We start from the raw sequence: 57,326 nt of genomic DNA on the forward strand, positions 1-57,326 counted from the left end.
CCCGCTTTCCAGCGGACCCAGTGAACGTGAAGGAGCCCGACATGAGCCGACTCCCCGGCAAGAGACTTTCCCGACGTCTACCCGCTGCGCTTGCCGGCGCTGCCGCCGTCGTAGCCCTGACTGCAGGATCTACCCTGTTCGGAGCCGGTACTGCGGCAGCAGATCCCGAGACACCTGCCGAGTTCACGGTGCCCGTCGAGATCAATGTGCCCACCGACCTCGCAGCACTGATCGGTCAAGCCGCCGCAATCTCTCCCGAAGCGACTGCTGCGTTGAATCAGTTGATCGGCACGACGGCAGCTGACCAGATCGCTGACGCATTGGGCGTTGATCTCGGCTTCACGACACCGGTGCAGTTCATGTATCCCGCACCGACGGTTGGTTGTGGGCTCGACGGACAGATGGCGACGGTGACTCTGGCAACGGCGCAGTCGGGACCCAACTTCCCGGTGGGTCCGCTGGTGAAGGACGATCAACTTCGCTTCCAGGCGATTCCTGCGTACCTCGGGATTCCGAAGACCTCCGGCTTGAGTGTCGCCTGGATCAACACCAGTACCTTCAAGGGCGGAATCGTTCCCCTCGACGAGACCCTCCCTATCGTGGACACTCCCCTGTTGTCGAAGGTGGTCGACACCGGCGACGGCAAGGTCCTGGCCACGATGTTCGGCAAGGTCGACTACACCGACGGAAAGTCCTGCATCGTGCTTCCGACGGTCGGCTCCTTCGACGCCTGAGCCTGAATCGGCCTACGAGCCGGGAGTAACCAACCCGGTCTCGTAGGCCAGCACGACAGCTTGCACACGGTCGCGAAGATCCAGCTTGGTCAAAATACGTCCGACGTGAGACTTGATCGTCGACTCGGACAGAAACAGCTCCTGGGCGATTTCCGTGTTGGACCGACCCGTCGCAATGTGGCTGAGCACTTCTCGTTCACGCTCGGTCAACACATCGAGAACAATCGGATCGCGCCGCGGCGCCGGACCGTCAACGATAAAGCGAGACAACAACCTTCGTGTCACCTTGGGTGACACAACAGCATCGCCGGCAGCAACACTGCGGATTGCGGATACAAGATCCTCGGGCGGAGTGTCCTTGAGCAGGAACCCACTGGCACCGGCCCGCAACGCGCCGAGCGCATGTTCGTCGAGGTCGAACGTCGTCATCACCAGAACACGCGATTCGATCCCCGACGCCAGAATCTGCTCGGTTGCACTGACTCCGTCGACGATCGGCATCCGAACGTCCATCAGCACGACATCCGGCTTCAGTGCGATCGCCGAGGCAAGGGCAGCCGCGCCGTCCCCAGCCTCACCGACGACGGAAATATCTTCGTGTGCCGCAAGGACCATATTGAGGCCCATTCGCATGAGTTCCTGGTCGTCGACAATCAGCACGGAGATAGGCACCGCGTAAATCTATCGGGCCGACAGAGCTGATGCGACTCAGCCACTCCGAGGGGCCGGCTGGTGTCGGGTGGCGTCATAGGCTTCGAAGTAGGACTCGCCTACCACGAACATTCCGCGCTGCGGAAGCCAGAAGTCTCCGAGACGCGCCTGTTCAGGCAGCGGACCGGGCGGTCCGATGTCGACCCCGTCGATACTCGCCCGACTTCGCTCGACGGTCCACAACATCCGCGGATTGGCTCGAAACCACTGACCGTTCGGGGTCGTGCCGGTCAATTTCACCCGGCCGACGCCCAGCGCAGGTCCAGCGGCGCGTCCCATCGCCGACAGGACACCGTCACTGCGCCACAACGCCTCGGGCATGAGCTTGCCGAGGCCCGTCATTGCGGCAGTGGCAACCGATCGACCCAATTCGAGTTCCCAGACGAGTGACTCGTCCACCCGGGCAGTGAACGTCGACGGGCCTGCCCACGTCACCTTGATCTCTGCTGTTCGTGCGGCCGCGAGATCCGAGCCGAAGTATCGGGCGCAGCTGGTCTCGGGTGGGTTGCTGCTGTAAATGACCCAGCTTCCGGCGGGGTCTCGATGCCACACCGCGTCGTACCCGGCCCCGACGGAACTGGCGGGAAAATGCCGCAATGCCAGGTAGTGGCCACTTGCAAAGGGCTGCCCCATCACTCCGTATCCGGCGAACCGTTCTTGTCCGGCGCCGGGGGGAACATCTATGGCGCGTTCGGCAATCGAACGTGGATTGTCGGTCATTGTTCGTCCTCTCCGAATCCATCCCCTTTCGGTGGTTACCCCGTTTCGACGTCGACACCGGTGTGCTGCGATGTTCACAAATCCATCGGCGTGAGCGGGTGCAACATCTGCCGCGACTCTGAAATGCTGGATGTACAGCAACCGGAAGATGGGAAGGCTGTCATGAGGTTCTACGAGAATCACTTCGTTCCACGGCTGGTGAATGTCGCCTGCGGGATGTCGGTGACCGAACCGTCACGCAAGCGAGTCTGCGCCGACCTGCACGGCCGAGTAGTCGAAATCGGTTTCGGATCCGGTCTCAACGTCCCGTTCTACCCGAACACCATCGATTCCGTCAGCGCTGTCGAACCCGCCGACCTCGGCTGGAAACTGGCAGGCGCACGGCTCGAGGCGTCGCCGGTACCCGTCGAACGCTCCGGACTCGACGGCCAGTCACTCCCCTTTCCCGACAACACCTTCGACACCGCCCTGTCCACCTGGACGATGTGCACGATCCCCGACGCACACGCCGCGTTGCGCGAGGTGCGGCGCGTCCTCAAACCCGGCGGTACCCTTCACTTTGTCGAACACGGTCTGGCCCCCGACGAGAATGTTCGACGCTGGCAGCACCGCTTCGAACCGATCCAGAAAGCTGTCGTGGGCGGTTGCCATCTCACCCGTAAGATCCCGGCGCTCGTCCAAACCGCTGGATTCGAAATCCGCGACCTCGACACCTTCTATCAAAAGGGTGTCCCCAAAATCATGGGTGCCCTCTCGCTCGGGTGTGCCGCACCCGTGATCCCCTGAGGGAACTTCCAGCTCACGGTAAACGTAGAGTAAAGGAGAAGTTTTCATACTCCTACAGAGAGCACCATGGACAGACACAGACCCCGGCCGGATACCACCCACTGCGTAGCGAAACGCGATGACGAGGTGTCCGGCTCATGATGATCGCACTGACACTGCTGCTCGGAGTATTGGTCGTACTGCTTATCTCCGCAGTGACCGGATACTTCGTCGCACAAGAATTCGCCTACATGGCCGTCGACCGCTCGCGGCTCAACTCACTCGCCGAAAGCGGCGACGCCGGAGCCAGACGAACTCTCGCGGTTACCCGCCGCACATCGTTCATGCTTTCCGGCGCCCAGCTCGGGATCACGGTGACCGGACTTCTCGTCGGCTACGTCGCCGAACCACTCATCGGTAAGTCCTTGGGGACGATGTTCGGCGGAATCGGCGTCCCGACAGCAGTCGGGTTGGCGATCGGCGCCGTCCTCGCGCTTCTCTTCTCCACCCTGGTGCAAATGCTCTTCGGTGAGCTCTTCCCCAAGAATCTGGCGATCGCTCGGCCGGAGCCGGTAGCGCGGTGGCTGGCTCGCTCGACCACGATCTATCTCAAGTTGTTCGGGTGGTTGATCTGGATCTTCGACCAAGCATCGAATGTGTTGTTGCGCGCCTTGAAGATCGAACCCGTGCATGACGTGGAACACTCCGCTTCTGCCCGCGACCTCGAACACATCGTCGCCGAATCCCGCGAAACCGGCGAGTTACCGCCGGAGTTGTCGACATTGCTCGACCGTATTCTCGATTTCCCCACCCGCCCCGTCGAGCACGCGATGATCCCCCGCACACACGTGGACACAGTCCGCGTCGACGACCCCCTCGACGAGGTCATCACACGCATGGGAACGGGACACTCCCGTTACCCCGTCGTCGGTGACGATTCGGAGGATATTGTCGGTGTCATCCATTTGCACGACGTGCTGACGATGACAGCAACCAGCAACTCGACGGTGCGCTCCCTGGCCCGACCGGCTCTCGTTCTCCCCACCACTTTGCCGCTCCCGAAAGCCTTGACCGAACTCACCGACACCGAAAATCAACTCGCCTGTGTCATCGACGAATACGGCGGATTCGCCGGTGTCATCACGCTCGAGGACATTGCCGAGGAGATCGTCGGAGAAATCACCGACGAACACGATCCGGACCTTCCGTTCGAACTCCCCTCCGCGGACGGACCGTGGGTTGTCGCCGGCGGCACACACCTCGACGAGGTCGAACGCACCATCAGCCGCGACTTGCCCGCCGGTGATTACGAGACGATTGCCGGATTCACCATCGCTCACTACGGGGAACTGCCGCCCGTTGGCGCGCAGATCCGCGTCGAGTTGCCGCCCGACCCTGCCGACCTAATCTCCGACGACAGCCCGCCCCGAAGCTCAGTGGTCATCGAGGTTCTCTCGGTTGATCGACATGTTCCATCGTCGCTGCGCATTCAGGTCGACGACACACCTCAGTCCGCTGACGCCACCGCCAAGGAGGCGAAGTGATGGACAACCCCTGGATAATTCTCTCGATTACGGTCGCACTGATCGCACTCAGCGCTTTCTTCGTCGCCGTCGAATTCGCGCTCATCTCCGCCAAGCGGCACCGCCTCGAGGATGCAGCGCCGAACAGTCGCGCAGCTCGCGCTGCCTTACGCAGCTCATCCGAATTGACCGTGCTGCTCGCCGGCTCCCAGCTGGGCATCACCATCTGCACGCTCGCGCTCGGCGCGATCACCAAACCTGCCGTCCACCACTGGCTGACCCCCGCTTTCTCGAGTTGGGGAATGCCGCTCTGGGTGGCGGACGTCGCAGGCTTCGTCCTGGCCCTGATCATCGTGACGTTCCTCCATCTGGTTGTCGGTGAAATGGCCCCGAAATCATGGGCCATTGCCCACCCCGAGAAATCGGCGACGATGCTTGCCATACCGATGCGCGGGTTCATGTGGCTCACACGGCCGCTACTTCAGGCCTTGAACTCGATGGCCAACTGGCTGTTGATCAAAGTCGGTGTTCAACCCGTTGCACACATCGGCAGTGGGCAGGATCCCGCAGCCCTGCGGCACTTGGTAGAACACTCCGCGAACGTGGGAGCACTCGACGCCAGCTACTCGGCTCAACTGTCCGGAGCTCTCGATATGCAGACGCTGACCGTGCGCGACCTTCTGCGCAGCGACAAGGAGCCCACCTCGGTCACTTCAGGCACCCCACTCGATCAGGTTCGCAGGGTTTCGAAGCAATCGGGACATCTACGAATCCTGGTACGCGACAACGGCATTCCCCTCGGTATTCTCCATGTCCGAGATACCCTGCTCCAGCCCGACGACGCCCGCGCAGCAGACATCATGCGGCCAGCGTTCATTCTCGCATCCGATACGCCGGTCCACCTCGCACTCGCATCGATGCGGGAAACCCGAAATCATCTGGCGGTCGTCACCGACAATGGGACAACCGTCGGGATAATCACCTTGGCTGACGTCCTCGCTCGGCTGTTTCCGAAGGTTGAACAAGCGGCGTGAAGTGATCGATTTTCACAGGGATCTCCGTGAGGCGTAGTGCATCTCGCGGGGTGGTCAGCCAAGTCCGATCGGGGTGTCGGCCCCAATGGTTGACCGCCCCATGTGAAGGATCGGGAACGGGCGCCCGTCTGAATCGGTCGCCGATCGACTCAGGACGACAAAACCGTGGCGCTGATAGAAGCCGGCAGCGTGCGGGTTCTGCTCGTTGACGTCCAGACGCAGATCGGGATGGCGCTCGATCGCACGCGACAGAAGCGCGGAACCAACACCATGCCCACGGTAGGAACTGTCGACGAACAGCATCTCGAGAGAATTGCCCACAAGCCCTGAGAATGCCACGGGAGTTTCCTCGAACTCCGCAACCGTCAGTTCGACCGCCGGGAAATAGTCACTGAGCATCCGAGATTCGTAGAAATCGACATCCTCGGCGGTCAGAAAGTCGTGGGTTGCTTCAACAGCGCTTCGCCAGATGCGAACGAGCGCCGGCCACTCTCCTTCGCCCTCACACGGGCGGAGAACGAATTCCTTCGATGTGCGCATGAGGTTCGATATTACGGATGGCCGACAACGGGTCGTCAACCGAATTACGCCCTCGGCCAGGCCATCACTCGGCGCCGGCAACGACCCCAACAGGCCATTTGATGTCGAGACCGATCGACGCATCGCCGAGTTCAAGGTTTCGCAGTGGAAGGGTGCCGGCACCATGCGCAAGCGCGGCGTGTTCGCTGATCTGGTTCACCTGGCGTCGGACCCGACGGAACGGCGTGCGCAGATGTTCGTCGTCGGGTCGCTTCCGAAGAAGTTCTTGGTGGCCTCACAATCAACCGCCGAGTGGGCCATGGGCCGCTACTCTCCCCACACGCGACTCCGCTTCGAAGAGAAGTTCGGGCCCGCCGGACAGTTCACCGTCGCCGAGTTCACCAGCGGACCGGCAGCACATATCGAGATCGTCGACATCGCAACCCTGGTACCGTCTCTCGGCCTGGCAGACGAATTGCTGTAAGCGACGTCGGCCTACTCTGTTTGCGCCCGGAACCGCTGCGTTCCGTTGCCACAGTCGCCGACGAAGGCCGTTTCCGGGTGGATCAAAATCAGTCCAGATCATTGGCGTTCAGTTCTGCGATGCTGGCTTGATACGCGCAAGCGCCTGTGGCGCGAGTTCGGCATTCCAATCACTGAGAAACTACACACCACTGAGAAACTACACACCACTGCCTATGTGAACGGGCGTGGTCGAATCTCGAAAAGTATCTCTGGCCGGCATGTTCACGATGGACACGAATATTGGAAAGACTTCGGTCGTGAAGTAGCGCATGAGCGCTTGGAAGCTTTGCGATGCGCCGAGGGACTGTCGCTTGGCGCGATCTGCCGTCGCAGAAAACCCGGTAACCTGGCGCAGATCAAAAGAGAACTCTATGCCGAACTCGCGACGAGAGTCGAACACGAGTTGCTTGAGTTCGACTCTCTAGCAATGATTTTCATGGATGGCGATGGGGCTGACGGCTCTTGTCGAACCGCCCGTCGAGGACTCGCTTTAGCTGAACGCCGCGTCATTGAGGATGCGATTCATATCGAGTCCGCAGGATCTCAGTTGATCCAAATGGCCGACCTCGTCGCGTGGTGCGCCAACACCACAATCGACCGCCACGAGAAAAATGTGTTCGCCGCTGAGTGGTCCAACGACCACTTGTCCGAACGTGACCCCAACCGAGAGCCAAAGGAAATTTAGCCCTACAAACAGCTAGACCCCCTTATCCACAGGAGTGGAGGGGTCTGCGGCGACCACTTTACGCTCGACGCGACCGTGCGCCAAAGTGCAGCAATCTGCGTCATATCCACCCCTGCCGAGGATGCACGGTTGCAAACGGTGTCATCCCCGGCTTGGTACTCACCGCCGCTCTGGTGATTGATCCACCCACGACCGCAACTGTCGACTCGATCTTCGGCAGCCGACTTCCTGACCATACTCAGTTGATCGTGCGCATGAACCCAAATCTGCTGGCTCACAAGGAAAATCTGTTCGGTCGGTTGTCGAAGAAGTGGTCTTTGGGCGCTGACTGCGACGGTCATTTCAGCGTGACAATCCACCCGGATCGAGGTAAATCGAGCGATCCGAGACCGCTTACAACGTGATATACATCACATTTCAATGCAATTCTGTAACGCCCAAAAGGCTCCGATAACGGCAATCGACCTGCAAAGACGCGTTCTGATGCACATCTGTTGCACAAAGGCGCGTCGACACGCCGACCCGTGACCAATCCGTGACAGTGACCTACCTTGGAGTGAGCCCAAGCAACCGGGCATTACCGGATCGCCACCGCCAGCCCCACCCCGTGATTCGGATTCGACAACATCCCCTGTGGTGGGAGCTGAGACGGTCACCGTCCTTCGCTGGCGGAAATGGAAAGGAATTATTTACATGAAGAAAAACACTGTCACTCGCGTCCTTGCTTCCGTCGCCGCCGCCGGCGCCCTCACGGCCGGGGCCTTCGGCCTGAGCACGGGCACCGCATCTGCTGCCGGCCACGACTGGTCGGGCGTCGCAGAATGCGAATCGTCGGGCAACTGGGCTGCGAATACCGGCAACGGCTACTACGGCGGACTCCAGTTCAGCCAGAGCACGTGGCAGGCCTACGGCGGCTCGGGCAGTGCGCACAACGCCAGCCAGGCAGAGCAGGAACGTGTCGCGGAAAACGTCCTTGCAGGTCAGGGCGCCGGAGCATGGCCGGTGTGCGGACAGTACCTGCGCTGATCCCCAACCCTCAATCATTGCGTCTCTGCCCGGTGACCGTCGACGGTCACCGGGCAGAGCCATTTCAACAGCATCCAGCTTCGCCATTTCGGCAGCATCCAGCCTCGAAAACCGCACAGCTCAGGCGAATTACCGACGAGACATGACCTTGCTGGACGCGACGCTAGACGGGGCTACGAAGGTATCCGCCGATCAGTATGTCGAGACCTTCGAGATAGCCGTCAGTCGTCGTCCCTACCGGCCAGTCCTCGAGCGCCTCGCTGAGTACGGGCAGTTCCGCGGACCCGATTTCTCGGATCTTGACCGCAAGAGGTGACATGCTGCCTTCCGGCCGCGCGTCGTTGTCGTAGATGTTGAGCAACGAGCCGAGTGTGTAGCTCCACAGCGCTCGATAAACCAACAGTGCGCGACGCGGAGACATGCCGAACTCGACGCACGCGGCCATAGCCCGATCAACCAGGATCAAAGCGCCGCTCCCACCTCGCCCACCTCGCTGAAGCAACTCGATGATCCAGCACTCGGACGCCAAAGTGTCGAAGATGGCGGCAAAGATCACGTGCAGGCGCTCCGCAGGATCCTGGGGCAGTACCAAGGCGCCGAGGTTCTGCGAATATGCGTCCAGAACCGCACTGATCAGCTGTTCCTTGTCCCCAACGTGGCGGTACAGCGCCATTGGCGTAGTGCCGAGCGACTTCGCCACAGCGCGCATGCTCAGGGCGTCGGCGCCGCCCGCCGCCAACTGGCGCTTCGCCTCGTCCACAATCTGCTCCGCCGTCATCGTCGGCGGACGTCCGAGCCGTGGTGATCTCGGCTCCATTTTTTCGCCCATCCGTCGATTGTGCGCGTCCCTGCCACAGTGCTCTCGCTTGGGGAACCCCTTGCATCTCCATCCTTTGCAAGGTAAACCTAACTACTTATGAGAACATGTATACAAATTAGGCGACTCCAATGACGCGGACAACGCGGGCGGTGACCGCGCCTGCCCTGGTCCTCACCACCGCGGCGGCTGCGCAGTTCCTGGTGGCATTCGACATGTCAGTCATCAACGTCGCGCTGCCCGACATCCAGGAATCACTGCGCTTCTCCGACGCCGGGTTGTCGTGGGTCGTCAATGCGTACGCACTCGCATTCGGTGGACTCCTTCTCCTCGGCGGTCGGCTGTGCGACGTGCTCGGCACTCGAAAAGTCCTGGTCTCGGGGCTTCTGCTGTTCGCTCTCGTCAGCATTGTCGGGACTTTCTCGAACTCTGCGGAGATGCTCGTCGGAGCACGTGCGCTTCAAGGCGTCGGCGCCGCGTTGATCGCTCCTGCCGGGCTCGCCGCCCTCAGTCAGGCCTTTCCCACCGGGCGTGCGCGGGCGAAAGCCTTCGGAATCGGAGCTATGACGTCGGCGCTTGGCGGGGCACTGGGTGTCGTCCTGAGCGGAGTCCTCACCGAAGGATTCAGTTGGCGATGGGTGATGTTCGCCGGCGCACCCGTTGCTCTGGTCGCAGCGGTTGCCGGTGCTCGCGGTCTACCCGCCGGCCAGCACGGCAGTGGCGGCTCCCTCGACCTCCCCGGCGCAATCTTGGCGACAACCGCAATCACCGCGCTGGTCGGCACCGTCATCGCCACCGAATCGCATTCCTGGACTTCGGGTTATGTTCTGGGTGGATTCGCGCTCACGATCGTCCTGCTCACTGCATTTGTTGTGGTCGAGAGCCGCTGCGCCACACCGTTGGTACGACTGTCCACTCTGCTTCGCCCCCGGATCGGGCTGGCCAACGCCATCATGTGCTTGGTGTGTGCGGGCCAGTTCAGTGCGTTCTTTTTCGTCTCGCTGTATCTGCAACGCGGACTGGGATATTCGCCGACCACCACCGGTTTGGCTTTCCTGCCGTTCTGTGTCGGCCTGGTTGTCGGAATCCTCGCATCAACCAAACTCCTTCCGCGATACGGGGTTCGACCCTTGCTCGTGATCGGAACGGCACTCGCAGCGATCGGAATCTTCATCTTCTCGTTCATGAACGTCGACAGTTCCTTCTGGGCTGTGCTCATCGCGCCGTCACTGCTGACCAGCATCGGTATCGGCCTCTCGTTCATGCCGCTCAGTAACGTCGCCACCGCCGACGCCCCTCCCGAAGAAGTCGGCATGGCATCCGGGCTACTCAGTACGTCACGTCAGATCGGCGGTTCACTCGGACTTGCCGTTCTCGTGAGCGTCGCGGCTTCGGCGACCGCACGATCCAAGAGCGCGCCGACCGAAGCGCTGGTTTCCGGATACTCCCAAGCCCTGCTCGTCTGCGCAGGTTTACTGCTGGCCGGCACCGTCTTGTCCTTCTTCTTCCCACGAACGGATCGTTGACCTCAGATGTTCACCACCCGAACCACCCTCGGCATCATTTGTGCACTGGTCCTCACCGTCGCCGGGGCAAGCGCTTGCAGCAGTGCCGGCGAATCCGGCACCGCTTCTGCAACTCGCTCCGTCACGCACGAATTCGGGACCGTCGAAGTACCGGCGTCGCCGCAACGCATTCTCGCACTCGATGAATACGCGGGCCTGAGTGCTTTGGCTCTCGGCGTGAAACCCGCCGTCGTCTACAGCACACTGCGTTCGGATGTCGCCAAGACGATTCTTCGCGACCAGGGCGTCGAGGTGCTCGACAAGCCGACGTTCTTCGCCAACCCCGCTGTCGAGGAAATCGCGGCAGTCGAACCCGATGAAATCTTGATGAGCAATGCGGGTCCACTACCGAGCCTTTTCACTCAGATCAATGCCGTCGCACCGACCTTGGTTCTCCCCTACTCGGCGCCGTGGCGAGATGTTCTCGAACAGGCTGGGGCGCAACTCGATCGAGATGCCGAGGCAACCGCGATGATCGGAAAGTTGGAGTCGGGCCTCGAGGACGTCAAGTCCGCAGCAGCCGGTCAGAGCCTGGCGATACTTCTCGGCTACAGCGGAAACCTGTTCACCGTTCCGCCCACCACCCCGATCTCCACACTCGTCACCGAAGCCGGATTCACCAGACCTGCTGCGGAAATCAACGCAACCAACAATCAGGACACCGGAACGATCTCTCCTGTCTCACCGGAACTGTTGCCCGAACATGCCGCACACACGATCGCCGTACTTTCCGGCCAGCAGTACGACGCCTCCCTTGTACGAAACACGCCGCTGTTCGAAAACCTGACACCTGACCCGGCGCGCGCACTCGATGTCAGTGGCGATCTGTGGTTCGGCAGCCACCCGTTTGCCATCTACTGGATCATCCAAGATCTGGACGGGATCGCACACGGCAAGGGGCAGAGCAGCATCGGTACGCTCGACAGCGCCGACGCACGATGGGCGGCGTTCAGCGGGCTCTGACGTCAATCCTTGATCTGGAGCGGAAGTTCTGCATACACGCGCCAGCTGCCGTCCGGACGTCGACCGGTCTCGAGGGTTCCCTGCAGAACTGCGACGCGTTCACGCATTCCGACCAGGCCGTTGCCGGAACCGCCCGTGAAAGCCGACGTCGCTGTCCCCCTGTCGATGACTTCCACAAGAACAGAGGTTTCGGTACGGCGCACAGTTACTCGGGCCTTCGGACTGGAACCGCCGTGGCGCAGCACGTTGGTCAGTGACTCCTGAACGATTCGGTGAATGCCCAAACTCACGGACGGCGTGATGTCGTCGAGTTCGCCCGTCAACTCCAGTCGCACACTCAAACCCGTCGCGCGCATCATCTCCACGACCTTCGCGATGCCTGCAGACCCGTGCTGCGGCATCGCGTCGTTGTTGACTTCGGTGCGCAACAGCGAGACCGTGCGTCGTAGTTCTGCGAGCGCGTCACGTCCGGTGCTCGAGATGTTGCCAAGCGCTTTCTTCGCGAGCGCCGGATTCGTGTCGACGGCGTAGCCCGCCCCGTCGGCTTGGACGATCATCACGCTCACCGCGTGGGCAACGACGTCGTGCAATTCACGGGCAATGCGGGTGCGCTCGGCGGCCACGGCTTCCTCGGCTCGGCGGTCGCGGTCGTATTCGGCAACCTCCAGTCGCGCTGCCACCTCTTCGTCGTACGCGCGTCTGGCACTGACAAATTCGGCACTGATCCAGGCCAGGGCGAACAGCATTGCGGTAACGATGAGATCCAGGACGATGTCGGTTCGCACCACAAGCATCGCCAGAGTCGAGTCGACAAAGAGGAACCCGAGATAGATCGCGGCGGTGCGCCGGTCCACGTACATGACCAGTGTGTAGAGAGCAACGCCGAGTGCCAGCAATCCGGGGTGTTCGATCGATGCATTCCCGCTCATCCACATGAGAAAAGTGCTGGTGAACGACATGAGGAGGATCGCCACCGCAGACACTCGCGGATACTTGCGACGCCAGAGGACGGGAAGGCAGATCAGGAATCCGAGCGCCAGCTGTGGCCAGTGTTCCTCACGTTCCGAACCGATGTACGAGACGATTTCCAGGGCGAAGAACAGCAGTGCCAACGCACCGTCGGCGATCATCGGCTTGCCTCGCAGCCACAGGCTGAACCTCCTCATGCGCTCAAGACTCCCACACCGTGGCCGCATCACTCGTCGCACTGTGAGAGAGTCACCGCCGTGGATATTGCGGACTGGGGCCTACTTATGACGGCTGCAACGGCGGCCGGATGGGTGGACGCCGTTGTCGGCGGCGGCGGACTGATTCTGCTGCCTGCACTGTTCCTGGTTGCTCCCCAGTTGACGCCGCAAGCTGCGCTCGCCACCAACAAGCTCACCGCGTTCACCGGCACCAGCGCTGCGGTGTGGACCTTCTCACGCCGAATTCCGATGCAATGGCGGCAGTTGATCCCAGCGGCGATCCTCGCTGCGATCACTGCGGCGTGTGGCGCGGCCGCAGTGTCGTTGATCGACAAGAAGTACTTCATCCCGATCGTGATGGTTGTCCTGGTGGCCGTCGCCGTGTTCGTCACGCTGCGTCCCAGCTTGGGGACAACGCTCGCCACCCACCGCCCGACTCAGCGCAAGTCGGCTCTGGTGATCCTGTTGTCGGCGGGACTCATCGGGCTTTACGACGGTTTGCTCGGCCCCGGAACAGGCACGTTCCTGATCATCAGCTTCGCGACGTTCCTGGGAACGGAGTTCGTCCGTAGTGCCGCGATGGCGAAGGTCATCAATCTAGGTTCCAATTTCGGCGCTTTGACGTACTTTGCCGTCACCGGCCATGTGTGGTGGAGCTTGGGATTGGCGATGGCGGTGTGCAATGTCCTCGGCGCGGTCGTCGGTTCGCGCATGGCGCTGAGTAAAGGCTCCGGATTTGTCCGGATCACGCTGCTGGTTGTCGTGATTGCCATGGTGATTCGCCTGGGGTGGCAGCAGTTCGGCTAGCGTCATGACCGTGACCGTCACCCGAGATGTCGATGCAGATTTCCTCGCCCTCCCGCTGAGGGCAGTAGCGGATGCCGCGCTGTCCGCAGCGCGCGCCGCCGGAGCTGAGCACGCAGATGTGCGCGTGCACCGGTTACTCACGCAGTCGATCAGGTTGCGCGACGGCAAGGTTCAATCCGTTTCCGACAGCGACGAAGTGGGTGTAGCTGTCCGCGTGATTGTCGACGGAACCTGGGGGTTTGCCTCACATGCCGAGGTTTCCCCAACTGTTGCCTCGTCGTTGGCGCAGCAAGCCGTCGAGGTGGCGAGGGCATTGCGATCTCTCAATCGTGATCCGGTGACTCTTGCCGCCGAACCGATCTACGTCGACTCCACCTGGGTGTCTCCGTACGAGATAGATCCGTTCACCACTCCGACGTCGGACAAGGTAGATCTCCTCCTCGACTATTCCGGCCGACTTCAGGCATCCGACGGCGTCGACCATGTCACCGCTGGAGTTCTGCAGGTCAAGGAGCAGACGTTTTACGCCGACCTGGCCGGCTCGTCGATCACTCAGCAGCGCGTGCGCCTGCATCCCGAAATCGAGGCAACAACCGTCGACAAATCGGCGGGCAGCTTCGAATCGATGCGCACCTTGGCGCCGCCGGTGGCGAGGGGTTGGGAGTATCTCGGCACCGAGAGCACGTGGGACTGGGCGGATGAACTGGCGCAGATCCCGCAGTGGCTCGCTGAGAAGGTCAAGGCGCCGTCAGTGACACCTGGCCCGACCGATCTCGTGATCGACCCGACCAATCTGTGGCTCACTATCCACGAATCCATCGGGCATGCAACCGAATACGATCGGGCGATCGGATACGAAGCCGCCTACGCCGGCACGTCGTTTGCGACCCCGGACAAGCTCGGCACCCTGAAGTACGGCACCGACATCATGCATGTCACCGCCGATCGCAACGTCGCACACGGACTGGCGAGCGTCGGGTACGACGACGACGGCGTCGCCGCCCAACGCTGGGATCTGGTCGCAGACGGCACGCTGGTCGGATATCAACTCGACCGTGCATTTGCGCCGCGTCTGGGTCTGGATCGTTCCAATGGATGCTCGTACGCCGATTCGCCACACCACGTATCCATCCAGCGCATGGCAAACGTTTCCCTCTCCGCCGATCCGGAGTCCGACACGTCGACGGCCGACTTGATCTCTCGAGTCGAGAACGGCATCTACATCGTCGGAGACAAGTCCTGGTCAATCGACATGCAGCGCTACAACTTCCAGTTCACGGGTCAGCGGTTCTTCAAGATCCGGGACGGCAAACTCGACGGCCAGGTACGCGACGTCGCGTATCAGGCCACGACTACCGACTTCTGGGGCTCGATGGAAGCCGTCGGCGGAGCGTCGACATGGAAACTCGGCGGCGCATTCAATTGCGGCAAGGCGCAACCCGGACAGGTCGCAGCCGTCAGTCACGGATGCCCGTCCGCATTGTTCCGCGGCGTCAACATCCTCAACACCCGTTCGGAGGCCCAGCAGTGATCACGGCGCAGCAGGTAGTGGAACGCGCGCTGGCCGCGCGAACAGTCGACGAATCGATCATCATCGTCACCGACGCCAGCGAAGCGTCGCTGCGGTGGGCCAACAATTCCATGACCACGAACGGCGTCTCACTTTCCAGGACCTGGACGGTCATCTCCATTGTTCGGGACGGTGACGTCGCCCGCGTCGGCACGGTCAGTTCCAGCAGCGTTGATCCAGCCCAGATCGAGACCGTTGTGAATGCCAGCGAGGACGCCGCCCGAAGTGCAACACCCGCCGACGACGCCTCCGAACTCGTTCCGGAAGGTCCGGCAGATTCGGAGTGGGAATCCGGACCAGTGCTGACGGACATCGCCGTCTTCGGCCGTCTTGCGTCCGACCTCTCCGTCGGATTCGACGGACACGACCAACTGTTCGGCTTTGCCCATCATCAACTGCACACCACGTGGCTCGGAACCTCCGCCGGCCTGCGTCGCCGCACCGTGCAGCCCACCGGCTCGATCGAGATCAACGGCAAACGCGGCGACGCCAGCGCCTGGGTCGGCTCCGGGACAGTCGACTTCAGCGACATCTCCGGACCCAACCTGTTAACCCAGTTGACTACTCGTCTCGACTGGGCGAAAAACTCGGTCGCCTTGCCGGCTGGGCGCTACGAAACAATTCTTCCGCCCTCCGCGGTTGCCGACCTCATGATCTACCTGATGTGGACAATGGAAGGCCGCGGAGCCGAGGAAGGTCACACCGCGCTGTCGAAAACAGGTGGCACGCGGATCGGGGAAACCCTCGGAACACTCGCTTTGACGCTGACCTCCGACCCCGGCGCCGACGGCCTGGAATCCGCACCGTTCGTAGTCACCACGTCGTCGAGTGAATCCGTATCACTCTTCGACAACGGCATGGACATCGATCGCGTCGACTGGATCAAAGACGGCACGATCTCGGCACTCGCATATCCACGTCACGCTGCCCGCGAATTCGACCGACCCGTTGCTGTGCCCGGCGACAATTTGATCCTGACCGGCGGCGATGACACCGGCATCGAGGACATGATTGCAAGAACCGAACGCGGTCTCCTCCTGACCACACTCTGGTACATCCGCGAAGTTGATCCGACAACGCTGCTGCTCACCGGGCTGACCCGCGACGGTGTGTACCTCATCGAGAACGGCACAATCGTCGGCGCGGTCAACAACTTCCGGTTCAACGAGAGCCCCCTGGACCTCTTGCGCCGTGTCACCGAAGCTGGACGCACCGAGATCACCCTCCCCCGCGAATGGAAAGACTGGTTCACCCGCACCGCCATGCCGCCGCTGCGCATTCCCGACTTCCACATGTCGTCAGTCAGTGCGGCGCAGTAGAAACGTTTCTCTCCAACTCCCTCGGGGTAGGCCATTGGATAGGACTACACGAAGAAGTTTTGCAATGGAGAAGTACAAGATCACCCTCCCGGAAGGCACCTCGACGGTTGGTGAATTCGAATCCGACCGGGACGCTATCGCCCACGCAGTGAAGTTGAATCACGGATGCAGCGACAGCGTCTCGGTATCGCGAATCGACAGCACCGGAAAATTGATACCGACCTGGCTGCATTGCGGTTCCTCCGCTCGACCGAAAAATCAACCGCGAGTATCGAATTCGACACAGCACGCGTGAGAGTTACACACTCGAGTGACTAGGGCAGTGGAATGATCGCTGCCGCCAATACAGCGGGCGGTGGCAACTTCAGGTGGGTCGTGACGGGTTCGAGACCGATCTCCGGCCACTCTGCGATGAGAGGCAGATCCTCTGTGTCAGGTAAGGGCGTGAGCTCAAACAGATACTCACGCTGTTGTATCTCGGAGTTCACGTATCCCTGGCCATCTCTGTGCCGAATGGGTTGAAGCACCGAGTCCTCGAGAGCTCTCAACCGCAAGGGGCGCCCATTCGTCTCACCGGGTCGGCGTCGACCCGTTTCAGGATCGATGACTGTAGGGGCCGTGTACTGGCGCAGCAGCGCATCAGCATGAACGCCTGTCGCTACCACGACAACCGCGAGTTCGAGCCCCGATTCGTAGGCAACAATCGACCGTAGCCCCACAGTCACCCCATCCACTTGGGCCAACAGCGTCGGACCGTGTGCAATTGCACCCAACTCTTTGGCGTCGGGCGGCATGAATCTCTGATACCAGACCATCATCTGAGCCTGGCACACGAATTGATGGATGCGCAGTCGTTGAGCAACAACGAACTCACGGGTACGGCAACCTTTAGCGTACTTTTTGCCGCATAAACGCAGTCAAGAGCGTCGTTAATGTACCGACGCCGTTACTGTCCACGGACTCGGATAACCCCACTGATTGTTCCCTGAAGGTAGTCGCCAGTCGAGTTGATCAGTGCGGACATCTGCAGGGTGTCGTTGACGATTGTTCCGGGCAGGTCCCGCGTCGCAAGTACGGCACCCGTGTTCGGATCGATCACGGTAAACGCAAACCCATCGAGCGGAGTAGTGCCATCAGACGAGAGCGGAAGGCCTTGACGGACAACGGTGTACAGATTTCCGTCGGCTGTCGACAGGTGCGGAACGGCGGAGCTGCGAACATCGTTGTCCCACACTGTGTGGCATCCGGTTCCGGCGCCATCGACATCGACGCGTGTCATCCCGCCGACAAACGGCGCGGTCGCGGGTACAGCGGGACCGGCGCCCGCAGGCACCGTCGGATAGGGATAACCGTAGGTGCCGGCAACGAACACTGAGTTGCCGATGCCGATTGGCGAGTTCTCACTGCCCGGGCCTGAGGTTGTGAGAACCTTTTGACTGCACACCATTTCACCGGTTGCAGCGCGATAGACCAACAGAGAAACCTGGGTGTCTGCATTGTCGACAATGGTCAGGTAGTCATCACCATCGGGACCGAAATACGTCGGCGTCGAACCGGTTCCCCAGCTGAGTTGACCGGGTTTGCGGGCACTGCCCCGGTCGTACGGTGCGCGCCAGTCGATCTTCGGGGTGCCGTCCTGCGAGGCGCTGAACTGGTACAGCGCATGTGTAGTCGCAACCGCGGTGCCGAAAGTGGAGGTGGAGATACTGTTCTGGACTTCCTCACCGGCCGGCAATTGCAGTGTGCGAGCGACTCCTCCCCCGTCAACGCGCCCAACTCGACCGGCCCCGGTCGCGAACCACACATTGCCCTGCCAGTCCGGAGCAAGGCCGGTGACGTTGTCTCCGTCGGGAATTGACGAAGTCAGATCAACGGATTGGTCGATGAACAGCCGCCAACCACCGTTTGCTATCCGCTCGTGCTGCACTCGTACCAGCTTGCGGTCACCATCCACCGCAACAAGACGATCCTGGTTGTCCAAGTACGCATAGACACCTCCGAGGAGGCTGCCCTTTGCAAGTTCAAGCTGTGCGACGGAAGCGGCCGGTGAGAGTGATCCGGCTGACGAACCCGCCGAGCCCGTCCCGAGGCTCGAGGTATCTATCAGGTGCACAGTTGGAATCTGGCCGAGAATGCTGGTGCACAGCGCCAGCACCAATCCGTCGGAACCTTCGAGCAGCGTCGGACACGCGGCCGCCAAGGGAAGCGGGTCGACAGCCAAGTTCCCAGTTCCCGGGCCGATGAGTGGTGTTGCGTCGGAGGAACCCGCGTCGCCGTGCATCGTCGAGGTACCCATGGGTCCGAGGAACGGGTTGGGATCGGCGAGTGGGCCCCATGAAGACGGCTGAGCGGATGCATTGCCGCTGGCAGCGGCAATCAGTACCGCAGTAAGAGCTGTCAGAACCAGTCGGCCCCTCGTCCCGCCCCGCACCTTCAGCATCGCATCTCCATACGTAGTGGAAGTGTTTTCGCGGACGACAGACAGAGACCCTCCGCTATTTGCGCTTCGAGTCGATCACACATTTGTTTGCGGCCCGGCCTATTCACGAAAAATCGCGACAATTACCGCAAAGGATATTCACGGCCAATCGATCGAGCCGCTGCGAGTCCGTGTCGTAGAAGGCAACGCGGTGTTGGCGGAGTTCCAGTTCTCCGGGCGGGCCCAAACCGCCAGGCGCCACGTCATTTCCGGCGACAGTTCCATCTAAGACGATCCGATAAGCGGTTCGTGCGTGGGACCCACGTCACGTGAATCCGCAAAGATACGCGCTCAAACACGAGGCCAGCGAAGCCTGTCCCCGGCCGTATATCGAGGTTTCGCCGACGTCGCTCGCCGATTGTGCACACGCGCGCGTGATCAGCCCTGCGTGAACACAATTGCCGCGCGGCGATCGCCTGGACGATCTGCACTTCTCAATCTCGCCGGAACGATGTACCCGACATCACAGCGTGACCGTGCGACAAACGCAATAGCGCGCACATTTCGTTTTCTAGCCGGATTTGGCCGTCCGCCATGCAAAACTGACCCGTGCCGCCCACAATTCCACCCTGCTCCAAGCCGAACAGTGTCCAAGCCAGGTATCACCCTGCGCGGACCATCGAGCCGACGATGTCCCGAGCATGAGCGACTGTCCGGTGATTGCCTGGATGCTGGACTCGGACCCGGCGCTGCGTTGGCAGGTCGAGCGAGACATCGTCGGTGCCGCGCAGGACAGGTGGAAGGCGACCCGAGCGCGGGTAGCGACTGAGGGCTACGGTGCGCGGCTTCTCGCCTTGCAGGACTCCGACGGACAGTGGGCGGGCGGCTCGTTCCTGCCCTCCGACTTCGATGGGCTGGTCGCCGTCGGTGCGCAGCCGTGGACGGCGACGACGTGGACTCTGAACTCCCTGCGGGAGTGGGGACTCGATGCCGGAGTGCTGCGAGCGAGGCGGACGGCAGAACTGCTCGCCGAGAATAGCCGGTGGGACTACAACGGTCTGCCTTATTGGGACGGCGAGGTCGACGCCTGCGTCAACGCATGGACAGTCGCAAACGGGTTGTGGCTGGGTGCGGACGTCCGGGGCATCGTCAACTGGTTCCTCGAACATCAACTGGATGACGGCGGTTGGAACTGCGAGTGGGTGAACGGTGCAGAGCGCTCGTCCTTTCACTCCACGTTGAACAGTCTCAAAGGACTGCTGGCCCACGACATCGCGACTGGCGGCAGCGAGGAAACGCGTGCAGCCCGCCGGCGCGGCGAAGAATTCTTGTTGCAGCGCAAACTGTTTCGCAGACTCTCGACCGGAAAACCGGTTGCGCCGTGGGTCGACTGGTTCGCATACCCATCTCGGTGGCGATACAGCATCCTCAACGCCACCGATTACTTCCGCGAGGCGGCAGCGATCAACCTCGTCGAGCCGGATCCACGACTTGCTGAGGCGATCGGTCGCATCCGCGCTGCGCGCCAGCCGGACGGCACTTGGTTGCAAAACGGTGTAATGGCTGGCCAGGTCTGGTTCGACGTGGACGCCCCCGAAGGTGAACCGTCCAAGTGGCTGACGCTCATCGGCACGCGCGTGCTCGGCTGGTGGGACCAGACACTTCCGGCCGGAGGCGAGTAACTGCGTGGGCGCTCGCCGGATGGCCGGTGTTTCACTACGAATGGACAGCTCTTAGTGAAATTTCATAACGGGATATGCGAGATCATCACTCACGCACCAATCTGCCCGTTGCCGACTACTGTGGGCAAATGGAGTACAACGCAAGCGAGGAACGTCCTGCAGCGACACAGGCGCGTTCAGCACGCTGGATCAAAAGATCGCTCCGAAGGGTGGGATTTACTCTCCGAGGGCTGATGCAGGACCGGAAGCCGAGTCCTTACTCTTCCCTCGCCCCGCGCCATCCCGATGGATCACGCACTGCCGTAACTTCCTTCAACAGTAGCGGCGGATCAGGTGGGGCTCCGTAGACCACGTACACCCAACCTGTAGGGCGATAAGTGACCCGAACACGACGATTCACCTGATCGTCCACTCGGCGCCCGCCAGGTAAGGGCTTTCCGCCGTTGCTGCGCACACACATGACGTCAGGGGCGCACTACCACGTGCCCGCCAATGTGCAGCACATCAACAAGGAATGCACGAACCTGCGCGGTTTCGTTGGGCGTGCAATTGAGAAGCAGTTTTATTTCAGCGTCTCGCTTCTCAGTATCGGCGGTGAGCAATACGGCATTCACTCCCACATCGGTGTCGGTACCGACAAAAATGTCGATGCCATCACCGTCGCCGCCGTTTGTGCCGGCAAGGTATCCATAGTCGACGGGATAGACGGCATGTGGAATACGAGGATGGACAACGCTTCTCGGGCGGTCAATGACAATGCTGGACGTTCTGACGAGTTCGTCGAGGGTGGCGAAGAACTGAATAGAACCTGAATCAGGCATGGCGGAAGTGTATCAACGGTTGAGAATAGCCAGGAGTAGCGACTTTCAACTCATCGCCGTCTGGGATGAGGGCCAACCACGAGGTCAACAAGCTTCTCGATATCAACGGCAGGTTCGGTGTGCTGTGAAACCGCAGCAAGGCGAATGGGAGAAACCAAGGCTGCAAGGACAGTGTCTGGATCGAGATCCCGAGCAAGCTCACCCCGCTCGATTCCTCGCCGGATCATTTCACCTGCGGCATCAAATCGACTGCGCCAGAATAGTTTTCTTGCCATCAGGACTTGCTCGTCATTGGTTGACATGACACCGGTTCGCGACAATGCGAGTCCCAAAGGTGTCGCAAGCCAATCCCGGAGATGTATCGCAAACTCGAGAAAGTCGGTACGAACTGATCCGGTGTCTGGAATATCCAACCCAGAGTCAGTGAATTCACTCAGGGCGTCGATGATGACCGCGTCGACGGTCTTCCATCGACGGTAGATCGAGGTCGGATGCACATCGGCGTCGGCAGCGATTCCTGCGATCGTGACCGCCTCAGGCCCGAGTGCTGCGACCTGGCGGACCGTTGCGTTGATCACGGCCACTCGTACGGCGACACCTCGCTGCTTCATATCTCCCATTGTGCCAAGTCTCATCTTCCGAAATTATCGCAACTGATTGTTGCTATATTTTCGAGGAGAGAGAATTTGATGCGAAAAAGGAGATCTTGACGTGGTCACATTTTTTGAGGTGCTGTTCGTTATTGCATCCATCGCAATGCTCTGGTTCACGGCGTACGTCATCTATCGGCTACTCACCGAAGAGCGTTTGTGACGTATCGAGGCAAGGTGGGACGGGCTCTTCGGGCGGTGTTATCGCCAGAAGTTCCCCGCCTCAGCATCGCTAGACGAATACTGAGTGTTGTGGACAAACCCCCGAGTGAGCCTGATCGCAACACCAAACCTGAACTCCTTGAACTGCTGACCGAGCTGAAATGTCGCGAGCCGATCTTCCACCACCCAGAACTGGGCACCACGGGGGAGGATTTCAACCGGCTTACCGACCCGGACTTCTGGGAGATCGGAGCATCCGGCCACCGCTACAGTCGCGAGTACGTCTGGTCGGTCCTCGAGCAGCGATACACGGCAGATCCCACCGACCAACAGGGCGGCGGCTGGGAAACCAGCGAGTTTCAACTACGAGAGATCGCGCCGACGTATCTGCTGACCTACGCGCTTCTGCACGATGCCAAGCTCACCCGCAGGGCAACCATTTGGCAACGGAGCGAAGCTGACTGGACGATTCTGTACCACCAGGGAACTCTGGTCTCCGATCCAGTGCATCATCGCCGAGAACCCGAACTCAAGATGCAGGCACAGTAACCTGACGCGCTGATTTCATCACTGCTGAACGGATCAATAGCTAGGCTCACGGTATGACACGACAGGTAAGTGCATGGGGTGGCGCGCTATGGCTGAGCCCGAACCATCGCAAAGAAGCACTCGATGCAGCTCGCGAACTGGAAGAGTTGGGTTACACACGGCTCTGGACGTCGGGCGGCTTCGGAGAAGGCCTCCCCGAAGTTTACGAAGAAGTGCTGTCCGCGACAACGCGAATCGGTGTCGCCAGTGGCATTGCCAGTATCTGGCATGCCGAGCCCACTGAAACCGCCCACGTTGTCAGCGCACTCGAACGCAAATACCCGGGCCGCTTTCTGCTCGGAGTGGGAACCAGCCACGCACCGATCGTCGATGTAAAGGCTCAACACACCTACACCAAGCCCTACACCCACATGGTTCAGTACCTCGACGCCCTGGACGCCGCACCGGAACCGGTCCCCTCCAGTCGCCGAGTCTTGGCGGCTCTCGGCCCTCGCATGCTCAAGCTGTCGGCGGCACGATCTGCAGGAGCGCACCCGTACTTCGTCCCGCCAGAACACACAGCCCTCGCACGACAGATCCTCGGAACCGAGCCACTGCTCGCGCCTGAAGTTGCCGTTGTCCTCGAAGAAGACGAAGCCGTTGCGCGTGGGATCGCCCGCGAATACATGCGCGGCTATCTGTCGTTGCCGAACTATTCGGACAACCTCCGCCGTCTCGGCTACACCGACAAAGATTTGTTGAACGGCGGCAGCGACGCCCTGATGGACAAGCTCATCCCGTGGGGTGGCCTCGAACGTGTCTGCGCCGGCATCGAAGCTCACTACGAAGCTGGCGCCGACGAAGTCGCCATCCAGGTACTCACCGCCGACGCGACTGCTTTCCCCGCCGCTGAATATCGGAATCTCGCGACGGCATTGATCGCCTGACGGTCACCTAAAATGCTTGCACGAACGTGTACCAATCTCCGTCGAATTCCTGGTAGCCGATGTCGCCGTCATGTCTGGGGTCGCCGAGGTACGGTGCGCCGTCCGGCAGGTATGCCAGGCCAATCGAATTGATCAGCCCGCCTTCGATGTAGAACAGACACCCATTGTCTACTGACTCGATTCGCCGAACCTGATACGCGCCTATTCGCCGGTCGGTCGACGACGTCGAGCATTCCTGTGCTTCGGCAGCCAGTGAGCCCTTCGACGCCATGAACGCCACTCGCGACGGTACGGACAGCATCACCAGTGCGCCCGTGACGAGTACAAGTCCCGGCGCAATGAGACTCCACCGCAATGCTCGAAATTTGAACCAGCCAATCACGCTGAGTATCAACCACACTGCACCCAGGACGGCGAGTACGACTATGGCGAGTGCAAAGTACACATACGAAACAAGTGGGACAACACTCCACAGAACAAGACCACAAGCGCCGGCAACGAGCAGCGCTGTGATCCCGGCGAGCACGGTCCACCAGTCCGCCGGGCCCGCATTTTCGCTCATCTACCGACTCTGACATAGGAAGATGCACACAGTGCCGAAACAGGACACATCGCTCCAAGCGTGAGCGGTGTAAAAAGCACTTCGTCGTCACTAACGTGGAATTCGGAGCGATCACGGCTCGCTCCCCTACCGACGCGAAGGAGGATCACGTGAGCACCATCGAAAGTCAACCAGAGGCCACACAACGACTGTCCGTCAGCGACGTAGACCCCGAGGCGTACAAAGGCATGCTGGCTATCGAGAAATATGTCCACGCCGGAGACCTCGAACCGAAAACCCTCCATCTCCTGAAAATCCGTGCCTCGCAGATCAACGGCTGCGCCTACTGCCTCGACATTCACACGACCGAATCTCGAAAAGATGGCGAAGATCAACGCCGATTGGACGTGTTATCAGCGTGGCGAGAAGCGTCGTCATGGTTCACCGAGGCTGAGCAAGCAGTCCTGGAGTTTACGGAACAGGTGACGCTGATAGGAAAGGCGGCGTGTCCGATGAAGTATGGACGCGCGTGCGTGCGTCGTACACCGAAAATCAGATTGTTCGCCTGCTGATGGCAATCTCAGCGATCAACGTATGGAACCGTCTGGCTATCTCGACTCATCAAGAACTTGCGTCGCTTTAATGCCTCGGGGGATGTGAAAAACCGTGCAGCGCGGAACGCGGAGATTTGACGCGAAAAGGTTCCACATTCAAGCATGAAATTCGAAAGTGGGGCTGTATTAGAATTTTCGCCGACGTGCTGCCAACGACAGTTGGTGCTGCGTACACCCATTTTGTGGGCATACGCAGCACCATTCATCACTGACTTTATTCAGGGGTCTCCGGCGACTCGGATGAGAAGGAATCCACGAACGCGATCAACTTTTGCAACACTGCCGAGATATCGAAATCTTCCAAACTTCCCATTTCAATCTTCCCTTCGTGGTGAGGTTGAATCAAATCCTTACAACACCGAACGTAGATCATGTTTTGTCATCGCGCACGCCAACTCAGCCGAGAAGGCGAAACTACGACAATCAGCAAGACGTCGGTTAATTTAGCGCATACAGCCTGCTCAGACGACTGTAATCCGCACATTAATCCCACCTGAAATGCATGGTGAATAAATTCAAGCTAATCTTCGGAAAAGTTTATCGGAACCCGCGTGTCGGAATCTTTCGAACATCAACAACACGCGGCAACACGTCCAGCTCTGCCACTCATTCCGGAATATCCGATACCGTGAAGAGAACCGCACTGCCGGAGGGAGCGAGATTGGAAATCTGCGCACACACTTCGACGCCTGAAACGAGCGAAGTCCTGACTACGTTGATCCATTCGCCCACATCGTCTGTGCAGCTGCCATGACGGTCTGGCATGCGGACGGAACTCCTCGGGCGTCGATTGTCATCGACGGCAAGGTCTTGCGAGCCATCTTGTTCGACATGGACGGAGTGGTCACCGACACCGCCAAAGTTCACCTCGCAGCCTGGCGTCGACTCTTCCACTACCTGTCTGAACGAGGTGGGGTCGGCGACGTGGAACTCAGCGACCGCGACTACCGGCAGTACATCGACGGCAAAGAACGAGCTCGAGGGCTGCAGTCGTATCTCACGTCGCGCGATGTGGTTCTCCCGCTGGGAAATTCGGATGACTCTCCGGACACGGTTACCATCAACAGTCTTCTCCGTCGCAAGAACTCGTACTTCCTCGAGGAGCTTGCTCGACATCGCGTCGACGTGATTATTCCTACGGTTCGATGGATTCAGCAGTTGCGGTCGGCCGGCGTCTACACAGCGATTGTCTCGGCAAGCAGAAATGCGAAGTTCGTACTCGACAGCGCCCACCTCGCGGATCTCTTTGACATCCGCCTTGACGGCATCGACGCGGCGAAGCTGGGATTATCGGGAAAACCGAACCCCGACACCTATCTGGAAGCTGCGGCGCGCCTGTCCGTCCCCGCAGCTGAGTGTGTTGTCGTCGAGGATGCGACCGCCGGAATCCGCGCTGCCCATTCTGGCGGCTTCGGTATGTGTGTCGGCCTTGGACCGGCCGAGAATGTTGCAAACTTAACTGACAGTGGAGCCGATCTCGTGGTCTCCGACGTCAGCGAGATCGACTACCACTTCGTCACCGCTGCGCCGGTAGAGGGCGACAACCACGATGCTGCGTGCGAGCTGTGCACTGATGGCGCCGACCCATCCTGGTCCCTCGAATACCGTGGCCTCAGCCCAGACACCGCTGGAGTCAGGGAAGCGCTGTTGACACAAGGAAACGGCTATTTCGCCACACGCGGTGCGCTCTCGGAATCGAACGACGACGGCGTGCACTACCCCGGCGCGTACGTCGCTGGGTGCTACAACCGATTGATATCGGAGGTGGCCGGTAGATCTCGCGAGGACGAGAGTGCCGTCAATATTCCGAATTGGACGGTATTTACCGTGGCTGGACCGGACGGAGAATGGCTCGGGAGCGGGTCCCATCTGATCGATCACCACCATGAAGAGTTCGATCTACGCAGCGGGACGCTTCGCCGCGAAACGACTTTCCGCGACATCGCCGGCCGTGTGACCAGAATTCGCCAACGACGATTCGTCTCGATGGCCGATCCTCACCTCGCAGCAATCAGCACGACGATCATCCCCCAGAACTGGGACGGCACTGTCCATGTCCGTTCGGGAATCAACACAGATGTGTGCAACAACAATGTCCCGGACTATTCCTTGCTGGCAAATCGTCATCACTCTGTGGTTTCCGCAGAAGCTGTTGATCACGAACGTGTTTCATCGACCGTCGAAACGTCGACGTCGCATATCCGTGTGTCGCAATGTGAACGGCTGAGAGTGCGACTCGACGACGGGTCGACGCCGCGACACACACGGCGTATGAATGTCAGCGACGGTGCCGTCACACAGGTAGTCACATACACGGCGTCGGCGGGACAGCCCGTTATCTTCGAAAAGACCATGTCACTCTTCACATCTCGTGACCGTGCGACGGTGGAACCTGAACACGCGGCACGTGAACACGCAATCGATGCCGCCGATCACAGCGAATTGTTCCGCCGACATTGCATTGCATGGGATCTTCTGTGGCACAAATTTGCCATCAGACTGGGCTCCGATGTCACGACATCGTTGGCTGCCAACGTTCTGATCGTTCACGTACTCCAGACATTGTCCACACACACCATTGATCTCGATGTGGGCGTCCCGGCGCGAGGACTGCACGGCGAGGCCTACCGCGGGCACGTGTTCTGGGACGAATTGTTTGTCACGCCGATCCTGACGCTGCGTCTACCCGAATTGACACGATCTTTGCTCCTGTATCGAAGTCGCCGACTACAACAGGCACAACGCAACGCCAAAAAGCTAGACCACGATGGCGCACTATTCCCTTGGCAGAGCGGCAGCGATGGACGCGAGGAAACTCCTTCAGCATTGTTCAATCCTCGTTCCGAGCGCTGGATGCCCGACAATTCTCGACGTCAGCATCACGTCAACCTCGCTGTCGCATACAACGTGTGGCAATACTGGCAAACAACCACCGATCTCGAATTTCTCAGGAATCACGCAGTTGAACTTCTCGTCGAGAATGCACGATTTTGGATCAGTCGAGCGGAATACGACGCCACCGACGACCGATACGACATCCGGGGCGTCATGGGACCGGATGAATTCCATGACGGCTATCCGGACCGTCCCGGCGAAGGCATCGACAACAACACGTACGTCAACATCATGACGCAGTGGTCACTGATGCGCGCGCTCGACGCAGTCGAGATACTCGGCCGCACGAGCCGATCCATCACCGATGATCTCGAGGTCACCGAAGCCGAGTTGGCTACCTGGGAGAAAATGAGTCGACGCCTGCGCCTCGCTTTCCTTCCGAATGGTCTGCTCGCGCAATTCGAGGGTTTCGACGCCCTCAAGGAACTCGACTGGGCGGACTACCGTTCCCGGTACATCGATATCGGTCGGCTCGATCTCATCCTCGAAGCCGAGAGCGACTCCACCGTTCACTACAAGGCCTCGAAACAAGCCGACACACTCATGCTGCTCTATATCTTTTCCGCCGAGGAACTCACTGATCTGATCGCACGGTTGGGTTACCCATTCGATCCGTCGTCGATTCCGTCCACGATCGATTACTACCTGTCCCGCACTACGCACGGATCGACTCTCAGCCGAATCGCACATACCTGGGTGCTGGTGCGAGGCAACCGTTCGCAGTCATGGGACATGCTTCGTAGCGCGCTCGCGTCGGATCTCTCGGACACCCAGCGTGGCCGCACGCGCGAGGGTATTCATCTCGCTGCGATGGCCGGCGCGATCGATATTCTCGAACGGTGTTACACGGGCCTCGACTTCCGCGAAGATGTTCTCTGGCTGCACCCGCAATTGCCGCTCGAACTGAGTGAACTTGTCTTCACGATCTATTACCGTGGCCATCGGTTGCAGATTCAATGCACGCACTCTTCGGTAACCGTGTCGTCGGAGACGAAAGATGCCGCACCGATTGCACTTTCGATCCACGGCCGCAGCCACATCGTGCCACCGGGTTCGGCCGTGACCGTCGCCGCCCAGTAACTCTCGACATGCCGGTGAGCAGTACACTCGCCAACGTAGGACGACGCCCACAACGGAAGACGACCACCCAACATGTCTGACACCAACTCAGGCGATTCGCACACTGCGTCGACGGAATACAACAACTCTTCGTCCACGATCGGTCGTGTCGCCCAGAACAGCATCTTCGAGCGATTTGCCCGTGCCGGCTTCATCGGGAGCGGCATCGTTCACCTGATCATCGGCTACATTGCAATACGCCTTGCCCTCGGGGGCGCAGGAGGAACTGCAGACCAATCCGGGGCGATGGCTGAACTGGCAAACAAGCCCGGCGGAGGCGTAGCGCTGTGGATCGGCGTCATAGCGTTCGCTGCGATGGGCCTGTGGCGGCTCGTTGAAGCCGTACTCGGCAGTTCCTCCAGACCCGATTCAGACAGCAAACTCTCGCGGGTGTTCGATCGAATCAAGGCCTTCTCACTGGCAGTGGTCTATCTCGCTTTTGCGTTCTCCGCGTGGGGATTCGCTCGTGGTATCGGTAAATCCAGCAGCAGTCAGAGCACCGGGTTCACTGCGCGCCTGATGCAATCGGGTGCCGGCTCGGTCGCGCTCGTTGTCGGTGCGCTCGTCATTATCGCGGTCGGCGGGTACCACGTCTACAAAGGCGCTAGCCAGAACTTCCTCGAGGACCTCGAAGGCTCCACCAGTGATCTGGTTCGACGCCTGGGCACAATCGGCTACATTGCCAAGGGCCTTGCCATCGCGGCGATAGGGGTGTTGGTGATCCTCGCGGTCAGCCAATCTGCCCCAGACAAGTCTTCCGGCCTCGATGGGGCCCTAAAAACCCTCGGCGCCCAACCTTATGGAGTCGCGCTTCTGGTAATTGCTGGCATCGGCATCATCACCTACGGCTTCTACTCCTTCGCGATGGCCCGATCCGCCAAGATGTAGCCAACTCATCGTGATGTGTGAACGGCGGCATGATCCGGGCATTATGCGTGTTCGTTCCTGGAGATCTTCCGTATTCCGCCGACTCGCACGCACCGACAACCGAGATCCCTGGGTTCTGAAATGCTCTCGCGGTAAAAGTCGATAGACAGAACGTACGACTATGAGGTTGCATCGTGTCATGATGCGTTTCCAGTTCGAGCTGGTCCCGGTAGACGAGGTCGAACCATGGGGAGAGAACCGGAACCTGCATTGGTTCGGACTCACCGAGGGTTGGTACTGCCTCGATGTGGGCGGCATCGAGTTGTTGCGATATACCGAGCAGACCACAGCCAGGCGCTCCCCTGCGGGCGGGCGAACGGCCCCACCGTGGGCGGACTATTACGTGGCCCGCCTGTGGGAGGACATACTGCAGGCGTTGCCCTACATCCTCGAACCCGTGCCGAATGATCTGGTGGAATTCGTGACTACCGGGTGGACCATCGACTTCGACGACATCGACGATGCCAAACTCCTGGACGACACAGCGATCGACGCGGTAACCGACCCCTACACTGATCGAAGCATCGACACGGGATATCTGCGTTTCGGACCCGAACTACAGTGGTGGCGCACACTCGAACCGGTGGACACCGTCAACATGGACTGGCGCTTCCCTATCGACCCCGACGGCGAGATTGCATTCACTGCCCCGCTATCAGGTAGGACATCGGTCAACACCGCCGAATTTGTATCCGCGGTAACCGATTTTGACTGCCGCTTGCTCGAGGCAATGCAGGTACGGGTGGACACGATCGCCGCGACCGGCGTTCCCTCGGAGATCGACATCGACGTCGCCAGTCTGATCCGGGAGCAAGCCGAGCGGCGGACCTGGCTGTCGCAAGCGATGGCGCACCGCGTGAGCACTGATTGGGATGCGGTGCGGGCAGGCATGTCGATCCTCGCGCGGCATTCACAGTGACCTCTGGGTTCGGTCATGACCGCACTCACACAGGAAGAAGTCCGGATGATCGGTTATCGCGAGTACCCCACAACCCCCTGCCGGTTATTGCGATGCTCTGATACTGCAATCGCCTTCGATCGCCTCCGATCGGCTCTGAGCGGTTCCACCCGAAGTGCGAGCACCAGTTGTCGGTTGAAGGCAACTCGGCCGCAGTCCAGAACAACTTCCGACCTAACACCCGAATTATATTGTCACGCAGACAACCTGGATAAAACATCTACCTATGCTCGGCGCGCGAGTCCAGTTTCGTGCTGCTGTCTGGACTCGATCACTTCCGAAAGGTGTTGTTGAGACCACTCACAAGCAGCCTGCAGCGGTTGCCTGAGCGTGTATCCGAGTGAGGTTAGTGCGTAGGTAACGTGGCGCGGTGATTCCGAATGCACTGTCCGACTGACAAATCCGTCACGCTCCATAGTTCGCAGAGATTCGGTGAGGACCTTCGGCGCGACATGCCGCATCGGGACCTGTATCTCGGAGAATCGCCGGGCTCCACCGAGGAGACAAAAGATGATCTGAGCATCCCATTTACCGCCTACCTGTATCGGAGGACGAACTGTCCCGCACGAAGCGAATAGTTCTGAATCCAGAGGCCCTGTCATGAAATCCACGATACGGACGTTGAGTCGCTTACGTTGCAGTAACCGAGGGGGCAGGTCCTACCGTGAACGAGTCCCCGTCGCCATCTCGGTGACGCAGTCGAACGGAGAAAAAATGAGCCGAATTGTGTTGTTCGGAGCTGGAGGGCGAGCCGGTCGTCAAATCTGGCAACAGGGCCGTTCCCGGGGTCACGACGTGGTTGCGGTGCTGCGCAACCCAGCTACACACCCCGAGATCGGTGGTGTCTCCGGTGACGTCACCAATGTCGCTGACGTGCGTCGGCTCACGGCAGGGGCAGATGTGGTGATCAACGCCAGCGCTCGCATCGACATATCGCCGGACCAGTTCTTCGCCGCATCCACACGTGCATTGATCGAAGGCCTGCAGGCTGGGCGCTTACTCGTGATCGGGATCGGAACAACTCTGGAACCGACACCGGGGATACGACTGATGGACATACCTGATTTTCCCTACGAAGCGAAGCCATTCACAGTAGGCCACGCCCTCGAACTCGAACTTCTCCAGCAGAGCCCAGGCGAACTCGATTGGGTGGTAATCACTCCACCTCCGGTCGTCCTGGCCGAGCACGCCGAAACCGGTGGCGCGCTTCTGGTCAGTGCCGGTCCGGAACTTTTGGTTTCATCGGACCCTACCTTCACCTACACCGACCTCGCTGTTGCGACTGTTGACGAAATCGACAACGCGACACACCACCGAACACAGATCGCCGTGATCAGACGCTGAACCATGCTGGATAGTTGCCCGAACGTTGTGACCTGTTGTGCATTGCGCTTCAACGGATCGTGGGCCTTAGATCACGTGGTTCGGCACGTGCAGCCGTACACCTAATATTGGTCGATGAAGATCGACCGAATTCCCGACGGAGCCCAAGACCCCCGCACGAGCCTCTTGACTCGCGCACGACTAAGTGACGTTCAGGACATCGATGAAATTCTGACGCTGGTGTCCGCAGAACGAGCCGCACATCTCGACGCCCGAGTCTTCATCACCCTCGACGATCTTACCCAGGCGTCGTACACGAGCATGCACGCCGGCGAGTCCGATGAACTCGAAGTCGCGACAGACGATCTCGATTTTCTGAACGACATAGACGCTCAACGGCGCTTCGAACTCCGGCAGGTTGCTCATGTGGCGGCTCAGCTCAGCAGGAGCGCACTGATACCGAGCTGGGACGAACTACACGGCACTCGAGAATGCCCTCCCGACTGGATCGACCGAATGGCTGAAGTCAACGACAAACCGTCCACTATTCTCGACGACGAAATCCACGTTCTTCATGTGCCGGTCCGCGACAGCTTGGCGGCAATCGCAGGCTTCCCGAATGGGTACTTCAGCGTCGACTGGGACACGTTCCAGAACTACACCGTCACCCGTCATCTCGCCGACGCCTACGGTTATCGTCCACTTGGTATAGGTGCTTCCTGGATTGGATTCGAACGGAATTCGCCGTTGTCCCTCATGAAGGCGAACGAGCTCGTCGAGGAGTTGAAGCCCATCTACGGCAGTATTGATGCGCCTGGATGGGCTCGCCTCGTGGACACACTGACTCGCAGGCGGACACTCTTCCTCGGCTATACCGAGAACTTCGCCGACTGAAAGACGGTGGGCCTGGTCCAGCTCCGGGTCGGTAGCGATTGACCGGGAGCCACTGTTGTTTACCCGTCTTGCATGTGTGTCGGAGGTCGGGTGGGTTGCTGTTTTTCAGCGGCGACTACTGAACGTGAGAACTTGCCACCTATTGGTGACATCGATCAGGCTGGCGCTTGCAACGCAGTCAGCATAGATCTCTTCCGAATGACGAATCCCAGTGATTCGTACAACCTGATCGCATTCGTATTCGATTGCACCGCATGAAGAAACGGCAATTCACCGCGCTCACGAATTCCGGCCGCAACTGCTCGGATCAGCGTCGTACCAAATCCTCGCCCACGAAAATCTCCGTCGGTGCAGACAGCACTGATTTCCGTCCATCCCGGAGGATGCAATCGCTCCCCCGCCATCGCCACAAGTCTTCCGTCGACACGGATACCGTAGTAGCTCCCCATCTCGACCGTACGAGGAAAAAAGGGTCCGGGCTTAGTACGTTCGATCAACGCCAGAATCTCGGGAACATCACGTGTTCCGAGAAGTTCGACGGATGCATCGACGGATACCTCGAGCGCAGAACCATCCATCTGGACCGATCCGAACTGGTCGACCACAGTCCATCCGCTCGGTGGCTGGTGATCGAATCCTCGCAATCCCACGGTGCCGCCCGGACCGACGAGCCGACCCAAGTCCTCCCAGTCTTCGCCTTCCAACTCGGGCGGATGACCAACGAAAGGAGCCACCGTGGGGTCGTATCGCGCAACTCTGCCTGCCCACTGGGCGAATTGGGCGTGGTGGCCGTGAAGACTCTGCCGCACCGGGTCATCCAGTGGATGAGAATCCGCTGCTGTGTCGGCAGTCTCGACAAACGACGCGAAGGTCGCCTCCGTGGTCATCGAACCTCTTCCTGCCGCGCATGGGATTGACGTCGTCCAGCTTTGCAACAACGGTAGAAACTGTTGATGTCGATGTCGCCGGATAAAATCAAGATGATTCCGACTTCACACTATTGAGGGCGGTCGAAAGCTAGTGAGCCGGTCCTGAAATCGTCGAGATGTGGGACGAGCGTTCTCCTGATCGCGATAGGTCGCGCGGTGGGAATCTCTACAAAGTTGACGGCGGTTTAGCCGCAGGTCCGGTGCCGACTACTCGAAGTATCGGGATGTGTACGGACACGATGAGTACCTCGACGCGCTTCGTGAGGCCGGTCAGGTACTGGTATTCAGGTTCGATCTGATGAGCGGGCACCGCGATAATCACTGGAGTGCAGTTCTCGACCCGTCCGCTCTCCGTGTGCTCGGCGCCGAGCGGTGGATCAGGCATTCACGCTCGGTGGCATGACCGACAGAAAGACCTCGATCCGATTGCACGACGAACAGCACCATGCCAAAGATCTGATCTCTACCAGGCCCTGGGAATGCGTGCACCGGTCTGGGCCGGAGGTATGCACGGGACAACCGGAATCGCGTCGATCCGAGGGTCCGCGATGATGAGGTCGATCGCCTGCGACACAAGACGACTGATCGGCCGGGCTATAAACGGGCCGGGGTCTCGACACTCGATATCAGAAGTACCGGTAATCCCCGCGGGCGGTAATGAATGCGTCAGGCGTTATGGGGCGGAACCCGCACGGTCAGGTCAAGGTCTTCGTTCGATTCTTCGGAGATTCCGCTTCGCGGCCACGTTTCGATCATGGTTCCGATGCAGATCAATGCAACGGTTTCCGGATTGTTTGGCTGGAAGTAAGTACGCAAGTCCGGTAGGGCGAACTCGAAGGAAACACTAGCGGATCCCTGACTGCGAAAAACTCTGACGACCACAGTCAGGGATCCCTCGGCCAAAGTTGCACTCAGAACTTCGATGTACCTTTCTGCTTCCCCGTTGGTCACACCCTTGAAAAGCGCTGAGGTAAACGCCAGTGACCAGTGATCGAAGGCCCTATCCGATGTATCGACTGGGCGCAGACTGTCGATATGAGGAGCCTAGATGCCGCGATATACCGCGTCCTCGTTCATGATCTCCCTCGATAGGTGTAGCGTTCATCTCTTCGTCTCTGGACGGAGTCCTCAGGAGCGTACCTACGTGATGAGACACCACGAATGGCCCCGAACTCCGCTCACCAACGATGCAGTTGCCTGGCATGGGTGATTTCGTTCCGGTGCCCTTGCAGGACAACGGCATCGATATCCGAGAGATCCTGCAGAGCGGCCGGATTCCCTGCGGCGGGTATTCGACAGAAGTGGGCGGCGAACCGGTCCTGATCACCGTGAGCCGACGTTCCGTCGACGACGACGGAACCTTCCTCGCCGAAACAGGAAACTGGATGCTCCAGTTCTTTGTCGCGGGTGCCGTGCTGCGACCGTCTGCCGCTGTTGACGTCGTTCGGCGTGCCGCACCGGTAAACCTGGGAGCGACCTACATCTATGCCCCCGATATAGAAACGATGCGCCCGATTCATGTCGTTGCCGCGTTCTTTTCGAATTCGGGACCCATGATCGATGCCCCGCCTGATTTCGATTGGTGGAAGCACTCGAACGTACATCGATATTTCTCAGTGCACCGTATAGCCGGGACGCTCGATGAGTTGATGCCGGTGTACCGCTCCTTGAACCACAGTTTTTACCTCCCGCACATGGACCGGCGAGGAAGGTACTGGAATCTACGCCTTGCCGGGCCGCCCGAAAGTTCCGGCCTCGGTGAAACATTCGTCGCAACCGTGGGTGCGCTGTCCCGCAGGTCCGCGATCAAAAGCGACATCAAACCGCTCGCACTCCAATGGCTCCACGACGGAATCGTCAGGTTCACCTTCCAGCGAATCCGGAACCAGCGCTGCTTCCAGCTGGAGATCGAACTCCCCGACCACAACCAGATGACATTCGGCCGCTTCTTTCTACCCGGCGGCGGTCCGATCGTTCGGGAACCAGCCCAGTTTGCGGCGGGGCTGGCCTCGCGGCTGCGTGAATTGTCGGCGGCCTCGTATTCGTTGATGGGAACCGAATGTGACTGCGTTGAGTGAGGCACCCGGGTGACAACTGTGCCTTCGAACTACCCATGACATCACTTCACCAACAAGGAGCTACATTGTCCAAACGCCGCCGCACCCCGCCCTTTGAAACGTCACCTGCCTCTGGGGAAGAGCGAGAGTATTCAACGTATTTCGACCCCTGGACGATGCGGTGCGCCGCGAGCTTCCTCGCCGGACTGATCGGCTTCCAAGAACGAGGTGGATTGAGGGTGCGGTCATTCGATGTACTACCAAACGAGGACACCGTTGCTGCCGTCATCGAGTATTACGGCAACGACGAGCGGCCCAATGCTGTTGTGGGCTACAAATTCGTGATCTCGCATCTACGACGGATGATCGGCAACACGGACCCGGCCGCTGCGGCCTTTGCTTATCTGCACGACATGGCAGTACAGCCCACAATCCCCAGTGGCAGGGAAGCAATCGACGGAATCCACTGGATCACTTTCCCTCACTCGTAGTCCGCACACCCCGCTACTAACTCGACCAAAATGTCAGGCGTCACCCTAATTGCTCACCACTGATCCCAAGACATTCAAGAGTAGTACGGCGGTTCCGTCTCGGGATCATGGCTTACCGCGTCGATCCGAGCGTCCGCGATGATGAGGTCGATCGCTTCTGCAGGCCCGGCGATAATTGCGAAATGCGGATCGACATCGTGTGTAAAACACCACGCGTGATCCGCTGGCCATACGAACGCCGGATCAGCGGCATCAGGGCCCCGCGGGTCGAACTGGACATCGGGGCCCCAGCCACCGCAATCCGTTGGTGCACCATGGAACAGCAAGTAACTGCGGGTAGGGAGCTTCACCGTCGGGACATCATCGCCGACGACGCTTATTCCCCAGCCTTCCCACACACAGAAGTAGCAGTCAGCGGGCGCGGAGGTATAGCGGGACAATATTTCCAGCACAACGGCTAATTGCTCGTCTTCGGGGAGGGCGTCTTCCGGGTAGTTTGCAGCGCTCTCGTTCTGGCCTTCGAAGACGGGATCTGGCAGGAACCTGAGCCTCGCGTATGCCGGAAAGCCGAGCGGACCCTTCACAGCGAGTTGCGGCCACCGCATTTCCTGCCCGACTAACCAGTCGGCGGCTGTTACATCAGTACACACACTCAGACTCATCCGCTCATTATCCCTGCCCAACGCGTCATTCTTTCACTTAGAAGCGCGACGACACGCGCCCGCCGAATGGTTTCTGATCATTCATGAGAGTCCGGCAACCCAATCGCGCTCAGATCATTTCGGCGGGTGTAGGTGTGCGTTTTGAACATCGACAAACAGGAGAAATTCGGGTCGGACAACCCTCCACTCGCAGTAATAGGTCACCGGGAGTAGAGTCGAAATCTTCGTCCTCGGACGGAGTAAGCGGGAGCGATGGCCATGCCGGAACACAAACAAATGCAGCCCCCGAACTATCACCGATGTCTTGAAACAGTCTTCTCCTCCCCCAATGCGTGTCGTGAGTTGCTGGACCGACTTTCGTCGATGACTGAGGCCGAGGTTCTATCTGGGTGGTCTCCGTGGCGAGGTCAGCAGTCACCGCCGTACGGACCGGGTGTGAAGGTACTCGTCCCGGCCGAGGTGCAATTAGTGGCGCTACAGGCTACCTACGATTCCTATCGCAAGTCGACTATGGAGTTGTGGCGGAAGTTGTCCGACATCATGGATATCCCGATCATGCAGAACAGCCTCGTCGAACTCATCTGGAGCGTGCGCATGAGGGTCGAACGGCTCAACAGCCGAATCGAGATCCTCGAAAGTGCAAGCGCTCAAGAAGTTCCGCAAAAACATTAAGGAATAGAAATGGAAATACAAGGCACGGAAAATCTTGTCATTCGCGTCTACCCTGACTATGGCCATCCCAGTTCTCTATGGCCTTCGAAGGAACTGGTAAGAATCAGTCGGCCGAGGCAGCCGTACGTTCTCCCCAGCCAGATTGGGATTGGCGATGCTCTGGGAGAGAAAATACTCGCGTGGACCGACCGCTTTCAAAAATTTTTCGTGGGGGAGATCGATGGTTTCGCATCGCGGCCGCAATGGCTTCCAGGGATAAATGTCTTCAACTGGTATGACGAGGGCTACGAAATCATTGAGGAGCTTCGCGCACAGTTCCCCGACGTGCAGGTTAAGCCCCAATTTGCGCGGTATGTTTTTTCGGTTAACGAGCGCCGGGAAAGCATGGGGCTTTTGCCGATCAGCCTTCCAAAAGAGCCTAAGGCTGGGTATATCAGCATTACTGATGTCCTGCACCCCAAGGGGCCGAAATAGGCGGTGCTGCCCCTACGACCGTAGGTCGCCGGCGGATCATCGGCAAGGTGACGGTGACGGTGACTGGGAACCGAGCATTCGGCGCTTGAGGCAACTAGGCATGACCACTGCATCAACCCCAGCAGCTACTCCGGTTTGGTTGCAGGACAACGCAAAGCGGTCAGCATGCGAATCGTCCCGGCAGGTGTCGACCGGGCCGCTGGCTGACGTCCCGCACCGAAGATACGCGAATACGCCAAGTGGTTTCGATTCCTCACGAGACCTTGATAACCGCATCCGGCTCAGATCGTTCCGGCGGGCTAAAGTGTGCGTTTTGACTATCGCCATACCGGATGTGGTTTAAGCCTCGACGGAAAGGGAGGGTGCCGCGACGCTGAGGTTCTACGAATCGCTGCGCTACGTCGACAGCTGCATGCAGACTCCTCGGACCACTCTCTCGGGACGGCTTGGCCGACTCACTCACCCTCGATGAATGGATTTTCCAGCTCGAGAAGCTCGACCTCGTCCGGATGCAAGTTTTCATACGGATCCACGGATCTGGTCAGTAAATCATCGGGACCGAATTCATTCGGTGCCTGAACAATCTGAAGACCTCGTGCCAAAATCTCGATCTGTTCACGGCCATCGTCGCTCGTGAGGTCTGCGGCGAAAGCAGCCGCTACCGCGTCACGCGCCAAAGCCTCGGCCAAGTCCCAATCACGCATGTATTCCTCGACGGAAACGTTCACCTCTCGCTGCCCCAATGCCGCCAAAGAACATTCCTGAAAGTAAAACGCGACTACCTCCTGAGCTCCGTCCCATTCCGTCTGGAGGCCGAGTGCTACCGCGTTCTCGCGCACCACGGACCGAATGTCGAGTGCATCGGCTGCTCTCATCGCAGGTGACGTACGTACCTTGCTCACGTACTCGTCAAACCCGATCGCCGCGACAGTCCCGATGACATCCATTACTGCTTGCCAATTCGGTCCTAGATGATCGGCTAGATCGACGTCCGTGATTGTGGTCGACTCGATATGGCGCACGAGTGAGTCGAGTGAGCGATTGGCGCCGTCGTAGAGTCCGTCTCGTTGCGCCTGGCGGAGCCATTCCATGTCTGCGACCACCGCATCGCCCGGAACTGAACCGGCGCGCGCGAACGCTTCCTCGATGGACAACTCAGTGCCGATGGCGACTTGGGGACCCCAAGCAGCTCCATTGACTCGCAGGAGCTCCGCAGCTGTCTGCACTACGTTCGTCAAGCGCGCCGACGCGACAGCAGGGGAAGGCGATGTAGCTGCTACGGAGTCCGAGGGGACGGATTCACATGCTGGATTGTGCAGTCCACGTTGCCCAGAAGTGCTGTTTTCTTCGATGACCGCCGAAGGTGAGTTGGCCGCGCGGAACTTCGATACTCCCACAGCGCCAGCAACGAGTACAGCGATAAGTAGCCCCGCCGCAACGAGTTTCGCCCTTCGACTCCGTCCTGAATGCACGCGTTCGATACCCCCCTCGATATGCCCCTTGAAGATGCGACCGAAAAACGGGGACCAATCGCCAATGCTACCGGGCTGACGAAACTTCATCACTCGGGTGAGTCACCAAGAGCTGACAAACTTGATCCCAACAATCGAAACGAGCTCAGATCGTTCCGGCGGGATAAAGTGTGCGTCCTGACCGTCGAAACGGATTGAACGCAAGAGTTTCGAGGTGGGCAACCGTTTCCAGCAAGTGAGGAAGGCTTGGACCGAGCCGGTCGAAGCGCCACACGGCCAGGGCCTCGCCAGGTCGAAGGTGTTCGATGACTGCGGCCAGTTGCGGGCGTCCGTCTGCAGTGTTGAGTTCTGAGGCATTCTCGATGTCGGAGATTCCAACCGCTGCCGCTCCCCGAACGAGCAAGCCCTTGAGCAAATTTTGGCTAGTCGACGTGCGGGCCAAGAGTTTGTTCCCCCGTTTGCCGCCCGTAGTACAGAGCAACTCCAAAGCAGATAGACGACGCGATGAGGAGGCCACCGGAGATGCGAGTGAAGACCGAATCTTGAGTAATCAGTAGCACTATCCCGATCGCGCTTAGTGCCACGCTCGCGCTCACTTGGCCAAGCAACCGGAGTTGTGATCCAGGGCCATTTCGTACCGATATGAACTGGCCCTTGTCGCGCCACCAGGTGATCCAGCCAATGACGATCAAAGCGATCCACAAGATCTGGATCCAGTCTCCGCGAATAGTGCCCTCCACCAGCAGGAAAAGCGCCGAAACAACTACAACTACCGCTGCGCTGACTCGGAGATACGTGGATTGAAGCATGACTGAGCTTGAGGCACGACCTCCGATGTCGTCAACGTCAGTCGATCGTTAATCCAACTCGTGCAGAAGAGCGTCTGCTTTCTCACACACCTGATGGCCGCAGAAAGTTCCTGCGGCGCGTCGCTGCACAGGCGAAGGCGTAGCACAAGGAGCCGAAGTCAACATGATCCTCCCGGCGCAACCGCCCAACAAGGGGCGGATATCTACGGGCGGTCGAGTTGCGCTGGATGTCGGCAGAGACGAATACGTCCCCGACAAGATGTGATCAACCCACATCGATCACGCCGCCGTCCCGGCGATCTGCGTAGAGAGCTGCGATCGTGTCCGCGTATTTGGTTGCGATCGGCTTGCGCCGCAACTTCATCGTCGGTGTCAGTTCATCACCGCCGGGCATCCACGCTGACGGGACAATCGAAAATCGTTTGACCTGTTCGACTCTGGATAATTTGGCATTTCCTGCCTTGACGGCCAGTGTCGCTTCTTCAACGATCTTCGGGTTTGCTGCCAGATCTGCGAGTTGTGCTCCGGGGACTCCTAAGGTCTGTGCTCGCAGGTCAGCTACATCTGGGTCCAGTGTGACCAGCGCCGTGACGTATCGCTGGTTGTCGCCGATCGCGACCACTTGAGCAATCAACGACGAGGACGCCTTCACTGCGTTCTCGATACTGTTGGGTGCCAGATTCTTTCCCGACGAATTGATGATGAGTTCTTTCTTGCGGTCGACGATGGTCAGGTTGCCGTCGTCGTCGAACTTCCCGATATCGCCAGTCGCCATCCAGCCGTCCGAGTCGATGGTTTCAGCGGTCTTTTCCGGCTGATTGCGGTATCCCCGCATAACGATTGGTCCGCGCACCAGTACCTCGCCGTCATCGGCAAGTCTGATCTCGACACCCGCGACTGGTTTGCCAACTGTCCCGATCTTCAGATTGTCGGCTGTGGTCATGGCGCCAAGGCCGATGGTTTCCGACATCCCCCAGATCTCGAGCAACGGAATGCCCAAGCCCTTGAAGTACTCGAGGATCTCGACGGGAATGGCTGCTGCCCCAGTGAGAGCCAACCTGAGCTGATCGAACCCGAGAGCGGTCCGGACCTTTGAAAACACCAAGGCGTCGGCAACCCGGTATTGCAGTTGTAACGCTCGCCCACGTGATGTCCCATTCAGATCTGCTCGTGCTGCTCGCGCTCCGACATCGAATGACCAAGCCGCCAATTTCGATGTGACCGGGTTGGTCTCCGCTACCAGCTTTGCCTCGATTCCAGCCTTGACCTTCATCCAGACCCGCGGCACACCGACGAACATGGTCGGCCGAACCTCGGCCAGCGCAGACATCAATTCGCGCAGATCCCCGACCGACGTGATCTGCACACCGAAAAACTGGTTGGCTCCGTTCGTCGACACCCGATCGGCTATGTGCGCGGACGGCAGGTACGAGATAGCCCGATCGTCGAATCCGAGGTCGAACCAGGCTATGGCCCGAGCCGCAGCGATCGCGTTGCGGTGCGTAATTTCCACGCCTTTGGGAGGTCCGGTGGTGCCTGACGTGTAGATCAGAGTGACCACGTCATCCGGCTCAACTGACTGCCATGACGCCTCGAAGTCGAAGTCAGCGGCCGGACTCGATTCAACCTCCGTCAAACCGGTTGCTCCGCTAACCGGACCGTCCACAGTGATGATGTGCTCGAAAGGCACACCAGACACCGTGATCGGCGGCATGAACACCTCCTCGGTGACGATCACCTTGTTACCGGCACTGGTAAACAAATATTCGAGTTGTTCTGGCGCACTGGTGTTGTATACGGAGAACGGGATTGCCCCTAGATGCACGATCGCAGTGTCGACTAGGTGAAACTCTGGCCGGTTGGTCAGCATGAGCCCGACAGTATCGCCGCGCCGAACACCTAGTTTGGCGAGTCCACCGGCGATTGCCTCGACACGTCGAGCGTATTCACGCCAGGTCACCTCCTGACGTCCGCCAGGAGTCCGCAACGCGACTCTGTCCGGGTGCATCCTCGCGGTGCGTTGGAACGCCTCTACTGCGGTGCGCACCTTGTCCCCCGACTGGTGGAGAAAAACAGCGTCACTGGCATTGTCAATCATCATGTCTCCTGCCTTCATCGAATTCGATTGGCGAAGTTGAAGATTCAGAACAGTCGACGCAGAGTCTTCACTGAACGTGCGGTATAGGGTGGGTAGATCACCTTCAAGTCAGGCTTGAATGACTTGACCAGTACAGACTTGCGATGGCTGAAGGCCTGAAAGCCCCACTTTCCGTGGTAAGCACCCATCCCGCTATCGCCAACTCCACCGAACGGCAGTTGCGGCACCATCGCGTGCACCGCCGCATGATTTACCACTGCCCCACCAGAACTGATCGCATTCACGAGCTTTCTCGCCACGGTCCGTGAACTCGTGAAGTAATAGGCAGCCAGTGGTTTGGGTCGCGCATTTACGAATGCAATCGCCTCGTCTATCGAATCCACCGCCAGCACAGGCAGAATCGGACCGAATATCTCTTCCCTCATTACAACGTCGTCAGGATCAGGATCGGCAATCACAGTCGGGTCTATCGTCAGAGTTTCCCGATCCGATCCACCGCCGAACACGATTCGTCCAGAGGTATCGGCAAGGCTGCCGGCGAGCCTGTCGAATTGGCGCTCGTTCACGATCCGCAACCCCCGACCTCGTTGATCGGCACGAAACTGCGTCACAGTATCGGCGATAAGACGCACCAATTCGTCGTGAATCGAACGCTCAGCGAGCACGTAGTCAGGCGCAAGGCATGTCTGTCCAGAGTTGAACAACTTCGTCCACGCAACGCGTCTGGCTACCACCTCCAAATCCGCGTCGGATGCGACAACGACCGGACTCTTGCCGCCGAGTTCGAGGAGTACCGGAGTCAAATGTGGTGCTGCTCCTTCCAAGATTCTGCGTCCGATCTCCGTACCGCCCGTGAACAACACCTGGTCAAGGCCTTGGGAAAGCAGATCCTGCGTCACCTGCGCATCGCCTTCGATAACGACAATGGCCTCCGGATCGACGTATCGCGGCAGCCAGTACGACAGCAATGCAGACGTCGCAGGAGCTACCTCCGACGGTTTGACGACGGCTACGTTGCCCGCGGCCAATGCTGCGACCAGAGGGATGAGAGCGAGGTGGACAGGATAATTCCAAGGTCCGATTATCAGGACGACTCCGAGCGGCTCGTACTGCACCCAGCCGACCGCCGGCAGTTGGTTCAGCGGGAGCGGTTGTGGTCGCCGCCGCATCCACCGCCGCACCCGTTTTCGCGCATAGGTCGCCTCCGCCTTGACCAGTGCGACATCAGCGAACCACGCTTCCGTGCCGCTGCGGCCGAGGTCGTCCGCGAGAGCGGACACGATCTCAGGTTCGCGCTGGTCGAGAAACCGCTCGATTCCCTCGATCTGGCGTATGCGCCAGTCGGCATTTCGGGTCCGGCCACCGGCGAACACTTTTTGAAGCTGAGCCGCGACGGCGGCGACATCAAATTCCTCGGATGGACTTTGGGGATGATTGGTGAGTGTCATGTGCAACTCCGTCAGATCGAAGATCTGGACATGCCGATGCGAAGAGCACCCGTTGTGCTCGTGCGTCGCCAACACCGACATGTCCAGCGTATCGATCCGAGTGGTTCCACGCGATGACTAGGAACGGATCACTGCATTCGCTATACTGCTGCAAGAAGTTCGACGTTGGATCCGAAACTCGCGACAGTTCGCTTGTGCTGAAAACTGTTCAGGCACAAAGAAATCACCATCGATTTCACGATTGACCATGAGGGGCTATCGCTGATAGCGAGCCAGCACCGCGCGACGTCGACGATCGAGCACTGATTTCCGTTCGTCCGCCGAGATCCGTTCGACGCCGGCCAATTCCTGTTCCAGATCGGAGAATTTCACCACTTTCACCGTCGGTGTCGGCAGATCGTCACTCTCGGCAAGCCACCACCGGTAGACGCACCTGATGAATCGATTTCCCGCGGTGTCAAGCCAGTTGGCCACACCGGGATCTCGGTGCGCGACAACGGCACGAAAGACACCGTCGTCGAGTGTGGCCTGATGTCCGTTCAGCGATGTCTGACGGAACGTGTAATCCAGCGACTGGCCCCAGTAGTCACCCAGGTGGATGTTCCAGAAATGGCATGCCGGTGGTGACACTTCGAGGATCACGGCCTCGTCGTCTGCGATCTCGAAACTTCCACCGCCATAAGCGATATACCCGGAGTCAGACGCGTACGTGTCACTCACCGGTGGTTGTGTGCGGAGGACGTTGACATTGCCACTGCGGGCGGCATACATCGCTGCCCAGTAGTCCGAGTATCCGTCGACGAATTCGCCGACTCGTGTCACCTGGCCTGCAATCACGACGGGGTCGGCGACGGGACCGCTGCCTGTCTCGTCCAGACGTTCGATCGAAATATGGTAGGGCTCTTCGTTTTCCCAGTCGTAGAAGTACTGCCTGATCATCAGCTTCGTTGCCGCCGGATCCATCGGCAACCAGTTCCCCGCATGTGCCTCCGCGCTGATGATCACATCGAAATTGCCATCTGCATCCAGGGTAATGCCGCCGGGATTGGATATTGCCCCCAACGTGCCGCCGGTGGCGGCTTTGAACGCTGTAGCAAAATCTCTTCGCGCCAGTGCTTCGCGATCGAGATTCTCGTAGAGATTGACGGAGTCGTACAACGTCAATCCCAGATATCTCGCCCGCCCGCCGGTGCCGGTGAGTCGATACGTGCCTTTCGCGTCGAGCGTGGCGTGACCGAACAGGCAATCCGGCGACTCCGTCGCGTACCGTTTCGTATTGTCTTGAAGATGACCGACTTCCGGATACTCGGGGTCGGCGCTGAACACCATCTGCTCGAGTCCCGCGTTGAGAAGATTCAGCAGGTAACGATAGCCAGCCGAACGCATCTTCGGATCTGCGGCTACCGGATCACCTGCAATCAAGTCGCCGGCCGAGCGTAGGTCGTCGCACAGTTTCGCCCACGCTGCATCGAGATTGTCGTTGGCAGGTTCAGTGATGGAAATAGCGTCCATGTTTGCTCATTTCTGTTGACAGTCAGAATGATTGAGGGGCCGACAATGCTTCGACGGCCACCACCCGGAGATGATCGACGTAGACGTCGAAAGTACTGACAGCAGTGCCAATTCCGAGTACGCGACGCTTGGTGTATATGGCGATCGCCGAGAACGCCATGTTGTACACCATCTCGACTCGCTCGGCGGCAACATCCTCCGGCAGGTGCGCCAGAGCGGCCACCAACCGCTGATGGATCTCCCGATTGGCGTTTCCGAGGGAATCGAGGTCTGCGCTGAAATAGTCCACCGTGGGAAGAAGTCTCACGATGAACTCGGCATAGTTTGCACCGTCCTCGGACGTGCCCACCGAGGAGGCAAACGGAATGATCGACGCATCGACAAGCGCGCGTAGGTCATGGCCCCGGCCCTCCGCGTCCAGCACTTCCAGGAACTCGCGTCGCGCCTGCGCGATCGCCACCATTCGGCGACGAAACACTTCGATCAGCAGCTGATCGCGGCCACCGAAGTGATACTGAACCGCGGATGTATTACGTTGTCCGGCAACGCTAGCCACATCTCGCATCGAAAGCGCGTCGACGCCCGCAGTGCCAAGTAGTCGTTCCGCGACGTCGACCATTGCACTTTTGGGATCTACATTTTCGGAGTCCACTGAGGGCATGCATGGACGGTATAACGCACTGCATTAGATGTCAATGCAGTGCGTTAATTGAGGAGAAGATTCCGGCTACGCCTCGGTGATCGAGATTCCGACAGTCCCGGTCTTGCCGCGGCGAAGGAGGCTGCCCTTCATCGTGAGCCAGCCGATAATGCCGTACCGACGGGCAATCGCGTCACGGGCGCGATCAGTCCCAGGGCCGTCGAGGATTTCTGCCTTCGCGGCCACCGGCTCACCCTTGGGGTTGCCGCGGGCATCGCACGCAGCGACGGTCACTGAAGGGTTCCGCTTGATCCGCTTCACCTTGTAGGAATCGGTCACCGTCCACACCAGCAACCGCTCGCCGTCGACGGCAGCCCACAGTGGCGTTGCGACGGGCGTGCCATCCTTGCGGAAGGTGGTGAGTAGGACGTACTTGGATTCGGTCACTCGCTTGAAGTCTGGGGTCACGTGTCGAGAATAGGTGCGAATAGCACGAATTAGACGACGCGAGATCCAGTCACCTTTCCGCGACTTTCTCTTTTGTCCATATTGCTCCACTTTAAGAGGCCGATTCCATACCTTTTCCGAACATATTTCCTACTCGAGCTATTCTGTCGTTACCTATGTCTTCGAGGTATCGGGAGTTGAGCTTTTCATCATGCAGCGTCGTAGTTTTTTGAAGGCGACAGGAATTGGCGCAGGGGTTGCCGCCACCACGACGCTGGCGTCCACCGCTGTGAGCCAGGCGACGCCGCGACGCGCCCTCCCGATGGGTGTCGATCACTACCGCAACCTCGTTCCGGAACTATTTGCCCCCTCCCCAATCCCCCTGGAGCATTCGGAAGCCATTGTCATCGGCTCCGGATTCGGCGCGAGTGCTACTGCACTTCGGCTCGCGCAGAGCGGAACTCAGGTGACGGTATTGGAGCGTGGGCTTCGGTGGCCTCACGATCCGTATCGCGAAATCCATACCTCGGACCTTCTTGCCGATGGCCGCGGCGTGTTTCGCCGCACGTCGTTCACCAACCTCACCGGGATTCCCGTTGCGTGTGATTACTTCAGTGGAGTTCTCGACGCGACCGACTACGAAAACATGTCGGTATGGCGCGGCGCCGCGGTCGGCGGCGGCTCCGTCATTTTCACCGGCGTCATGATTGCACCCGAGCGCAGATTCTTCGACGCAGTATTCGGCAACTCGTTGAACTTCGACGAGATGTCGTCTACGTGGTATCCCAAGGTTCGCCAGATGTTGCGCCTGAGTCCGCTGCCCGAAGATCTCTACCAAACGGCGAACTTCGGCCATTCGCGTCGGTGGGATCAGGATGCCCGTCACGCCGGCTTCGATCCGCATCGCATCGACGGCATCTGGAACTGGGATGTTGTGCGTTCCGAACTGAGCGGCGGCTCACGCCCGTCCGCAACCGTCGGCGACACCAACATGGGCAACTCCAACGGCGCCAAATTCGATCTCACCCAGAACTACATCCCTGCCGCCGAAGCGACGGGCAAGACCACGGTGTGCTTCGGGCATCAGGTGTTGAGCATTGGTCGTGAGACGGATGGCCGATACGTCGTCGACGTCGAATCGAGCGATCCCACGGGCGCAGTGCTGAATAGGCGCACTGTTACGTGCGATCGTCTTTTCCTCGGCGCTGGATCCATCGGAACGTCCGAACTGCTTGTCCGCGCTCAGGCGACCGGCGCGCTGCCGAATCTCAACGAGCACATCGGCAAAGGGTGGGGCACCAACGGAGACGGCGCGATGGTGCGATCCTTCGGGTTCAGTGACGGCTCAGCACAGGCTGCACCTTCAGCGTCACGCATCGTCGACGAAACCGGGCTGCCGCTGTCACTCGAAAACTGGCATGCGGCCGGGGTGCCGGTAAACATCGGCATGCTCGCCAGTCTGGGTATGACTCTCGACCCGCAGCGCGCCGATTTCAGCTTCGACGCCCACGCAAACCGAGTAGTTCTCAACTGGCCGAAGAATGGCAGCGCGGCCACGATCGAGGCGTTGCGTGCTATGCAGAACAAAATGGCCTTTGCAGGTTCGACGCTGCCCTCGGCATTGCCGTTTGCGCAGGACGTCAATTGCTCGTTCACCGCGCATCCTCTCGGCGGCGCGGTCCTGGGTAAGGCCACCGACAGTTATGGCCGGGTCAAGGGGTACGAGGGCCTGTACGTCATGGACGGCGCAGTAATCCCTGGTAGCACCGGCACGGTCAATCCGTCGTTGACCATTACAGCGCTAGCCGAGCGCAACATCGCGGAGATCATCAACTCGAAGCGCTGAGGCGAGCTAGGTACTGAACGGATGGTCTCGGACGCCGATCAACACCCGGCAGTCGGATGAGATCAGCCAGAAATTGTTATCGGCCTGGATCTCGAACAACCCCTCCTCGAGGCGAACGAGAGCCTGTGGGTCCCACTGCCCGAGGGTCTGCCGAATTGTGGTGTCGACGTCGTCGCCGGGAGCCGTCGGCGTATGGAGCCGGGCATAGGCCTGACGGACCCGCACCGTCAGATGCACTGAAGTCGGGTCGAAGGCGTCAGCAAAGCCTTCAGTCGACACCGGCGGACCCAACTCCGGGCGTGGCGCTCCCGAACTGTCGCGACTGCGGCTCGAGAAACGAGACTTGACCCCGCTCTTGACCTGCTCCCACGTCCGCTCACGGTGGATAGTCGAATATCCCGTAATAGTGCCTCGATCAGGCGAGAGCACGACGTCGAAACCGTTGCGGGACAGCCGCAGGTAACCGCCGCTCGACGGTTTACGGGCAGACTTCAACAAGAAGTCCTCGAGCATGTTGCGCAGTTGGAATTCCGCTGCCCGCTCGTCTCCGCCGTGGTGGTAGCGGAAGCTGTCCGTGGCGCGGACTGTAACCCGGACGTCGTGGACATCCTCGACCGAGATGTCGCCGACCGGCAGGTCTTGTGACATGCGGATGTGTTTGGCCGTGCCGTGCGGAATACCGACCGATTCAGGGGCGCCCGATTGCTCGGCCCGCAGAAATCCATCGCACCCGTCCGCGCGGCACCAACCGTCGACGTACTCGGTCGGGTTGGTGCAGCGGACGCCGTCCCGTCGGAAACGTGTGCAAACTGGCATTCCGCCATTATGGGTCGAAGGACCGACAAAGGTGGGCAACTACTCCCCTTCGAGCTCACCTTCGGTTTCGAGATACACCTGACGCAACCCGTCGAGTGTCTTCTGCTCCGGGTGCTCCCACATCTTGCGTTCAGCAGCTTCGAGAAGTCGTTCGGCGATACCGTGCAATGCCCACGGGTTGGACTGCGTCATGAACTTCTGGTTCTGCTCGTCCAGGACATACGTTTCAGCAAGCTTCTCGTACATCCAGTCGGCGACAACGTTGGTGGTGGCGTCGTATCCGAAGAGGTAGTCGACAGTCGCTGCCATCTCGAAAGCGCCCTTGTACCCGTGACGGCGCATGGCGTCGAGCCACCGCGGATTGACGACGCGAGCGCGGAACACACGTGCCGTTTCCTCCGAAAGGGTGCGGGTGCGAACCGATTCGGGCCGGGTGCTGTCGCCGATGTATGCCTCGGGAGACTTTCCGGTCAGCGCACGCACGGTTGCGACCATGCCACCGTGGTACTGGAAGTAGTCGTCGGAATCGGCGATGTCGTGCTCACGCGTGTCAGTGTTCTTGGCCGCCACGTTGATTCGACGGTACGCGCTGCGCATGTCGTCGGCGGCGGGGATTCCGTCGAGGCCACGGCCGTACGCAAAGCCGCCCCACGTGGTGTAGACGTCAGCGAGGTCGTCGTCGCCGCGCCAGGTCTTGGAGTCGATGAGTTGCAGCAGACCAGCGCCGTAGGTTCCGGGCTTGGAACCGAAAATGCGCGTGGTTGCACGCCGCGCGTCACCGTGTTCGGCAAGATCGGCCTGTGCGTGGGCGCGGATGTAGTTCTGCTCGTCCGTCTCGTCCAGCGCTGCGACCAATTGCACTGCGTCGTCGAGTAGTGCCAGAACGTGCGGGAACGCGTCGCGGAAGAACCCGGAGATGCGTACCGTGACGTCGATACGCGGGCGGCCGAGTTCTTCGAGGTCGATGACCTCGAGGTTGACGACGCGTCGGCTGGCTTCGTCCCAGACGGGGCGAACACCCAGGAGCGCAAAGACTTCGGCGATATCGTCGCCGGAGGTACGCATGGCAGCGGTGCCCCACACCGACAGACCCACCGAGCGCGGGTACTCCCCGTGATCGGCCAGGTAGCGGTCGGCGAGGGACTCCGCCATTGCCTGGCCGGTCTCCCACGCCAAACGCGACGGAACTGCTTTGGGATCGACCGAGTAGAAGTTACGACCGGTGGGAAGGACGTTGATCAGGCCGCGCAGCGGTGAGCCACTCGGGCCGGCCGCGATGAAACCGCCGTCGAGTGCGTGCAGCACCTGCTTGATTTCGTCCGAGGTCTGGCGCAGACGCGGCACCACCTCGGTGGCTGCGAACTGCAAAATCTTCACGACGGTCGGATCGTCGCTGAGTCCTTGCGCAGCAGCGGGATTCCACTCGGCGTCCGACATGGCACGGACCAGCGCGTGTGCCTTCGCTTCGATGTCGTCGACCCGGTTACGTGATTCGTCGCCGTCCTCGCTCAAACCGAGTGCTTCGCGAAGACCGGGAACGCTCTGTTCGCCGCCCCACATCTGGCGGGCTCGCAGCATGGCCAGTACCAGTTCGATCTCGGCGTCACCTTCGGGTGCGCGGCCGAGAATGTGCAGGCCGTCGCGGATCTGAACGTCCTTGATCTCGCACAGCCAGCCGTCGACGTGCAGGAGCATGTCGTCGAACACGTCTTCTTCCGGACGCTCGGCAAGTCCGAGGTCGTGGTCCATCTTGGCTGCACGCATCAACGTCCAGATCTGCTGGCGGATGGCCGGCAGCTTGGACGGGTCGAGCGCGGAAATGTTGGAGTGCTCGTCGAGCAGTTGCTCGAGGCGGGAGATGTCGCCATAGCTCTCGGCGCGAGCCATCGGCGGGATCAGGTGATCGACCAGCGTCGCGTGCGCCCGACGCTTTGCCTGCGTTCCCTCCCCCGGGTCGTTGACGAGGAAGGGGTAGATCAGCGGCAGGTCACCGAGCGCTGCGTCGGTACCGCAACTGCTGGACATACCGAGTGTCTTGCCTGGCAGCCATTCGAGGTTGCCGTGCTTGCCCAGGTGAACAACCGCATCGGCACCGAATCCGCCGTTGTCCGGGGTCGCAGCGATCCAGCGGTACGCGGCGAGGTAGTGGTGGCTCGGCGGCAGATCGGGATCGTGGTAGATCGCGACGGGCTTCTCACCGAAACCCCGAGGCGGCTGGACCATCAGCACGATGTTGTTGAATCGCAGTGCCGCGATGACGATTTCGCCGTCCGGATCCTGCGAGCGATCGACGTACAACTCGCCGGGCGCTTCGCCCCAGTGCTCTTCGACGCCGCTGCGCAGATCTTCAGGCAAAGTGGCGAACCACTCACGGTATTGCGCTGCCGAAATGCGGATCGGGTTGCCCTCGAGCTGCTCGGCCGTGAGCCAGTCGGGATCCTGCCCACCCGCGGCGATGAGGGCGTGGATCAGCGCATCGCCATCCTTCGCGGCCAACCCGGGAACAGCGTCCGGTCCGTCGACGGGACCGAGGTCATAACCGGCACTGCGCATTTCGGTCAGCAGATCGATCGCGCTGGCAGGTGTGTCGAGGCCGACGGCATTGCCGATGCGAGCATGCTTGGTCGGGTATGCCGACAGCATCAACGCAACACGGCGCTCGGTGGTCGGGATATGACGCAACTTGCCGTGACGCACCGCGATACCGGCGACGCGGGCTGCGCGTTCCGGATCCGGCATGTACGTGGACAGTCCGTCGGAATCGATTTCCTTGAACGAGAACGGCACCGTGATGATGCGTCCGTCGAATTCGGGGACCGCAACCTGAGTTGCGACATCGAGCGGCGACAGTCCGTCGTCGTTGGCATCCCACGTAGCGCGGCTGCTGGTCAGGCACAGTCCCTGCAAAATCGGAACATCCAGCGCGGCGAGCGCTGCCACGTCCCAGGCCTCGTCGTCGCCGCCTGCGGACGCCGTGGCCGGCTTGGTTCCGCCGGCCGCGAGGACCGTCACGACCATGGCGTCGGCGCGGCGGAGGGTGGTCAGCAATTCGGCTTCGGCGCTGCGCAACGACGCGCAGTAGATCGGCAGCGCGGTGCCGCCGGCGTCGGCAATCGCGTCGCAGAGTGCCTGGATGTAGCGGGTATTGCCGGCGAGGTGCTGGGCGCGGTAGTAGAGAACCGCGATGACGGGACCACTGCTGTCGGTGATGGCGGGAGCAAAATCAGCGATTCCCCACGACGGCAACCGCGACGGAGCCTCGAAGCCGTGGCCGGTGAGCAGCACGGTGTCCGACAGGAAGTGGTGCAGCTGCGCCAGGTTGTCCGCGCCGCCTTCGGCCAGGTAGTTGTGCGCTTCAGCCGCGACGCCCGGGGAGACTGTCGAGCACTCCATGAGGTCGGCATCCGGTGCGTGTTCGCCGCCGAGCACTACGACGGGCAAGCCACTGGCCAGGACCATGTCCAGGCCGTCTTCCCAGCTCCGGCGGCTGCCGAGGATGCGGACGATCACGAGGTCGACACCGTCGAGCAATCCCGGTAGATCCTCGGAAACCAGCAGGCGAGAGGGGTTTGCCCAGCGATACGAGACGCCGTCGCCGTTGTCCTGACTTGCGCGAGCACTCAGCAGATCGGTGTCGGACGTCGAGAGCAGAAGAATCACAGGTGAAACCTTCCTGGGGTTTCGCGCCCCGTGAAATAGATCTTTCATCGACAGCAGTTGAGGGTCTGACTCGTGTTTACGTACGGAAACAGTTCCGCTCGTAAACACTCACAGTGGCGCGACCGCACCGGAATCTCACCGGTTTCCTCACCTGCTGTCACTGGTTGACCGTGATGCTACCGGTCGTGGGTCCGCGCTCTGCACGGTCGTACCCTTGACCCATGTCCACAGACCGTTCTCAGCCAGACGCGTGCCCCGGAGCGCTGCAGGTTCACCAGGCCGCTGACGGCCCGTTGGCTCGTGTGCGCCTACCCGGTGGCGCTTTGGCCCCGCACCAGTTGCAGGCACTCGCCGAGGCTGCGCGTGACGTGGGCAACGGGCAGATGGAACTCACCTCACGTGGAAATATCCAACTCCGAGCAGTCAAGGACCCCCAGGTATTTGCCGAGCGGATCGCGGCTGCTGGTTTGCTTCCCTCGGCAACGCACGAGCGAGTTCGCAACATACTGGCGTCGCCGCTTTCCGGCCGGATCGGGGGTGTTGCCGACGTACGTGAGCTGGTTCGCCATCTTGACGTAGCGGTGCAGTCGGACCCGGCATTGGCGCAGCTACCAGGACGAACGCTCTTCACACTCGACGACGGCCGCGGCGACATCAGCGGTCTGCACGGCGACTTCGGACTGCACGCCCACAGCGAATCCGAGCACTCACTCGTCCTCGCCGGGAATCGCACGAACCACCTCGTCCACGTCGACGACGCTGTGCCGTTGCTCCTGGACGCTGCCCACGCATTCCTGAGTCTTCGTGACAAGCACTGGCGCTTGGCCGAAGTCCCCGACGGCGTCGCTCGAACCATCGACCACCTTGGCCTGACGGCCGAATTTTCCGGTGCCGTCGATCTGGCCCCGGACGCGGGGCCGTCCATCGGATGGCTCGAACAGCACGACGGAACCGTCGCGTTGGGCGGCGGACTCCGCTTCGGGCTACTTGACGCCCGGCTCGCCGAATTTCTCGCCGCCGTCGAAAAACCCGTGGTCGTGACGCCGTGGCGCACGATCATGATCTTCGATTTGGACGAAGGCGCAGCCGAGCAGGTGGTGCGGGTTCTCGCTCCGATGGGCTTGATCTTCGACGAAAATTCGCCGTGGCTCGATGTCAGTGCCTGCACCGGAAGCCCTGGCTGCGAGAAGTCGCTCGCCGATGTCCGGGCCGACGCCATCGACGCCGTCGAGCAGGACTCACTGCCCATCGAAGGCCGGCAACACTGGGCCGGCTGTGATCGTTCCTGCGGGCGCCCCCGCGCGAAAGTAGCCGACGTGATTGCGACGACTGACGGTTACCGGGTGAATCCGACCGATCAGTGATGCCTCTATCCTGTGCCCCATGATCGAGTACATCCGTGACGGCGCAGAAATCTATCGCCAGTCCTTTGCCACAATTCGGGCAGAAGCCGACCTGAGCCGTTTCCCGGCGGATGTCTCACAAGCTGTTGTGCGGATGATCCATGCGAGCGGTCAGGTCGACCTGGTCGACGACATCGCGTTCACACCGAACGTCGTCACCGTCGCCAGGGCTGCTCTGCGGGCGGGTGCACCGATCTTCTGTGACGCGAACATGGTCGCCGCGGGCGTCACCCGTACCCGTCTACCCGCCGACAACGAAGTGATCTGCACACTGCGCGATCCTCAGGTTCCGTTGCTGGCGAACACAATCGACAACACGCGCTCTGCCGCTGCTGTCGAGTTGTGGGGGCCGAAACTCGAAGGCGCCGTGGTCGCGATCGGCAATGCGCCGACCGCTCTGTTCCATCTTCTGAACCTGATCGAAGCGGGCGGTCCGCGGCCTGCTGCTATCGTCGGCGGACCCGTGGGATTCATCGGATCCGCCGAATCCAAAGAAGCGCTGATCGAACATCCCAGCGGCATAGAACATTTGATACTGCGAGGCCGACGCGGCGGTAGTGCCGTCACCGCGGCCGTCGTCAATGCGATTGCGAGCGAACAAGAATGAGCGAAGGCAAGTTGTGGGGAGTCGGAATCGGACCCGGCGATCCGGAGTTGGTGACCGTCAAAGCTGCCCGGGTGATCGGTGAGGCCGACGTCATCGCATTCCATTCCGCGCGGCACGGCAAGAGCATTTCCCGCGGGGTCGCTGCTCCGTACATGCGCGACGGCCAGATCGAGGAACACCTCGTGTACCCCGTCACGACCGAAACCGTCGACCATCCGGGTGGGTATCAGGGTGCGATGGACGAATTCTACGAAGCCGCAGCCGAAAGGTTGGCCGTCCACTTGGCCGCCGGACGCACCGTTGCGCTACTGGCCGCGGGCGACCCACTCTTCTACAGCTCGTACATGCACATGCACAAACGCCTGGCAGATCGCTTCGAGGCCGAGGTCATCCCCGGTGTCACCTCCGTGAGCGCCGCGTCGGCCGCACTCGGAAAACCCCTGGTTGAGGGCGATGAAATCCTCACCATCCTGCCCGGGACGTTGCCACAGGCCGAGCTCACCCGACGACTGAAGGACACCGACGCCGCAGCGATCCTCAAGTTGGGCCGTACCTTCCCGCCCGTCCTGCGTTCCCTCGAGGACGCCGGCCGACTCGGCGAGGCGCACTACGTCGAGCGGGCGAGCACACCTCGCCAGCGCGTCGATGCTGCCGCCGACGTCGATCCGGACGGTGTGCCGTACTTCTCCATCGCCATAGTTCCAAGTCCGTCGAACAACGCCACCCCGCGCGAAGACACTGCGGGTGAGGTTGTTGTCGTCGGCCTCGGGCCCGGCGACACCGCGTGGACCACACCCGAAGTGGCGCATGAACTTTCACTGGCCACCGATCTTGTGGGCTACGGCCCGTACGTCGACCGCGTGCCCACCCGTCCCGGGCAGCGCCGCCATTCCAGCGACAATCGCGTCGAAGCGGAGCGGGCGGCGATGGCCCTCGATCTCGCGAAGAACGGTGCCCGCGTGGCCGTCGTCTCATCCGGCGATCCCGGTGTATTTGCGATGGCTGCAGCGGTTCTCGAGGTGGCAGCCGAAGATCAGTGGCGCGGCGTTCCCGTGCGTATCCTGCCCGGTATGACAGCGGCAAATGCCGTGGCCAGCCGCGTCGGAGCCCCGTTGGGTCACGACTACGCTGTGCTGTCCCTGTCGGATCGGCTCAAGCCGTGGGAAGTAGTTGCGCGGCGCATCTCTGCGGTCGCGGCGGCCGATATGGCGTTTGCCGTCTACAACCCGGCGTCGAAATCTCGAACGTGGCAGGTCCAGGCCATGAAGGATTTGGTACTCGAGCACCGCTCCCCCGAAACCCCGGTCATCATCGGCCGAGATGTGGCGGGTGCGGAGGAATCGGTGCGCATCGTCACACTCGGCGATCTCGAACCGTCCGAGATCGACATGCGCACGTTGCTGATTGTCGGATCGTCCATGACAAAGGTCGTGGATACCGGATCCGGCCGGCAGGTGTTCACGCCGCGTCGCTACCCCTAGCGTGGTTGTGAAGGATTTTGTTCGCTCAGCGAGCAAAATCCTTCACAACCACAGCACGGATATAGCGCCTGGTCACCCACGCCTGCACCAGACGCCCGATCGGGGCACCCACTCGTACCCACCAGGTACCTGGCTTGGAGAATGCCGTGATTTCGAGGCGAACCTGATGGCCGATTTCGTCGAAATGAACGATGAACGACTCTTCACCGCACTCGGGATGACCGCGGCGCGTGCCGTACGCAAATCCGGCTCGGTTCGGCTCGTCGACCACATAGACGACGCGGACGGGAACCGATATCGGTCCGAAACCGAAAGTTACGTCTTCACCGGTGCGCGCGGCGTCACCGGCAGCTTTGACCGTCAATCCAGCGCCGCGATGCATGCCCCACGTCATGACCGTGGCGGCCGCTGCTTCGAAATCGGCGCGGGTTGTACCGACGACCGCGCTCTCTCGCACATGGTGATAGCCGACGGGTAGTACGCCGCCCGTTGTTCCCACGTCGGCGGTTGCGCCGATTTCGGAGTAGGTCAACGGTTCCTGGTCCACGTCAGCAGTGTGGCACAGCTACGCGGCAGCGGGTTCCCATCGCGCCTTCACAAGTCTGTCGACATCACCCGCCACCGGCCCGGACACGATTCCCGGCAGGAGCAATTGCCACATCTCGTCCACGCGTTCGGTGAGATCGCTACGCCGGGTGATCACGTTGGACACCAGTTGAACTCCGGTGAATGCGGACGGAATGAAGCGGCCAAGCGCGGCGACATCCACCGACGGCTTGATCTGACCGCTGTCCTTCGCTTGCTGCATGAGTTCGGTGCACGCATTGATCCAGTCTGCGTATGGCTCAACCG

The 57,326-nt window shown here is 60.2% G+C and carries 54 protein-coding genes, 1 pseudogene and 1 riboswitch (1 of these 56 running past the window's edge); of the genes and pseudogenes, 29 read left to right on the forward strand and 26 right to left on the reverse strand.

All coding sequences use genetic code 11. From position 1 onward, the window contains the following. The first annotated feature begins 41 nt into the window (after positions 1-41). On the forward strand, positions 42-734 hold the full coding sequence (locus tag FFI94_RS15275) for a hypothetical protein (protein WP_138868607.1): 693 nt from the start codon (positions 42-44) through the stop codon (positions 732-734). A gap of 12 nt (positions 735-746) precedes the next feature. Here the strand turns inward: FFI94_RS15275 and FFI94_RS15280 are convergent, their stop codons facing one another. After that, a complete protein-coding gene (locus FFI94_RS15280; protein WP_138868608.1) occupies positions 747-1,406 on the reverse strand; it encodes a response regulator transcription factor in 660 nt (219 codons plus the stop codon). A 36-nt stretch (positions 1,407-1,442) separates the two neighbouring features. After that, positions 1,443-2,165, reverse strand: a complete 723-nt coding sequence (locus tag FFI94_RS15285) for a hypothetical protein (RefSeq protein ID WP_138868609.1) — start codon at positions 2,163-2,165, stop codon at positions 1,443-1,445. A gap of 162 nt (positions 2,166-2,327) precedes the next feature. Between FFI94_RS15285 and FFI94_RS15290 the strand changes: the two genes are divergently transcribed. The 3 genes from FFI94_RS15290 to FFI94_RS15300 all read left to right on the forward strand — a co-directional run bounded on the left by FFI94_RS15290 (position 2,328) and on the right by FFI94_RS15300 (position 5,487). Next, complete coding sequence (locus FFI94_RS15290) at positions 2,328-2,951, forward strand: class I SAM-dependent methyltransferase (RefSeq protein ID WP_138868610.1); 624 nt, start codon at positions 2,328-2,330, stop codon at positions 2,949-2,951. A 137-nt stretch (positions 2,952-3,088) separates the two neighbouring features. Further along, positions 3,089-4,474: a hemolysin family protein gene (locus FFI94_RS15295; protein WP_138868611.1), complete on the forward strand. Its 1,386-nt coding sequence runs from the start codon at positions 3,089-3,091 to the stop codon at positions 4,472-4,474. Next, entirely contained in the window at positions 4,474-5,487 is a 1,014-nt protein-coding gene (locus tag FFI94_RS15300; RefSeq protein ID WP_138873205.1) for a hemolysin family protein, read from the forward strand. The genes FFI94_RS15295 and FFI94_RS15300 overlap by 1 nt, the downstream gene beginning before the upstream one ends. 54 nt (positions 5,488-5,541) lie before the next feature. Here the strand turns inward: FFI94_RS15300 and FFI94_RS15305 are convergent, their stop codons facing one another. Beyond that, positions 5,542-6,027 carry an acetyltransferase gene (locus tag FFI94_RS15305; protein ID WP_138868612.1) on the reverse strand — a complete coding sequence of 162 codons (486 nt, stop codon included), beginning with the start codon at positions 6,025-6,027 and terminating at the stop codon, positions 5,542-5,544. Between FFI94_RS15305 and FFI94_RS15310 the strand changes: the two genes are divergently transcribed. The 3 genes and pseudogenes from FFI94_RS15310 to FFI94_RS15320 form a co-directional block, all read left to right on the forward strand. Beyond that, positions 6,026-6,490 (forward strand): hypothetical protein, encoded by a 465-nt coding sequence (locus FFI94_RS15310; RefSeq protein WP_138868613.1) that lies wholly within the window; start codon positions 6,026-6,028, stop codon positions 6,488-6,490. The two genes, FFI94_RS15305 and FFI94_RS15310, sit on opposite strands and share 2 nt — an antisense overlap. 45 nt (positions 6,491-6,535) lie before the next feature. Continuing rightward, entirely contained in the window at positions 6,536-7,216 is a 681-nt protein-coding gene (locus tag FFI94_RS33675; RefSeq protein WP_185993212.1) for a DUF3800 domain-containing protein, read from the forward strand. Between the two features lie 693 nt (positions 7,217-7,909). Next, a pseudogene (locus FFI94_RS15320) lies at positions 7,910-8,236 on the forward strand (transglycosylase family protein); the annotation flags it as partial. A gap of 169 nt (positions 8,237-8,405) precedes the next feature. Here the strand turns inward: FFI94_RS15320 and FFI94_RS15325 are convergent. Then, a complete protein-coding gene (locus FFI94_RS15325) occupies positions 8,406-9,071 on the reverse strand; it encodes a TetR/AcrR family transcriptional regulator (protein ID WP_138868615.1) in 666 nt (221 codons plus the stop codon). A 119-nt stretch (positions 9,072-9,190) separates the two neighbouring features. Here FFI94_RS15325 and FFI94_RS15330 point away from each other — a divergent pair, with 119 nt between their 5' ends. Next, entirely contained in the window at positions 9,191-10,585 is a 1,395-nt protein-coding gene (locus tag FFI94_RS15330; RefSeq protein ID WP_138868616.1) for an MFS transporter, read from the forward strand. 6 nt (positions 10,586-10,591) lie between these two features. Further along, the gene (locus FFI94_RS15335) at positions 10,592-11,587 is read left to right on the forward strand and encodes an ABC transporter substrate-binding protein (protein WP_138868617.1); all 996 of its coding nucleotides are present in this window, start codon (positions 10,592-10,594) and stop codon (positions 11,585-11,587) included. 2 nt (positions 11,588-11,589) lie between these two features. Here FFI94_RS15335 and FFI94_RS15340 read toward each other — a convergent pair whose 3' ends face one another. Then, positions 11,590-12,753 carry a sensor histidine kinase gene (locus FFI94_RS15340; protein ID WP_185993213.1) on the reverse strand — a complete coding sequence of 388 codons (1,164 nt, stop codon included), beginning with the start codon at positions 12,751-12,753 and terminating at the stop codon, positions 11,590-11,592. Between the two features lie 87 nt (positions 12,754-12,840). On the opposite strand from FFI94_RS15340, the gene FFI94_RS15345 reads away from it, so the two are divergent. Genes FFI94_RS15345 through FFI94_RS15355 form a run of 3 tightly spaced genes read left to right on the forward strand, consistent with a single transcriptional unit; the run spans position 12,841 to position 16,470 of the window. Beyond that, on the forward strand, positions 12,841-13,581 hold the full coding sequence (locus FFI94_RS15345; protein ID WP_397495562.1) for a TSUP family transporter: 741 nt from the start codon (positions 12,841-12,843) through the stop codon (positions 13,579-13,581). A gap of 4 nt (positions 13,582-13,585) precedes the next feature. Continuing rightward, positions 13,586-15,112, forward strand: a complete 1,527-nt coding sequence (locus tag FFI94_RS15350) for a TldD/PmbA family protein (protein WP_138868619.1) — start codon at positions 13,586-13,588, stop codon at positions 15,110-15,112. After that, a complete protein-coding gene (locus FFI94_RS15355; RefSeq protein ID WP_138868620.1) occupies positions 15,109-16,470 on the forward strand; it encodes a metallopeptidase TldD-related protein in 1,362 nt (453 codons plus the stop codon). The genes FFI94_RS15350 and FFI94_RS15355 overlap by 4 nt, the downstream gene beginning before the upstream one ends. A 314-nt stretch (positions 16,471-16,784) precedes the next feature. Here FFI94_RS15355 and FFI94_RS15365 read toward each other — a convergent pair whose 3' ends face one another. Next, positions 16,785-17,285, reverse strand: coding sequence for a hypothetical protein (locus FFI94_RS15365; protein ID WP_138868622.1), 501 nt, complete (start codon positions 17,283-17,285; stop codon positions 16,785-16,787). Positions 17,286-17,416: 131 nt separating this feature from the next. Next, positions 17,417-18,910 carry a hypothetical protein gene (locus FFI94_RS15370; RefSeq protein WP_138868623.1) on the reverse strand — a complete coding sequence of 498 codons (1,494 nt, stop codon included), beginning with the start codon at positions 18,908-18,910 and terminating at the stop codon, positions 17,417-17,419. Positions 18,911-19,590: 680 nt separating this feature from the next. Here FFI94_RS15370 and FFI94_RS15375 point away from each other — a divergent pair. After that, positions 19,591-20,571, forward strand: coding sequence for a squalene cyclase (locus FFI94_RS15375; protein ID WP_138868624.1), 981 nt, complete (start codon positions 19,591-19,593; stop codon positions 20,569-20,571). A 464-nt stretch (positions 20,572-21,035) separates the two neighbouring features. Here the strand turns inward: FFI94_RS15375 and FFI94_RS15380 are convergent, their stop codons facing one another. Beyond that, positions 21,036-21,392: an inorganic pyrophosphatase gene (locus tag FFI94_RS15380; RefSeq protein WP_138868625.1), complete on the reverse strand. Its 357-nt coding sequence runs from the start codon at positions 21,390-21,392 to the stop codon at positions 21,036-21,038. Positions 21,393-21,442: 50 nt separating this feature from the next. Continuing rightward, positions 21,443-22,012, reverse strand: coding sequence for a TetR-like C-terminal domain-containing protein (locus FFI94_RS15385; protein ID WP_185993214.1), 570 nt, complete (start codon positions 22,010-22,012; stop codon positions 21,443-21,445). A gap of 282 nt (positions 22,013-22,294) precedes the next feature. Between FFI94_RS15385 and FFI94_RS15390 the strand changes: the two genes are divergently transcribed. Beyond that, the gene (locus FFI94_RS15390) at positions 22,295-22,753 is read left to right on the forward strand and encodes a DUF4440 domain-containing protein (RefSeq protein WP_138868627.1); all 459 of its coding nucleotides are present in this window, start codon (positions 22,295-22,297) and stop codon (positions 22,751-22,753) included. 53 nt (positions 22,754-22,806) lie between these two features. Beyond that, positions 22,807-23,679, forward strand: coding sequence for a TIGR03620 family F420-dependent LLM class oxidoreductase (locus FFI94_RS15395; protein WP_138868628.1), 873 nt, complete (start codon positions 22,807-22,809; stop codon positions 23,677-23,679). A 7-nt stretch (positions 23,680-23,686) separates the two neighbouring features. Here FFI94_RS15395 and FFI94_RS15400 read toward each other — a convergent pair whose 3' ends face one another. Next, positions 23,687-24,241 carry a hypothetical protein gene (locus tag FFI94_RS15400; RefSeq protein WP_260684138.1) on the reverse strand — a complete coding sequence of 185 codons (555 nt, stop codon included), beginning with the start codon at positions 24,239-24,241 and terminating at the stop codon, positions 23,687-23,689. Positions 24,242-24,390: 149 nt separating this feature from the next. On the opposite strand from FFI94_RS15400, the gene FFI94_RS15405 reads away from it, so the two are divergent. The 4 genes from FFI94_RS15405 (at position 24,391) to FFI94_RS15420 (ending at position 30,694) form a co-directional block, all read left to right on the forward strand. After that, the gene (locus FFI94_RS15405; RefSeq protein WP_221937753.1) at positions 24,391-24,792 is read left to right on the forward strand and encodes a carboxymuconolactone decarboxylase family protein; all 402 of its coding nucleotides are present in this window, start codon (positions 24,391-24,393) and stop codon (positions 24,790-24,792) included. A 792-nt stretch (positions 24,793-25,584) separates the two neighbouring features. Then, positions 25,585-28,809, forward strand: coding sequence for an HAD-IA family hydrolase (locus FFI94_RS15410; RefSeq protein WP_138868629.1), 3,225 nt, complete (start codon positions 25,585-25,587; stop codon positions 28,807-28,809). 72 nt (positions 28,810-28,881) lie between these two features. Further along, entirely contained in the window at positions 28,882-29,736 is an 855-nt protein-coding gene (locus FFI94_RS15415) for a DUF1206 domain-containing protein (RefSeq protein WP_138868630.1), read from the forward strand. 160 nt (positions 29,737-29,896) lie between these two features. Further along, complete coding sequence (locus tag FFI94_RS15420; RefSeq protein ID WP_138868631.1) at positions 29,897-30,694, forward strand: DUF5984 family protein; 798 nt, start codon at positions 29,897-29,899, stop codon at positions 30,692-30,694. A gap of 263 nt (positions 30,695-30,957) precedes the next feature. Here the strand turns inward: FFI94_RS15420 and FFI94_RS34720 are convergent, their stop codons facing one another. After that, on the reverse strand, positions 30,958-31,335 hold the full coding sequence (locus FFI94_RS34720; RefSeq protein ID WP_138868632.1) for a helix-turn-helix domain-containing protein: 378 nt from the start codon (positions 31,333-31,335) through the stop codon (positions 30,958-30,960). Positions 31,336-31,447: 112 nt separating this feature from the next. Between FFI94_RS34720 and FFI94_RS15430 the strand changes: the two genes are divergently transcribed. Further along, complete coding sequence (locus tag FFI94_RS15430) at positions 31,448-32,077, forward strand: NAD(P)-dependent oxidoreductase (protein ID WP_185993215.1); 630 nt, start codon at positions 31,448-31,450, stop codon at positions 32,075-32,077. A 114-nt stretch (positions 32,078-32,191) separates the two neighbouring features. Further along, positions 32,192-32,950 (forward strand): hypothetical protein, encoded by a 759-nt coding sequence (locus FFI94_RS15435; RefSeq protein ID WP_138868634.1) that lies wholly within the window; start codon positions 32,192-32,194, stop codon positions 32,948-32,950. 155 nt (positions 32,951-33,105) lie between these two features. On the opposite strand, the gene FFI94_RS15440 is transcribed toward FFI94_RS15435, so the two are convergent. Further along, entirely contained in the window at positions 33,106-33,837 is a 732-nt protein-coding gene (locus FFI94_RS15440; RefSeq protein WP_138868635.1) for a GNAT family N-acetyltransferase, read from the reverse strand. A gap of 208 nt (positions 33,838-34,045) precedes the next feature. Then, positions 34,046-34,264: a hypothetical protein gene (locus FFI94_RS15445; protein WP_138868636.1), complete on the reverse strand. Its 219-nt coding sequence runs from the start codon at positions 34,262-34,264 to the stop codon at positions 34,046-34,048. Positions 34,265-35,081: 817 nt separating this feature from the next. On the opposite strand from FFI94_RS15445, the gene FFI94_RS15450 reads away from it, so the two are divergent. Further along, positions 35,082-35,957 (forward strand): hypothetical protein, encoded by an 876-nt coding sequence (locus tag FFI94_RS15450; protein WP_138868637.1) that lies wholly within the window; start codon positions 35,082-35,084, stop codon positions 35,955-35,957. 218 nt (positions 35,958-36,175) lie between these two features. Next, positions 36,176-36,427, forward strand: coding sequence for a hypothetical protein (locus tag FFI94_RS15455; protein ID WP_144298290.1), 252 nt, complete (start codon positions 36,176-36,178; stop codon positions 36,425-36,427). Positions 36,428-36,501: 74 nt separating this feature from the next. Here the strand turns inward: FFI94_RS15455 and FFI94_RS15460 are convergent, their stop codons facing one another. Further along, a complete protein-coding gene (locus tag FFI94_RS15460) occupies positions 36,502-37,089 on the reverse strand; it encodes a hypothetical protein (protein WP_138868639.1) in 588 nt (195 codons plus the stop codon). A 363-nt stretch (positions 37,090-37,452) separates the two neighbouring features. On the opposite strand from FFI94_RS15460, the gene FFI94_RS15465 reads away from it, so the two are divergent. Both FFI94_RS15465 and FFI94_RS15470 read left to right on the forward strand, forming a co-directional pair. After that, positions 37,453-37,761 carry a hypothetical protein gene (locus tag FFI94_RS15465; protein ID WP_138868640.1) on the forward strand — a complete coding sequence of 103 codons (309 nt, stop codon included), beginning with the start codon at positions 37,453-37,455 and terminating at the stop codon, positions 37,759-37,761. 9 nt (positions 37,762-37,770) lie between these two features. Continuing rightward, positions 37,771-38,235, forward strand: coding sequence for a hypothetical protein (locus FFI94_RS15470; protein ID WP_260684139.1), 465 nt, complete (start codon positions 37,771-37,773; stop codon positions 38,233-38,235). 455 nt (positions 38,236-38,690) lie between these two features. Here the strand turns inward: FFI94_RS15470 and FFI94_RS15475 are convergent, their stop codons facing one another. The 8 genes from FFI94_RS15475 to FFI94_RS15510 all read right to left on the reverse strand — a co-directional run bounded on the left by FFI94_RS15475 (position 38,691) and on the right by FFI94_RS15510 (position 46,682). Beyond that, positions 38,691-39,473 carry a hypothetical protein gene (locus FFI94_RS15475; RefSeq protein ID WP_260684140.1) on the reverse strand — a complete coding sequence of 261 codons (783 nt, stop codon included), beginning with the start codon at positions 39,471-39,473 and terminating at the stop codon, positions 38,691-38,693. A 379-nt stretch (positions 39,474-39,852) separates the two neighbouring features. Further along, positions 39,853-40,224: a recombinase family protein gene (locus FFI94_RS34610; protein ID WP_313905529.1), complete on the reverse strand. Its 372-nt coding sequence runs from the start codon at positions 40,222-40,224 to the stop codon at positions 39,853-39,855. Continuing rightward, complete coding sequence (locus FFI94_RS15485) at positions 40,130-40,516, reverse strand: hypothetical protein (protein ID WP_138868643.1); 387 nt, start codon at positions 40,514-40,516, stop codon at positions 40,130-40,132. Before FFI94_RS15485 ends, FFI94_RS34610 begins: the two co-directional genes overlap by 95 nt. 265 nt (positions 40,517-40,781) lie before the next feature. Then, complete coding sequence (locus FFI94_RS15490) at positions 40,782-42,617, reverse strand: long-chain fatty acid--CoA ligase (RefSeq protein ID WP_260684141.1); 1,836 nt, start codon at positions 42,615-42,617, stop codon at positions 40,782-40,784. 41 nt (positions 42,618-42,658) lie between these two features. Further along, positions 42,659-44,062, reverse strand: coding sequence for an aldehyde dehydrogenase family protein (locus tag FFI94_RS15495; protein ID WP_138868644.1), 1,404 nt, complete (start codon positions 44,060-44,062; stop codon positions 42,659-42,661). Positions 44,063-44,317: 255 nt separating this feature from the next. Next, entirely contained in the window at positions 44,318-45,574 is a 1,257-nt protein-coding gene (locus tag FFI94_RS15500; protein WP_138868645.1) for a DUF1214 domain-containing protein, read from the reverse strand. 22 nt (positions 45,575-45,596) lie between these two features. Continuing rightward, positions 45,597-46,235, reverse strand: coding sequence for a TetR/AcrR family transcriptional regulator (locus FFI94_RS15505; RefSeq protein ID WP_138868646.1), 639 nt, complete (start codon positions 46,233-46,235; stop codon positions 45,597-45,599). A gap of 66 nt (positions 46,236-46,301) precedes the next feature. Continuing rightward, positions 46,302-46,682: a PPOX class F420-dependent oxidoreductase gene (locus FFI94_RS15510; RefSeq protein WP_138868647.1), complete on the reverse strand. Its 381-nt coding sequence runs from the start codon at positions 46,680-46,682 to the stop codon at positions 46,302-46,304. 190 nt (positions 46,683-46,872) lie between these two features. Here FFI94_RS15510 and FFI94_RS15515 point away from each other — a divergent pair, with 190 nt between their 5' ends. Continuing rightward, positions 46,873-48,507, forward strand: coding sequence for a GMC oxidoreductase (locus FFI94_RS15515; RefSeq protein ID WP_138868648.1), 1,635 nt, complete (start codon positions 46,873-46,875; stop codon positions 48,505-48,507). 6 nt (positions 48,508-48,513) lie between these two features. Here FFI94_RS15515 and FFI94_RS15520 read toward each other — a convergent pair whose 3' ends face one another. Together FFI94_RS15520 and cobN are read right to left on the reverse strand one after the other, a co-directional pair. Beyond that, a complete protein-coding gene (locus FFI94_RS15520) occupies positions 48,514-49,323 on the reverse strand; it encodes a hypothetical protein (protein ID WP_138868649.1) in 810 nt (269 codons plus the stop codon). A gap of 39 nt (positions 49,324-49,362) precedes the next feature. Then, on the reverse strand, positions 49,363-52,983 hold the full coding sequence (cobN, locus tag FFI94_RS15525; RefSeq protein ID WP_138868650.1) for a cobaltochelatase subunit CobN: 3,621 nt from the start codon (positions 52,981-52,983) through the stop codon (positions 49,363-49,365). A gap of 38 nt (positions 52,984-53,021) precedes the next feature. Continuing rightward, positions 53,022-53,170, reverse strand: a riboswitch (cobalamin riboswitch). Positions 53,171-53,204: 34 nt separating this feature from the next. Here cobN and cobG point away from each other — a divergent pair. The 3 genes from cobG to cobJ are packed head-to-tail and all read left to right on the forward strand — an operon-like array spanning position 53,205 to position 56,474. Further along, positions 53,205-54,347 (forward strand): precorrin-3B synthase, encoded by a 1,143-nt coding sequence (cobG, locus tag FFI94_RS15530; protein WP_138868651.1) that lies wholly within the window; start codon positions 53,205-53,207, stop codon positions 54,345-54,347. Between the two features lie 19 nt (positions 54,348-54,366). Continuing rightward, positions 54,367-54,993: a precorrin-8X methylmutase gene (locus tag FFI94_RS15535; protein WP_138868652.1), complete on the forward strand. Its 627-nt coding sequence runs from the start codon at positions 54,367-54,369 to the stop codon at positions 54,991-54,993. Beyond that, on the forward strand, positions 54,990-56,474 hold the full coding sequence (cobJ, locus tag FFI94_RS15540; RefSeq protein WP_138868653.1) for a precorrin-3B C(17)-methyltransferase: 1,485 nt from the start codon (positions 54,990-54,992) through the stop codon (positions 56,472-56,474). The genes FFI94_RS15535 and cobJ overlap by 4 nt, the downstream gene beginning before the upstream one ends. A 25-nt stretch (positions 56,475-56,499) precedes the next feature. On the opposite strand, the gene FFI94_RS15545 is transcribed toward cobJ, so the two are convergent. Both FFI94_RS15545 and FFI94_RS15550 read right to left on the reverse strand, forming a co-directional pair. Further along, entirely contained in the window at positions 56,500-57,021 is a 522-nt protein-coding gene (locus tag FFI94_RS15545) for a DUF1990 family protein (protein WP_260684142.1), read from the reverse strand. 18 nt (positions 57,022-57,039) lie between these two features. Next, on the reverse strand, positions 57,040-57,326 hold the final stretch of the coding sequence (locus tag FFI94_RS15550; RefSeq protein WP_138868655.1) for a ScbR family autoregulator-binding transcription factor. It continues 355 nt past the right edge of the window; the window shows 287 of its 642 coding nt (coding positions 356-642); its start codon lies off the right edge, out of view; the stop codon is at positions 57,040-57,042.

Origin of the sequence: Rhodococcus sp. KBS0724, from assembly GCF_005938745.2 — a bacterium.
GTDB lineage: Bacteria > Actinomycetota > Actinomycetes > Mycobacteriales > Mycobacteriaceae > Rhodococcus_F.

Excerpts from the sequence above, each read along its gene's own strand:
- FFI94_RS15275 (WP_138868607.1), top strand. The coding sequence starts at position 42 with ATGAGCCGACTCCCCGGCAAGAGACTTTCCCGACGTCTACCCGCTGCG.
- FFI94_RS15285 (WP_138868609.1), bottom strand. The coding sequence starts at position 2,165 with ATGACCGACAATCCACGTTCGATTGCCGAACGCGCCATAGATGTTCCC.
- FFI94_RS15290 (WP_138868610.1), top strand. The coding sequence starts at position 2,328 with ATGAGGTTCTACGAGAATCACTTCGTTCCACGGCTGGTGAATGTCGCC.
- FFI94_RS15295 (WP_138868611.1), top strand. The coding sequence starts at position 3,089 with ATGATGATCGCACTGACACTGCTGCTCGGAGTATTGGTCGTACTGCTT.
- FFI94_RS15300 (WP_138873205.1), top strand. The coding sequence starts at position 4,474 with ATGGACAACCCCTGGATAATTCTCTCGATTACGGTCGCACTGATCGCA.
- FFI94_RS15310 (WP_138868613.1), top strand. The coding sequence starts at position 6,026 with ATGAGGTTCGATATTACGGATGGCCGACAACGGGTCGTCAACCGAATT.
- FFI94_RS15305 (WP_138868612.1), bottom strand. The coding sequence starts at position 6,027 with ATGCGCACATCGAAGGAATTCGTTCTCCGCCCGTGTGAGGGCGAAGGA.
- FFI94_RS15325 (WP_138868615.1), bottom strand. The coding sequence starts at position 9,071 with ATGGGCGAAAAAATGGAGCCGAGATCACCACGGCTCGGACGTCCGCCG.
- FFI94_RS15330 (WP_138868616.1), top strand. The coding sequence starts at position 9,191 with ATGACGCGGACAACGCGGGCGGTGACCGCGCCTGCCCTGGTCCTCACC.
- FFI94_RS15335 (WP_138868617.1), top strand. The coding sequence starts at position 10,592 with ATGTTCACCACCCGAACCACCCTCGGCATCATTTGTGCACTGGTCCTC.
- FFI94_RS15340 (WP_185993213.1), bottom strand. The coding sequence starts at position 12,753 with ATGAGGAGGTTCAGCCTGTGGCTGCGAGGCAAGCCGATGATCGCCGAC.
- FFI94_RS15345 (WP_397495562.1), top strand. The coding sequence starts at position 12,841 with ATGACGGCTGCAACGGCGGCCGGATGGGTGGACGCCGTTGTCGGCGGC.
- FFI94_RS15350 (WP_138868619.1), top strand. The coding sequence starts at position 13,586 with ATGACCGTGACCGTCACCCGAGATGTCGATGCAGATTTCCTCGCCCTC.
- FFI94_RS15365 (WP_138868622.1), bottom strand. The coding sequence starts at position 17,285 with ATGGTCTGGTATCAGAGATTCATGCCGCCCGACGCCAAAGAGTTGGGT.
- FFI94_RS15370 (WP_138868623.1), bottom strand. The coding sequence starts at position 18,910 with ATGCTGAAGGTGCGGGGCGGGACGAGGGGCCGACTGGTTCTGACAGCT.
- FFI94_RS15375 (WP_138868624.1), top strand. The coding sequence starts at position 19,591 with ATGAGCGACTGTCCGGTGATTGCCTGGATGCTGGACTCGGACCCGGCG.
- FFI94_RS15380 (WP_138868625.1), bottom strand. The coding sequence starts at position 21,392 with ATGCCTGATTCAGGTTCTATTCAGTTCTTCGCCACCCTCGACGAACTC.
- FFI94_RS15385 (WP_185993214.1), bottom strand. The coding sequence starts at position 22,012 with ATGGGAGATATGAAGCAGCGAGGTGTCGCCGTACGAGTGGCCGTGATC.
- FFI94_RS15395 (WP_138868628.1), top strand. The coding sequence starts at position 22,807 with ATGACACGACAGGTAAGTGCATGGGGTGGCGCGCTATGGCTGAGCCCG.
- FFI94_RS15400 (WP_260684138.1), bottom strand. The coding sequence starts at position 24,241 with ATGAGCGAAAATGCGGGCCCGGCGGACTGGTGGACCGTGCTCGCCGGG.
- FFI94_RS15410 (WP_138868629.1), top strand. The coding sequence starts at position 25,585 with ATGACGGTCTGGCATGCGGACGGAACTCCTCGGGCGTCGATTGTCATC.
- FFI94_RS15415 (WP_138868630.1), top strand. The coding sequence starts at position 28,882 with ATGTCTGACACCAACTCAGGCGATTCGCACACTGCGTCGACGGAATAC.
- FFI94_RS15420 (WP_138868631.1), top strand. The coding sequence starts at position 29,897 with ATGAGGTTGCATCGTGTCATGATGCGTTTCCAGTTCGAGCTGGTCCCG.
- FFI94_RS34720 (WP_138868632.1), bottom strand. The coding sequence starts at position 31,335 with ATGACAGGGCCTCTGGATTCAGAACTATTCGCTTCGTGCGGGACAGTT.
- FFI94_RS15430 (WP_185993215.1), top strand. The coding sequence starts at position 31,448 with ATGAGCCGAATTGTGTTGTTCGGAGCTGGAGGGCGAGCCGGTCGTCAA.
- FFI94_RS15435 (WP_138868634.1), top strand. The coding sequence starts at position 32,192 with ATGAAGATCGACCGAATTCCCGACGGAGCCCAAGACCCCCGCACGAGC.
- FFI94_RS15440 (WP_138868635.1), bottom strand. The coding sequence starts at position 33,837 with ATGACCACGGAGGCGACCTTCGCGTCGTTTGTCGAGACTGCCGACACA.
- FFI94_RS15445 (WP_138868636.1), bottom strand. The coding sequence starts at position 34,264 with ATGCCTGATCCACCGCTCGGCGCCGAGCACACGGAGAGCGGACGGGTC.
- FFI94_RS15450 (WP_138868637.1), top strand. The coding sequence starts at position 35,082 with ATGGGTGATTTCGTTCCGGTGCCCTTGCAGGACAACGGCATCGATATC.
- FFI94_RS15460 (WP_138868639.1), bottom strand. The coding sequence starts at position 37,089 with ATGAGTCTGAGTGTGTGTACTGATGTAACAGCCGCCGACTGGTTAGTC.
- FFI94_RS15465 (WP_138868640.1), top strand. The coding sequence starts at position 37,453 with ATGACTGAGGCCGAGGTTCTATCTGGGTGGTCTCCGTGGCGAGGTCAG.
- FFI94_RS15470 (WP_260684139.1), top strand. The coding sequence starts at position 37,771 with ATGGAAATACAAGGCACGGAAAATCTTGTCATTCGCGTCTACCCTGAC.
- FFI94_RS15485 (WP_138868643.1), bottom strand. The coding sequence starts at position 40,516 with ATGCTTCAATCCACGTATCTCCGAGTCAGCGCAGCGGTAGTTGTAGTT.
- FFI94_RS15490 (WP_260684141.1), bottom strand. The coding sequence starts at position 42,617 with ATGATGATTGACAATGCCAGTGACGCTGTTTTTCTCCACCAGTCGGGG.
- FFI94_RS15495 (WP_138868644.1), bottom strand. The coding sequence starts at position 44,062 with ATGACACTCACCAATCATCCCCAAAGTCCATCCGAGGAATTTGATGTC.
- FFI94_RS15500 (WP_138868645.1), bottom strand. The coding sequence starts at position 45,574 with ATGGACGCTATTTCCATCACTGAACCTGCCAACGACAATCTCGATGCA.
- FFI94_RS15505 (WP_138868646.1), bottom strand. The coding sequence starts at position 46,235 with ATGCCCTCAGTGGACTCCGAAAATGTAGATCCCAAAAGTGCAATGGTC.
- FFI94_RS15515 (WP_138868648.1), top strand. The coding sequence starts at position 46,873 with ATGCAGCGTCGTAGTTTTTTGAAGGCGACAGGAATTGGCGCAGGGGTT.
- FFI94_RS15520 (WP_138868649.1), bottom strand. The coding sequence starts at position 49,323 with ATGCCAGTTTGCACACGTTTCCGACGGGACGGCGTCCGCTGCACCAAC.
- cobG (WP_138868651.1), top strand. The coding sequence starts at position 53,205 with ATGTCCACAGACCGTTCTCAGCCAGACGCGTGCCCCGGAGCGCTGCAG.
- FFI94_RS15535 (WP_138868652.1), top strand. The coding sequence starts at position 54,367 with ATGATCGAGTACATCCGTGACGGCGCAGAAATCTATCGCCAGTCCTTT.
- cobJ (WP_138868653.1), top strand. The coding sequence starts at position 54,990 with ATGAGCGAAGGCAAGTTGTGGGGAGTCGGAATCGGACCCGGCGATCCG.